The sequence below is a fragment of the Streptomyces diacarni genome (assembly GCF_003323715.1).
Taxonomy (GTDB): Bacteria; Actinomycetota; Actinomycetes; order Streptomycetales; family Streptomycetaceae; genus Streptomyces; species Streptomyces diacarni.
The window spans coordinates 171,510-228,929 of the sequence record NZ_QOIN01000045.1 but is presented as its reverse complement, the minus strand read 5'-3'; the positions used below and the strand labels follow the sequence as shown (position 1 = coordinate 228,929).

Below are 57,420 nucleotides of genomic sequence, written 5' to 3'. Positions count from 1 at the left end.
ACCGCAGAGACTCCCCGCGCCACGACGGGCATTCGCGCGGTCTTTCCGCGCCACGGCGGGCATTTCGGACACGGGTACATCGGAGGGCCATGGCGATGGCGGAACACACCAGCTCGAGCATCACCGTCGACGCGGCACCCGAGGCCGTCATGAACGTGATCTCCGACTTCCCCCGCTATCCGGAGTGGACCGGCGAGGTGAAGGAGGCCGAGGTCCTCGGCGAGGACGAGCGGGGCCGCGCCGAACAGGTCCGCCTGCTGCTGGACGCCGGGGCCATCAAGGACGAGCACACCCTCGCCTACGAGTGGATCGGCGAGCACGAGGTGCGCTGGTCCCTGGTGAAGTCCCAGATGCTCCGCTCCCTCGACGGCGTCTACCGCCTCGCCCCGCTGGCCGGCGGCGAGCGGACCGAGGTGACCTACCAGCTCACCGTCGACGTCAAGATCCCCATGCTCGGGATGATCAAGCGCAAGGCCGAGAAGGTCATCATCGACCGCGCCCTCGACGGCCTCAAGAAGCGCGTCGAGTCGGGCGGCGCCCAGGGGTCCGCCACGTCCGGCACGGACAAGGACGGCAACTGACCGGCGGGCGCCCGCAGACCCTCCTGGTCACCGGCGCGGGCGGAACGGGACGCACCACGGTCGCCGCCGCCACCGCCTGCGCGGCCGCGGCCCAAGGGCACCGCACCCTGCTGCTGAGCCCCGAGCCCGCCCGCCGCCTCGCCGCGCTGCTGACCCCCGGCGCCGGCGCCGACGACCCGGTCCAGGGCGGCACACCCGCCGCCCACGTGCCGGGCACCGACGCCTTCGAGGCCGTCGCCGGGGTGCCGGGACTGTGGCTGGGGCGGGTCGAGGCCGGCGAGGAGTTCCGCAGGCAGGCCGTCGACCTCCAGCAGCGCGGCAAGACCGTGCTCGACCTGCTCGGCGCCGTCCCCCTCGACGAGGACGAGCTGACCGAACTCCCCGGCGCCGGCGCCTTCGCGCTGCTGCGCGCCCTGCACGCGGCGCACCGCACCGACGCCCTTCCCGCCGCGGCCGCGGACGGCTGGGACATCGTCGTCGCCGACCTGCCGCCCACACCCGAAGGCCTCAACCTCCTCGCGCTGCCCGAGCAGCTCCGCCGCTACCTGCGCCGCCTCGTCCCCGCCGAACGCCAGACGGCCCGCGCGCTGCGGCCGATACTCGCGCAGCTGGCCGGCGCCCCCATGCCCGCGCAGTGGCTGTACGAGACCGCCACCCGCTGGTCGAAGCAGCTCGCCGCGGTCCAGGAGATCGTCGACGCGCCCACGACGGTCGTCCGGCTGGTCACCGAGCCGGGACCGCTGGCGGCCGAGTCCCTGCGCACCGCGGGCGCCGGGCTGCGGCTGCACGGGCTCGCGCTGGAATCCGTCGTCGCCAACCGGCTGCTGCCCACCGGATCTTCCGACAGGTGGCTGGCCGCACTGGCCGGACAGCAGCAGGCCGCGCTGCGGGAGCTGCGCGGCACGTGCGCGGCCGACTCCGTTCCGCTGTGCGAGCTGCCCCACCTGGGCCGCGACCCGCGCGGGGTCGAGGACCTGACGGCGCTGGCCGACGCGGCCCGCACCGCCGTCGCGCCCGAGGCGGGCGGCGGGGGCGAGGGCCTGCGACCGCCCGCCGGAGCGGACACCGCGCCGGACACCGACGTCGCCTACGGCTGGGTCGAGGACAGGATCGCCGAGGACGGCACGCTGGTGTGGCGGCTCCCGCTGCCGGGAGCGGACCGCGACGAGCTCGAACTGGTGCGGCGCGGCGACGAGTTGACCGTCGGAGTCGGCCCCTACCGCCGCGTCCTCGCCCTCCCCTCCGCACTGCGGCGCTGCCGGGTGAGCGGCGCGGGCCTCAAGGGCGGCGCACTCGGGGTCCGCTTCACACCGGACCCGCAGCTGTGGCCCCAGGGCCCCGACGCGGACCCCCGGCCCTGAACCCCTCCCCGCCCCCGCTCAGGACCTCGGATCGGCCCCCCGTTCAGGTACCGTCGAACCTGCACCAGCCCAGCGACCCCCTTCGCCCGTAGGAGCCCGCCATGAGCGATGACGCCGAGCGCCGCGACGCCCCGGATCCCGACGCCTGGGCGACCGCGTGCGAGGAGGACCTGAACGCCGAGAAGGCCCGCCGCCGCGCACGGTACGGCCCGCCGCCCACCAGCGCCGCCGAGGAGCTGCGGCGGCTCGCCGACGCGGTGACCGAGAAGGTCACCGAGATCGGCAAGCCCTTCGTCGGCGCCGCCGGGTCCGCCGCGGCACAGGGCGTGGCACGGCAGCTGTTCGCGCAGGCCAAATCGACCCTGGAGCCGGTCGTCGAGCGCAACCCGGAGTTCTTCGACCACCTCACCGCGGCGGGCGGCGAACTGCTGGCCGCCTACCGCTCGGTCGTCGAGGAGTCGGAGCGCCGCTGGTCCACGCCCAGGGACGCGAACGCGGCCGATCCGGCGGCGGGAGCCGAGCGCGTCGACCGGATCGACGTGGAGGAGGCGGCCGACCTCTCAAACGCCGCCGACCTGGACGCGCGCGTCGTCGACGAGCAGCGCGTCCCCCTCGACAAGGACGGCGCCCCCGGCGACGACGGCCGCGAGGGCGAGGGCGAAGTCACCGGGGACCGCCCCGAGGAGAGCCACGGCCGGGACGGGGAGCGGGGCCGGGACGAGGCCGACGGCACGCAGCCCGGGGGCTCGGGGCGGCCGGGCGACGACGGCTGAACCCGCCACAGCCCTGCGGGCGTGACGGTGCCCTGCGTGTCGGGGCCCTCCGGTACGGTTTACGGCGGCGGGGATCAGACCGGACGACCGAGGGACACATGGGACTCACAATCGGGGTCGACATCGGCGGCACGAAGATCGCGGCCGGCGTTGTCGACGAGGAAGGCACGATCCTCGAAACCAGCAAGGTGCCCACGCCCGACACCCCGGAAGCCGTGATCGACGCCATCGCGGACGCCGTACGCCAGGCCAGCGCCGAGTATCAGGTGGAGGCCGTCGGTATCGGCGCCCCGGGATACGTGGACGACAAGCGCGCCACCGTGCTGTTCACCCCCAACCTCAGCTGGCGGCACGAGCCGCTTAAGGACAAGGTCGAACAGCGCATCGACCTGCCCGTCGTGATCGAGAACGACGCCAACGCGGCCGCCTGGGGCGAGTACAAGTTCGGCGTCGGCACGGGCCACGAGGACGTCGTCTGCATCACCATCGGTACGGGCCTGGGCGGCGGCACCATCATCGGCGGCAGGCTGCACCGCGGCCGGTACGGCGTGGCCAGCGAGTTCGGCCACATCAGGATGGTCCCCGACGGACTGCTGTGCGGCTGCGGCAACCAGGGCTGCTGGGAGCAGTACGCCTCGGGGCGGGCGCTGTTGCGCTACGCCCAGCAGCGCGCCACGGCCACCCCCGAGCGCGCCGAGACCCTGCTGAGCCTCGGCGACGGCACCACGGAGGGCATCCAGGGCCGCCACATCAGCGAAGCGGCCCGGCAGGGCGACCCGGTGTCCGTCGACTCCTTCCGCGAGCTCGCCCGTTGGGCGGGCGCGGGCCTCGCCGACCTCGCCTCCCTCTTCGACCCCGGCGCCTTCATCGTCGGCGGCGGCGTCTCCGACGAGGGCGAGCTCGTCCTCGACCCGATCCGCAAGTCCTACCGCCGCTGGCTGGTCGGCAGCCGCTGGCGCCCGCACGCCGAGGTGCTGGCCGCCCAACTGGGCAACAAGGCGGGCCTCGTCGGCGTCGCGGACCTGGCCCGCCAGGGCTGAGCGGAGCGGGGAAGCGGATGGAGGAGGACAGACGCGGCGCGCCCGTACCGGTGGGCCCGGGCGGGCTGCCGGCGTCGCGGACCGAGCCGGACGGCACGACAGTCGTCCGGCTGCTCAGCTACAACGTCCGCTCCCTGCGGGACGACACCGAGGCGCTCGTGCGCATCGTGCGGGCCTGCGCGCCCGACATCGTCTGCGTGCAGGAAGCCCCGCGCTTCTTCCGCTGGCGCAAGCACGCCGCCCGGCTGGCACGTCGCACCGACCTGACGTACGTCACGGGCGGTGCGACGGCCGCTGGGCCCATGATCCTCGCCTCGCTGCGGGCCCACGTCGAACACACCGAGGACGTGCTGCTGCCCCGCACCCCGGGGCTGCACCAGCGGGGCCTGGCCCTCGCGCGGCTCCGCTTCGGGCCCGCGTCCGGCGGCCTTCCCCCGGTCAGGATCGGCGTCGTCAGCTTCCACCTCGGCCTCCAGGCCGCCGAGCGGCACCGGCAGGCCGTCGCACTGCGGGAGCGGGCCGCCGGACTCGCCGAGGGGACGAGCGGAGTCGTCGCCGCGGGCGACGTCAACGAGCGGGCGGGCGGCCGTACCTTCCGGCTGCTCGGCCAGGCACCCCCCGAGGGGCAGCCGGGCGCGGGGCTGCGGGACGCGTGGGCGTCGGCGCCGTGGGGCGCCGAGCACACCTCCACGCCCCGCGAGCCGGTCCAGCGCATCGACGCCGTGTTCGCCACCGAGGGCATCGAGGTCCTCGGCGCGGGTGTGCCCCGCGGGCTCCCCGGGGTGAGCGACGGTGATCTGGTGGCCGCCACCGACCACCTGCCGGTGCTGGCGGCACTGCGGGTACGCCCCGGGGACTGACCTGGCGGCGGGCCTCGCCCCGGCACGCCGGGCCCGCCAGGTCACACGACGGCGCCGCGGCCCGGGTCGTCCCAGTCGTCGTCATCGCGGCCGTCGCGCAGCCGGGTCAGCAAGGTGGCGAAACCGCCGAGGAAACCGCCGACGCCGAGCGTCACGATCCACCACGTGAGGTCGGCCTGGAGCAGGATCGCCCCGAGCAGCAGCAGCGGCCCGCCGATGGCGGCCAGCCACGCGAACTTCGTCGCCACGTCCGTCTCGGGCAGCGGCGGCGGCTCGGGCGGCTCGAAATGGCCCTCACCCTCCTCCTCGGCCGTCTCCCAGTCGCGGGGCCCGGCCGGCCCCGTCCCCGCGGCGTAGACGGTGAAGCTGCGCACCCGCGGTCCCGGCGGCGCCTCCGGTTCGCTCGGATCCGGCGGCTCCTTGTCCTGCGCGGGCCGCGACGCGGTGAGGGTGTCGCTCTCGTCGTCGCCCGAGCCGCCGGGCGGGTCCGACTCCAGGGCCGCTCGCGGACCGGGTTCCGGATCCTTGGGCTCCTCCCCGTACGCGGCGACGATGGCCGCCCACGCGGCCTCCTCCTCGGGAGGGAGAGGCGAGCCGTCCTCGCGGGGCTCGCCCTCCTCCGGGTCACGCCCCGTCACGTGCCCCCGCCCCCCGCGTCGCGGCGGCCGGTGCCCCCGCGGTGAGCCGGTCGATGAATCCGCGCGTGTCGGCGAAGATCTGTTCGGCGTCGTGGTCGAGTGTGGCGACGTGGAAGCTGTGCTCCAGCACCGTCTCGGTCACATCGACGGAGGAGACGCGGCCGAGGACGAGCGCCGAGTCCGAGGGCGGCACCACGTGGTCGGTGCGGCTGTGCGCGAGCAGCAGCGGCTGCGTCACCCTGGGCAGGTCCCGGCGCACGACGCGGTGGTAGGCGCGCAGGGCGTACGCGGCCCGCGTCGGCACCCGGTCGTAGCCCAGTTCGTGACGGCCGCCCTTGGCGATGTCGTCGGTGATGCCGCGCACGGACCTGAGAAGGAACCGCCCTGCGGGCACGGCGTAGCCCTGCACCCTGGGGAAGGTCACCGAAGGGTTGACGACGGCGACGCCGCGCACCGCGTCCCCGTGCAGCGCGGCCAGCCGCAGCGCGAGGGCGCCGCCCAGGGACAGGCCGCAGACGAACACCGCCTCGCAGCGCTCGCGCAGCAGCCGCAACTCGCGGTCGACGGTGGCGTACCAGTCCTCCCAACTGGTCATCGCCAGGTCCTCCCAGCGGGTGCCGTGCCCCGGCAGCAGTGGCAGCGAGACGGTCAGGCCGTGCCGCGCCAGGTCCTCGGCCCAGGGACGCAGGGACTGCGGCGACCCGGTGAAGCCGTGACAGAGCAGCACGCCGGTCGCTGATCCGTCGCGGCGGTACGGCTCGGCTCCGGGGAGGATGGGCGGCACGGTGGGCCTCCAGGGGCTCAGCGGGAAGGCGTGCTGCCACCCTAATTCGTCGCCGGGGACTGCGGCAGTGTCCGCGGCTCCCCGCGCCCCGGCCCGTGCCGGTGTACGGCCACGGACGCGCGCGGGCGGGGCGGGGAGACGAGAGGGGCGACGAGGTGAGCGCGCGTGCGCGAACGGCGGCGGGATAGGGTCGGCAGGGTCCCACGAAGGAGGTCGCGGTGTTCTACGGGGCGATGAAGCTGTCGGTGGGCAGCGCGTTGAAGCTCACGTTCCGGCCGTGGGTCGAGGGCCTGGAGAACGTGCCGGACGAGGGGCCCGCCATCCTGGCGAGCAACCACCTGTCCTTCTCCGACTCCTTCTTCCTGCCCGCCGTTCTCGACCGCAAGGTCACCTTCATCGCGAAGGCCGAGTACTTCACCTCGCCGGGGCTCAAGGGCAAGCTGACCGCCGCCTTCTTCAAGGGCGTCGGCCAGCTGCCGGTCGACCGCTCCGGGGTGCGCGGCGCGGGAGAGGCCGCCATCAGAAGCGGGCTCGAAGTGCTGGAACGCGGCGAGCTGTTCGGTATCTACCCCGAGGGCACCCGCTCGCCCGACGGCCGCCTCTACCGCGGCAAGCCCGGCGGCCTGGCGCGGGTCGCGCTGCGTTCGGGCGCGCCCGTGATCCCCGTCGCGATGATCGACACCGAGAAGATCCAGCCGCCCGGCCAGTCCGTGCCCAAACTCATGCGCCCCGGCATCCGGATCGGGGCCCCGCTGGACTTCGGCCGCTACCAGGGCATGGACAACGACCGGTTCATCCAGCGCGCCGTCACGGACGAGGTCATGTACGCCATCCTGAAGCTGTCGGGCCAGGAGTACGTGGACATCTACGCCACGGCGGCCAAGCGGCAGCTCGCCGAGGCCGCGAAGGCCGCGAAGGAAGCGGAGAAGACCGCGCAGAAGGAAGCCGCGGGACAGGGCGGCGACGCGGAGAGCGACGGTGGCGCAGGCGACCGCGCGCGGGGCGACGGGGGCGAGGGGGAAAGCAGGGGCGAGGGGACCCACGGGAGCAACGGCCGGGCCGCCTAGGCACGTTCCTCGTCCGGTCCGGGGCCCGCGAGTCCGGGCAGGAACACGAGAGACCCCGAGGGCGGACGCCCGGGGTCCGGAACGGTGAAGGGGGAGACGTGGCCGTGAAGATGATGTCCGTGGAACAGCCGCTGTGGCGCGCGCTGAGCGGATACCGCATCCTGGCCGTCCTCTACGCCGTCGGCGTCTTCGTCTCCAGCTACCGCGAATACAGCGCGCCCGTGCCGGGGATCGTGTTCCTGCTCGTCCTGACCTGCTGGACCTTCGCGACGCTGCGCAACGTCGCCTCGGCCGAACGGTGCACCCTGCCGTTCCTGGTCACGGACATCCTGCTGGGCGTCGCCGGCATCCTGCTGTCCCCGGTCGTCGACGGGCACGGCCACGTCGGCCCGACGCTCCCCTCCATCTGGGTCGCGGGGCCCGTCCTCGCCTTCGCGCTCAAGGGCGGCTGGCGCTGGGCCGCGGGCGTCTCGGTGCTCGTCGGGGCGGCCAACATCATCGAGCGCGGCACGATGACCCGCACCACCTTCCACAACGTCCTGCTCGTCTGCGTGGCGAGCGTGGCCATCGGCTACGTCATCGAGGTGGCCCGCGCGAGTGAGCGCACCCTGGCGCGGGCCCTGCAGATCGAGGCGGCCACGCGCGAACGCGAGCGGCTGGCCCGCGACATCCACGACAGCGTGCTCCAGGTACTGGCCATGGTCCAGCGCCGCGGCACGGCGCTGGGCGGCGAGGCGGCGGAGCTCGGCCGGATGGCGGGCGAACAGGAGGTCGCCCTGCGGGCGCTGGTCTCCAGCGGCGTGGCCCCGCGGGCCCCGCGCCCGGATCCGGACGCGGGCCCGGGGCCCGACGCCGCGGTCCCCGGCTCTGGCGAGAACGGCGCGCCCGTGGCGGCGGGTGGCGACGCCGCCGCCGTGACCGCGGCCGCCACGGCATCCCCCACCACCGCGGGTGGCTCCGCTCCCGGCGACACCGCGCCCGAAGACACCGCCCCCGGCGGAGTCGTCCCCGGCGCCGCCGTCTCCGGTGCGGGGACCGCCCGGGGGCGTCGCGCGTGGGGCGGTGGGCGCCGCGCCCGGGGTGCGGGGCGTCGGCGGGAGCGCGCGGGGAGCGCCGCCGTCCCGGACGGCGCCGAGGCGGCGAGTGCACCCTGCGATGTGCGGGCGCTGCTCGCCGCGTACGCGGCCTCGCGTGTCACCTTCGCCGAGCCGGGCGCTCCGGTGCTGCTACCGGCCCGGGCGGCGGCCGAACTCGCGGCGGCCGTCGGCGCGGCGTTGGACAATGTGCGCCGGCACGCGGGGGGCGGGCCGGGGCGCCCGGCGCAGGCGTGGATCCTGCTGGAGGACGAGCCGGACGCGGTCATCGTGACCGTGCGGGACGACGGCCCCGGCATCCCGGCCGGGCGGCTGGCGGACGCGGAGGCCGAGGGCCGGATGGGTGTCGCGCTCTCCATCCGCGGCAGGCTGCGCGAGCTGGGCGGCGTGGCCGAGCTGGTGTCGGTGCCGGGACAGGGCACGGAAGTGGAGATGAGGGTTCCCAAGCATGACGACTGAGGACCTGTCAGGGGGCGTGCCCGGCGGCGCGCGGGCGGCGGATCCGGTGAAGGTGATGGTCGTCGACGACCATCCGATGTGGCGGGACGCGGTGGCGCGGGACCTGGGTGAGGCGGGGTTCGAGATCGTCGCCACGGCCGGCGACGCCGAGCAGGCGATCCGGCGCGCCCGGGCCGCCTGCCCCGACGTCCTGGTGCTGGATCTCAACCTGCCGGACCAGCCGGGTGTCGAGGTGTGCAGGGAGCTGGTGGGGCCGGACTCGACGCTGAGGGTGCTGGTGCTCTCGGCGAGCGGCGAGCACGCGGACGTGCTGGAGGCCGTCAAGTCGGGCGCGACGGGCTATCTGGTCAAGTCCGCGGGGCCGCAGGAGCTGCTGGAGGCGGTGCGCCGTACGGCGCTGGGCGATCCGGTCTTCACGCCGGGTCTGGCCGGTCTGGTGCTGGGCGAGTACCGCAGGCTGGCGGCGGATCCGGCCCCCGCGGCCCAGGAGGGGCCCGATGTGCCGAAGCTGACCGAGCGGGAGACCGAGGTGCTGCGCCTGGTCGCCAAGGGGCTCAGCTACAAGCAGATCGCCGAACGGCTCGTCATCTCGCACCGCACGGTGCAAAACCACGTGCAGAACACCCTCGGCAAGCTGCAACTGCACAACCGGGTCGAGCTGGTGCGGTACGCCATCGAGCGCGGCCTGGACGACTGAGCGAGCCGCCCGCGCCGAGCGGCCGGGCGGGCGGGCGGGCACGGCTGTCCTTCGTACGGGTGGTTGCCGCTCGCGTCCTCCGCGAATCCAGGCGAAAACGGCGTTCCGCCGCATCCCATGTGACGTGGATCACCGCTAGCGTGGCGGGTGTTGCGCGCTGCGCTCACAGGTGTGCGCAGCGCGTGCCCAGGCGTCCATGCGGAGAAGGGAGATCCCATGCGGGTCGGAGTGCTCACGGGTGGCGGCGACTGCCCCGGACTCAACGCGGTCATGCGGGCCGTGGTCCGTAAGGGAGTCCAGGCTTACGGCTATGACTTCACCGGTTTCCGCGACGGCTGGCGCGGGCCTCTCGACGGCGAGACGGTGCGGCTCGACATCCCGGCGGTGCGCGGCATGCTGCCCCGCGGCGGCACGATCCTCGGCTCCTCGCGCACGAACCCCTTCAAGGAGGAGGACGGGGTCCGCCGCATCAAGGAGAACCTCGCCAAGTACGAGGTCGACGCGCTCATCGCCATCGGCGGCGAGGACACGCTCGGCGTCGCGGCCCGGCTCACCGACGCGTACGGCATCCGTTGCGTCGGCGTCCCCAAGACGATCGACAACGACCTGTCGGCGACGGACTACACCTTCGGTTTCAACACGGCCGTCACCGTCGCGACCGAGGCCATCGACCGGCTGCACACCACGGCCGAGTCCCACATGCGGGTGCTGGTGGTGGAGGTGATGGGCCGGCACGCGGGCTGGATCGCCCTGCACTCGGGGCTGGCGGGCGGCGCCAACTGCATCCTCATTCCCGAGCAGCGCTTCGACGTCGAAGAGGTATGCGGCTGGGTCACCTCCCGTTTCAGGGCGAGTTACGCGCCGATCGTCGTGGTCGCCGAAGGCGCGATGCCCAAGGACGGCCAGATGGTGCTCAAGGACGAGACGACCGACTCGTTCGGCCATGTGCGGCTCTCGGGTGTCGGCGAGTGGCTGGCCAAGGAGATCGAGTCGCGCACCGGCAAGGAGGCCCGCACCACGGTGCTCGGGCACGTCCAGCGCGGCGGTACGCCGACCGCCTTCGACCGCTGGCTCGCCACCCGCTTCGGCCTGCACGCCATCGACGCGGTGCGCGACGAGGCGTGGGGCAGCATGGTCGCGCTGCGCGGTACGGACGTCGTCCGCGTCCCGCTGGCCAAGGCCACGGAGAAGCTGAAGACGGTCGACCCGGCGCTGTACGAGGAGGCAGGCGTCTTCTTCGGGTGAGAGCCCGTGGAAAACTGTCCGCGACACAGCGGGGACGGGAACGGGAAGGGCGGGGCACGGCCTCATGCACGGACTGCCGGCCGAAGTCCTCTCCGTCCTGCTCCTGCTGGCCACCCTAGGCTGGGCCGTCGCCCGCCCGCCCCGGTGGCCCGAGGCCGTCGTCGCGGTCCCCGCCGCCGCGGTGGTGATCGCGACGGGTGCGGTCTCCCTCGGCCACGCGCGGGAGGAGGCCGTCCGCCTGGGCCCGGTCATCGCCTTTTTGGCGGCGGTCCTCGTCCTGTCGAAACTCTGCGCGGACGAGGGCCTCTTCCACGCCTGCGGGATGTGGATGGCGCGCAGGGCCTCCCGCGCTCCGGCCGCGGCGCGCCCCGGGCGGCTGCTGGTGGCGGTCTTCGCGGCGGCGTCCCTCACCACGGCGGTGCTGAGCCTGGACACGACGGTGGTGCTGCTCACCCCCGTCGTGTTCGCCACCGCCGCCCGGCTGGGCGTGCGCGCCAAGCCGCACGTCTACGCCTGCACCCATCTGTCGAACAGCGCGTCGCTCCTGCTGCCGGTCTCGAATCTGACCAATCTGCTGGCGCTGGCCGCGACGGGGCTGACGTTCACCCGGTTCGCGGGGCTGATGCTGCTGCCCTGGCTGGCGGCCGTCGCGGTCGAGTACGCGGTCTTCCGGCGGTTCTTCGCCGCGGACCTCGAAGGCCGCGAGGAGGACCGCGAGGCGCCGGGATCCCTGGGGGAGCCGGAGGTTCCGCTCTTCCCCCTCGTCACCGTGGTCTGCACCCTCGCGGGGTTCGTCGTGACCTCGGTCCTCGGCCTCGAACCCGCCTGGGCGGCGGCCGCGGGTGCCCTGGTCCTGGGGGCCAGGGCACTGCACCGCGGGCACACCTCGCCCCGCGGTCTGCTGGTGGCGGCAGGGCTGCCGTTCCTGGCGTTCGTGGTGGCGCTGGCCGTGGTGGTGCGCGCCGTGGTCGACAACGGGCTCGCCGACTGGCTCGGCCGCCTGGTGCCGGACGGTTCCGGGCTGCTCGAACTGCTGGCCGTGGCGGGGCTGGCGGCCGTGCTGGCGAACGTCATCAACAACCTTCCGGCCGTGCTGGTGCTGCTGCCGCTGACCGCGCCGGGCGGCGCGGGCCCCGTGCTGGCCGTGCTGCTCGGCGTCAACATCGGTCCGAACCTGACGTACGCGGGCTCGCTGGCCACGCTGCTGTGGCGGCAGACGCTGCACCAGCACGCGCAGCGGGTGGGGCTGCGCGAGTTCACCCGGCTCGGGCTGCTCACGGTGCCGCCCGCGCTGGCCCTGTCGGTCCTCGCTCTATGGGGATCCCTGCACGTCCTGGGCTGACGACTCCCGGCCCCTGGCGCGCCCGCCTCGCTGTCCGCCTCCCTCCCGCACCCGCCGCGCGCCCGGCCCCGCCGCCCCTCACCCGCCGGGGCGCACCTTCTTCCCCACCCCCTCGCTCACCGCTGCCAGCAGGTGGGCGACCACCGTGACGCCGTCCAGCGTGAGCACCGACTCGGGGTGGAACTGGACCCCGGCGAACCCGGGCCCGCGCAGGGCGTGGACCTCGCCGCTCGCCGGGTCGCGGCTCAGCTCGATGCCGTGCAGGGCGAGTTCCGTGGCGGTCTCGTCGTCGCAGCGGGCGGTGTAGGAGTTGTAGAAGCCGACGGTCTCGGGCCGTCCGAACAGGTCGACGGTCTCCTGGGCGCCCTGGTGGGGGCGTTGCTTGCGGACGAGGTCGAGGCCCAGTTCGGCGGCGAGCAGTTCGTGTCCGAGGCAGACGCCGAGGAGCGGCTGCCGCGCGCCGGCGACGAGGTCGGCGGCCAGTCCGCGCAGCAGCCGCATCTTCGGGTCCGCCGCGTTCCGCGGGTCGCCGGGCCCCGGGCCCAGCACCACGGGTCCCGCGTGTGCCAGCGCTGCCGCGCGCAGTCCCGGCTCGTCGAAGCGGCGCACCCGCACGGCGCGCCCGGTGGAGCGCAGCAGGTGGGCCAGCATCGAGGTGAAGGTGTCCTCGCCGTCGACGACGAGCACGTCGCGGGTGCGTCCCTGGAGGGGCGCCGCGGGCGCGTCGCCGGTCCCGGGCACGCCGCCGACGGCGGCCGCCGCGGCCGCGTTGCCGTGGCCCGGGCGGGCCGTCCGCATCCGCAGCCAGAACGGGGCAAGACCCGCGCGCCTGCCCTCCAGGGCCGCCTGCACGCGGGGGTCGTCGGCCAGCCGCGCGCGGGGGCGCCGCGCGGCGTGCGCCGGTGCTTCCCGTACGCCCAGCGCGGTCAGGACGGCGGCTGCCTTGGCGTGGGTCTCGGCGACCTCGCTCGCCGGCTGCGACGCACGCACGAGGGTGGCGCCGACGGGAACGCGCAGCGCCCCGGTGCGCGCGTCGATGTCGGCGGTGCGGATGAGGATGGGGGAGTCCAGCGTCTGGGCGCCGCCGGCGGGGTCGTGTCCGATCAGGGCGAGGGCGCCCGCGTAGTAGCCGCGCCCGGTGCTCTCGTGCCGTTCGATGACGCGGCAGGCGTTCTGGACGGGGGAGCCGGTCACCGTCGCCGCGAACATCGTCTCGCGCAGCACCTCGCGCACGTCCAGGGTGCTGCGGCCCCGCAGCTCGTACTCGGTGTGCGCCAGGTGTGCCATCTCCTTCAGCCGGGGGCCGACGACCACGCCGCCCTCGTCACCGACGGTGCACATCATCTTCAGTTCCTCGTCGACCACCATGGACAGCTCCTCGCTCTCCTTGCGGTCGGCGAGGAACTCCAGCAGCCCGGCCACGTCGGGCCCCTGCGCGGGGTAGCGGTAGGTGCCGCTGATGGGGTTCATCACGACCGTCCCGCCCCGCATCCGCACGTGCACCTCGGGGCTGGCGCCGACCAGGACGTGCCCCCGCCCTCGCACTCCGCTCCGCTCGGCTCGGGCGGGGGATGCCCCCATGCCCGTGTGCACGACGAACGTCCAGTAGGCGCCCTGTTCGCCGCGCAGCAGCCGGGCGAAGAGCGCGAGCGCGTCGGCGCGGGTGAAGCCGGGGACGCGGGCCTCGTAGTCGCGCCTGATGACGAAGTTGGCGCCTTCGCCCGAGCCGATCTCCTCGTCGACGACCCGGCGCACGATCCGCTCGTAGGCGTCGTCGTCCACGTCGAACGCGCCGGGCTCGACCGCCACGTGGTGGCTGGGCAGCGCGGCGAGCACGTCCTCGCAGGGCAGCGCGTACCGCTCGTCGGGCAGCAGGACGGACAGCGGTGTGCCGTCGTCGCGTACGTCGAAACCGCGTTCGCGGATCTGCCGGAACGGGACGAGCGCCAGCGCCCCCGCCTCGCCGCCCGGGCGTACGGGGATGTCGGCGAGCCGTTCGACCTCGCGCACGGTGCCGATCAGCACCTCGACGACGTCCGCCTCGCGGCCCGGAGTGCGGCGGCGCAGCAGGGCGAACGGCGGGGCGTCGGGTCGGGTCAGCCGCTCGACGAGGGCGGCGGGTGAGGGGGTGGGGGTGCGGTCCATGGCGGTTCCTTCTCGTGGAGACGGGAGGGAACGGCCGCCGCTACGGAAAAAGGCCGCCCCTCGGGCGGCCTGTCGCGGTACTGAGTCTCGACTCGCTCAGTGGATACGCGCGTCCTGGCGGGCCGCCGTGCGGGCGGGCCACCACCAGTTCATGGTCGAGTGCGCGTGCATGGGGGACACCCTAGCCCACCGCGGGCCCCGGCGCCGGGGCCGCCTGCCGTGATCGACCTGCCGTGATCCGCCTGCCACGAGCCCGGTCTCGCATCGCGGGCACCGGGACGGACAGCCGACCGGACCCCGTAATCTTGGGTCCGTGACTGTGAACGCCAACCCCGACGCCGGTGCCCGCACCTGGCGAGACCTGCCCGCAGCACAGCAGCCCGACTGGCCGGACCACCAGGCTCTGCGCGACGTCCTCGCCGAGCTCGAGTCCTATCCGCCGCTCGTCTTCGCCGGCGAGTGCGACCAGCTGCGGGAGCGGCTGGGTGCGGTCGCGCGCGGTGAGGCGTTCCTGCTCCAGGGCGGCGACTGCGCCGAGGCGTTCGACCAGGTCAGCGCCGAGGACATCCGCAACAAGCTCAAGACGCTCCTCCAGATGGGAGCCGTCCTCACCTACGCGGGCGCCGTGCCCGTGGTCAAGGTCGGACGGATCGCGGGCCAGTACAGCAAGCCCCGCTCCAAGCCGACCGAGACCCGCGACGGGGTCACGCTGCCCACCTACCGCGGCGACTCGGTCAACGGCTTCGAGTTCACCGAGGAGGCCCGCAGGCCCGACCCCGAGCGGCTCAAGCGGATGTACCACGCCTCCTCCGCGACGCTGAACCTGGTGCGGGCCTTCACCACCGGCGGCTACGCCGACCTGCGCCAGGTGCACGCCTGGAACCAGGACTTCGTCAAGACCTCCCCCTCGGGCCAGCGCTACGAGGCGCTGGCGCGGGAGATCGACCAGGCGCTGAAGTTCATGCGGGCCTGCGGCACCGACCCGGAGGAGCTGCGCACCGTCGAGTTCTTCTCCTCGCACGAGGCGCTGCTGCTCGACTACGAGTCGGCGCTCACCCGCGTCGACTCGCGCAGCGGCGACCTGTACGACGTGTCGGGGCACATGGTCTGGATCGGCGAGCGCACCCGGCAGCTGGACGGCGCGCACATCGAGTTCGCCTCCCGGGTGCGCAACCCGATCGGCGTGAAGCTGGGCCCGACGACCACCTCCGAGGAGGCGCTCGCCCTCATCGAGCGGCTCGACCCGGACCGCGAGCCGGGCCGGCTGACCTTCATCACGCGGATGGGGGCCGACAAGATCCGTGACCGGCTGCCCGAGCTGGTGGAGAAGGTCACCGCCTCGGGCGCCCGGGTCGCCTGGGTCTGCGACCCGATGCACGGGAACACCTTCGAGGCGGCCAGCGGCCACAAGACCCGCCGCTTCGACGACGTGCTGGACGAGGTCAAGGGCTTCTTCGAGGTCCACAAGGGTCTGGGCACCCACCCCGGCGGCATCCACATGGAGCTGACCGGCGACGACGTCACCGAGTGCGTGGGCGGCGGCGACGAGATCTTCGTCGACGATCTGCACCAGCGCTACGAGACGGCCTGCGACCCCAGGCTGAACCGCAGCCAGTCGCTCGACCTGGCGTTCCTGGTGGCGGAGATGTACCGCGACCAGTGAGCGGCCGCTGAGCGTGCGGCGCTTGCCCGGGGCCCGCGTCATCGAGTGTGACGCGGGCCCCAGGCACGTGTGTGGACACGGTTCGGCGGGTAAGGTTAGGTTTACCTCAGAAAGCCTGTCCTGATCGGAAGCGGAGGTGACCGCGTGTACGTCTGCTCGTGCTTCGGCATCACCGAGGAGCAGGTGCGCGAGCACGCGGCGGCCGGTGCCTGCACCCCGCGCCAGATCGCTTCCGAGAGCAAGGCCGGCACGGACTGCGGCTCCTGCGTCCGCCGGATCCAGGGCATCCTCGGCCGCGGTGCCTGCCCCCGCAGAGCCGCGCTGGAGCGCGGCGAGCCCGCCCTGACAGCCCAGACCTCCACGGCGCCGACGGCCGCGCCCCGCCGGACCGAGGCGGACCCCGCCGCGTTCCCCGCCGAGCCGGCCCCCGCACAGCCGCTGCGCACGGCGGCCTGAGACAGCGGCACGGCTGACCCGCCTCCGTCGTCTCGCCGCCGCCCGTCGGCTCGGGGCTCAGGTCTCGTCCGGGGCCTTCTGCTCGATCTGCTGGGCGATGTACAGGGGCTCGCCGAGCTTCTCGATGAGTTCGAGCTGCGTGTCGAGGTAGTCGACGTGGTGCTCCTCGTCCGCCAGGATGTCCTCGAAGATGTTGGCCGAGGTGATGTCGCCCTTGGCGCGCATCACCTCCACGCCGCGCCGCAGCCTGTCGATCGCCTCCGCCTCGATCTGCCGGTCCGCCTTGAACATCTCGGTGACCGTCTGGCCCACCCGCACGTGGAAGAGGCGCTGGTAGTTCGGCAGGCCCTCCAGGAAGAGGATGCGGTCGGTCAGCCGCTCCGCGTGCCGCATCTCGTCGAAGGACTCGGAGCGGGTGTACTCCGCGAGCTTCGTCCAGCCGTTGTGCTCCTGCATCTTGGCGTGCAGGAAGTACTGGTTGATCGCCGTCAGCTCGGCGGTCAGCTGCTCGTTCAGGAACTCGATGACCTCGGGGTCGCCCTGCATGGTGGCGGGCTCCTTCCTGGGACGCGTGAAGCGGGCCGGTCGCGCACGCGGCGCGCAATCGCGCATCCTGTCACCGCTCACCGGATCGATCCAGTAAGTGCAGGCTTACCGTATTTGCCCGGCTTCCGTGCCGCGAGGGCGGGCCGACGCAGGTCGTGTGCCGTCTCGGGGTGGTCGAGACCACGGCCCCGGGTCTGTCACCATGGAGCCATGGGTCAGCCGTCAAGCCGTGCGGGGGAGCAGCAGGAGCTTCCGCCCGGCCAGCGGCTCCAGCGCGGGTGGCCCGTCACCCACTACGGGCCCGTACCGAAGTTCAAGCCCGAACGCTGGGAGTTCCGGGTCTTCGGGGCCACCGCGGACAGCGACAAGCACTGCTGGGACCACGAGCAGTTCTCCTCGCTGCCGTACGAGACCGTCGTCGCCGACCTGCACTGTGTCGCGAAGTTCAGCATGCTCGGCGCCGAGTGGGGCGGGGTCCGCGCCCGGACGGTCCTCGAGCTGGCTCCTCCCGCGCCCGACGTCACCCATGTGATGGTGTGGGCCGAGTACGGCTTCAGTTCCAACCTGCGGCTGTCCGACTTCGCGTCCGACAAGGCGCTCTTCGCCACCCACAGGGCGGGCGAGCTGCTGACCGCGGAGCACGGCTTCCCCGTCCGGCTGGTCGTTCCGCACCTGTACGCGTGGAAGGGGCCCAAGTGGGTCCGCGGCATCGAGTACATGACGGCGGACCGCCGCGGCTTCTGGGAGGAACGCGGCTACCACAACATCGGCGACCCGTGGCGGGAGCAGCGCTACTCCTACCAGGAGGAGCCGGGGGAGGGCCCCGAGCTGTAGCCGGACCCGCCCACCCGCGGGCCCGGCGCCCGGCCCCGGCCCGCCCGCTCAGGCGTCGCGCAGCTTCTTCAGCAGTGCCACGTCCGCCGCGTGCTCGGTGCCCTTCTTGTCGCTGGGCGTCTCGACCACCAGCGGCACCCCGTCCGTGAGCGGGTGGGCCAGCAGCTGAGCGAACGGGTCCTGGCCGATGTGGCCCGAGCCGATGTTGGCGTGCCGGTCCTTGTGCGCGCCGGACACGTCCTTGGAGTCGTTGGCGTGGATCAGCCGCAGCCTTCCCGGGCCCGTCGCCGCGACCAGTTCCCGCAGGGTGCGCTCCACCCCGCCGGGCGCCGCCAGATCGTGCCCGGCCGCGAAGACGTGGCAGGTGTCGAGGCAGACCCCGAGCTTCGGATGGTGCTCCAGCACCTCGAAGTACGCGGCCAGCTCGTGCGCCTGCGAACAGAGCGAGGCGCCCTGCCCGGCGGTCGGCTCCAGCAGCAGCTGGGGGCCGTCCTCGTGGCGCACCTCCTCCAGCAGCGGCATCATCAACGAGCGCGCCTGGGCCAGCGCGACGGCGCGCTCCCGGCCGCCGGTCGCCGCTCCGGTATGGACGACGACACCGAGCGCGCCGATCGCGCGGCCGCGCCGCAGCGAATGCCGCAGCGACAGCACGGACTTGCGGGCGGTTTCCTCGGTGTGCGAGCCGAAATTGATCAGATAGGGAGCGTGGACGTATACGGGGAGTCCACGCTCGGCGCACGCGGCGCGGAAAGCGGTGTCCTGTTCCGGATTTCCGGTGGGGGTCGCCCAGCCTCGGGGATTCGCGACGAATACCTGAACGGCTTCGGCTCCGATCCTGTCGGCATAGGAAATGCCCGTGGCAGCCAGGCCCCCGGCGACGGGGACGTGGCTGCCGACGGGATTGCGCGCGGCTTGCGTTTCGTTCGTGGTCACACCACTCAGTATGCCGAGTTGACGTTGTCCATCGAACCGTAGCGGTCCGCCGCGTAGTTGCACGCGGTGACGATGTTGGCGACCGGGTCGTACTGGTCCCAGGAGGTGCCCTCGACGTGGTAGGTGTCGAAGGTCGGCTTGATCACCTGGAGCAGGCCCTTGGACGGCACGCCGTTCTGGGCGTTGATGTCCCAGTTGTTGATGGCGCGGGGGTCGCCGCCGGACTCGCGGATGACGTTGCGGTGGATGCCCTCGTAGGAGCCAGGGATGTTGTGCTTGTCCATGATGGCCAGGGCCTCACGGATCCACCCGTCCAGGTTGTTCGGGTAGGTCGGCTTCGCCGCGCGCTGCTCGGAACGGTTCGCGGTCTCCTCGGCGGCGCGCTCGGCCTCCGCCTTCTTCTGCGCCTCGGCCTTGGCGGCACGCTCCTTGGCGCCTGCCCGTATCGCCTCCGCGGCCTCGTCGGTGGTGGTGAAGCTCTTCGCGGTCGTGGTGGCGTCCTTGACGCTGCGGACCTGCTGCGCGCCCTCGGGGACGTCGATCAGGGAGTGCTGGGCGGCCGCGATGTCCTTGCCCTGCTCGGGCAGGACGGAGGAGTGGGAGGAGAAGGCCACGTTCTCGGCGTTGACCTTCCTGGCCGCCGTGGCCTGGCTGGCGTCGCCGTGGTCCGCGGTGCCGGGGAGCACGGTCAGGGCCAGGGCCGCGGCGCCGGCGGTGCCGATGCCGACGGTCGTCATCTTCCTGGCGCGCGGGCTGAGATTACCGGGACTGAGACTGGAGATGCTGGGCATGAGAAAGAGCGGAACCTTTCATCGCTAGGCGTCGTCGCAGAGGCGGGGAGCCGGAGAAACGCGCCGAGTTCTGTTTCACGGCGCCGTGCGACGCCGCAATTGTTAGAGGGCCCGTTTTGGGAAATCAACGATGTGACGTACTACCGGAATTCGTTGAACAGGTTCCCGCGATGAAGGGGTGAATACCCCGCATTCCAGGTCGGGGCGGTGATGCGCTTTCCACTACGGTCTTTCGTAGGTGATGTGCGTCCTATGGGTGGGCTCACATCGGGGCGGGCTTCGCAGTACGGTCGGTAGCGGCCCATGCGCACTCCGGCATTACTTTTCACGACTGACCTGACATAACGGTCATGCCGGAAACACGCACGAGAAAGCCCAGGTCACACGGCCGGAACCCACGCGAACGGCCCCCGACCGAAGCCGGGGGCCGCACGAACCGGCACACTCACTCAGCGCCGGTGCGCTCCGCTCAGTGCCGCTGGCGCCCGCTCAGCGCCGGTGTGCTCCGCTCAGCGCAGCCAGACGGTCACCTCGGAGCCCCGAGGGGCCTCCTCGCCCGGATCGGGGGACTGGTTGAAGACCGTGTCGCCGAAGAAGACGCGGCGCACCCGCACCTCGAAGCCCGCCTTCTCCAGCTTCGCCTTGGCCTCGCTCTCGCTGCTGTCCTCCACGTCCGGCACCTCGACCATGTCGGGCCCCTTGGAGACGGTCAGCGTCACCGTGTCGCCCTTGGCGAGCCGCGAGCCGTCCGTGGGAGACATGCGGGCGATGGTGCCCTCGTCCTCCTCCGAGTGGACACGCTCCTTCGCGATCTTGACCTTCAGGCCCTCTTCCTTCAGCTCCTCGACGGCGTCGCCCTCGTCGTCCCCCACCACGTCGGGCACGTCCACCGGGGCGCCCTTCGAGACCGTCAGGCCCACGGCGGCACCCGGCCTGCGCTCGCTGCCCGGCTTCGGATCCGTGGCGACGACCGAGCCCTGCGCGGTCTCCTCGTCGAACCGCCGCTTGACCAGCCCGGGCTCGAGACCGGCGTCCTCCAGCTTGCGCCGGGCGTCACCGAGCGGGGTGCCGCGCAGCTGAGGCACCTTCACCACCTCGGGGCCGCGCGAGACGGTCAGCGTGACCGCGCCCGTCTTGCGCACCCGCTCACCCGGCTCCGGATCGGTGCCGATGACGTGGCCGCGCTTCACCCGCTGGCTGTAGTCGCGCTCCACCTTCACGTCGAGACCCGCGTCCGCCAGCGCCTTGGTCGCCTCCGACTGCGTTTGGTCCAAGACCGCGGGAGTCTTGGTGAACTGACCCGAGTTGATGTACCAGACGCCCGTACCCACCAGCAGCACCAGCAGCACACCCAGCGCCACCAGCACCCAGCGCGGTTGCAGCATCCGCCGCCGGGCCGGGGCGGCGGGCACCGCCGCCCCGGCGGCGGGCACCGCCGAAAGGAGCGCCGTACGGTCCATCGGTTCGGCGTCCGGCACCGGATCGCTCGCCGCGGGCCGCGGAATCACCGACGTCTCGGCCTCCGACGGCGGCACGGCGGCCACCGGTGTCCCCGTACCGTCCTGCTCGGCGGGCGCCACCGCCTGCTCCCCGCCGTCCTTGGCCTGCGGGGGCACCGCGTCCAGCTCTCCCTCCGACAGCCCCGCGCGGGTCGAGCGGACCTCCGCGAGCAGCGCCACCGCGTCCTCGGGGCGCCCTTCGGGGTTCCGCGCCGTCGCCCGCGCCACCAGCCCGTCCAACGCGGCCGCCATCCCCGGCACCGCAGCCGAGGGGAGCGGCATGTCCTTGTTCAGGTGCTGGTAGAGGACCTGCGCCGGAGTGGAGCCCGCGTGCGGCTTGGAGCCCGTCAGCATCTCGTAGAACATCACGCCGCACGCGTACAGATCCGTACGCGGCGACGCCGTACCGTCCTCGATCTGCTCAGGTGCCAGATACGAGACCGTGCCCAGGATCGAGTCCGTCGTCGCGGACGTCTGGCTGTCCACAGCCCGCACGAGCCCGAAGTCGGCGACCTTCACCCGGCCGTCGTCCCCTATCAGGACGTTCTCCGGTTTCACGTCCCGGTGCACGAGCCCCGCCCGGTGAGCGGCGCCCAGCGCCGCCAGCACCGGTTCCAGCACGTCCAGCGCGGGGCGCGGCCGCAGCGCGCCCTTGTCGCGCAGGACGTCACGGAGCGTGCAGCCCTCCACGTACTCCATCGCCAGATACACGTACGTACCGTCCGTGCCCTGGTCGAACACGCCCACCACGTTCGGGTGCGCGAGCCGCGCGGCGGACTTCGCCTCCCGGATGAACCGCGTCACGAACGTCTCGTCCGAGGAGAGGGAGGTGTGCATCACCTTCAGGGCCAGCACCCGGTCCAGGCGGGTGTCCATGGCGCGGTACACCGTCGCCATGCCGCCGACGGCTACGCGGGCTTCGATGCGGTACCGGCCATCGAGAACCTGACCGACCAGGGGGTCCTTGAGGGTGGTGTCCATTGCGCAGAGTTTACGAGTTCGCCGCGCCTCCTTATGCCCCGCTCCCGCACTAGAGCCGAACAGTGACAGTTCCCCGCCCCCTAAGGAGTCCCTGGAGGAGAACCGGTCCCCCTCTTACGTAAGTCGGCCCAGCACTGGGGTTCTGTGGTGCTGTCTCGTGTGGGGGTCCAGGGGGCGGAGCCCCTTGGCGGGGGTTTCTAGGGGGGCGGAGCCCCCGTAGCGGGGGGCCTTTGGGGTGGGGGTCCCCCCGGACGGAGTCTGGGGGAGGAGCCGCCCCAAAGCCTCCCCGGCGAGGGGCCGGGGGTCTGGGGGGCGGAGCCCCTCAGGGAGAGAGCAGCCCTTCGGGGGTGGGCTGGCCCCACGGAAAAGGGGGAGGTCTGGGGGGCCCGCCCCAGGTGCTGGGGTATCAGCGAAAGGCGGGCCGCTCAGGGTCAAAGTCGGCCAAGCCCTCCGCAGGAGAGGACGCCGAGGCATACCACCGCCGAGGAATCCGCCCCGCGAGAAACGCCAGCCGCCCGCCGTCGACAGCGGCCCGCATGCCCGCCGCCATGAGCGCGGGCTCTTGAGCCCGCGTCACCGCGGAGGCCAGCATCACGGCGGAGCAGCCGAGTTCCATGGCCAGGGCGGCGTCGGAGGCGGTGCCTGCCCCGGCGTCGAGGATGACGGGGACCGTGGCCCGCTCGGTGATGAGGTGGAAGTTGTGGGGGTTGCGGATGCCGAGTCCTGATCCGATGGGGGAGCCGAGCGGCATGATCGCGGCGCATCCGGCGTCTTCGAGTTTGCGGGCGAGTACGGGGTCGTCGTTGGTGTAGGGCAGCACGGTGAAGCCGTCGTCGACGAGGGTTTCGGCGGCGTCGAGGAGTTCGACGGGGTCGGGCAGCAGGGTGCGTTCGTCGGCGATGACCTCGAGCTTGACCCAGTCGGTGCCCAGTGCTTCGCGCGCGAGCCGCGCGGTGAGTACCGCTTCGCCGGCCGTGTAGCAGCCCGCGGTGTTGGGCAGGACGCGGATGCCGTGCCGTTCGAGTACGGACAGTACGGAGCCGCTGACGGACGGGTCGAGGCGCCGCATGGCGACGGTGGTCAGTTCGGTGCCGGAGGCCAGCAGCGCCTTCTCCAGCACGTCCAGGCTGGGGGCGCCGCCGGTGCCCATGATCAGGCGGGAGTCGAAGGTGGTGTCGCCGATGGTCAGCGGGTCGTCGGCCATGGTGGTGCTCAGCCTCCCTGGACTGCGGTGAGTACTTCGACGCGGTCTCCGTCACCCAGCGCGGTGGTGGCCCAGCTGCCGCGGGGGACGACGTTCTCGTTGAGTGCGGCGGCCACCCCCGAGGGCGCGGCGGTGAGGGTGGCCACGAGCTGGTCGAGGGTGGTGCCCTCCGTCAGGTGGCGGGGTTCGCCGTTGACGGAGACGGTGACCCGCGCGGTGGTGGAGGTCATGCGGTCTGCTCCTGCGGCTCGGTGGCGGGGGGTGTGGCGAAGCGGTCCGGGGTGAAGGCCCGGGCCAGGGGCGGCAGCTCGCCGTCGGCCAGCAGGCCGGCCATCACGTCGCCGGTGACGGGGGTGAGCAGTACGCCGTTGCGGTGGTGTCCTGTGGCCAGGTGGAGTCCCGGCAGTCCTGTGGGGCCGAGCAGGGGCGCGTTGTCGGGGGATCCCGGGCGCAGGCCTGCGACGGTTTCGGCCAGCGGCAGTTCGGTGACGCCGGGGACGAGTTCGTGTGCGTCCCGCAGCAGTTCGTAGACGCCGCCGGCGGTCACGGTGGTGTCCCAGCCCAGTTCTTCGCTGGTGGCGCCGACGACGAGTTCGCCGTTCTCGCGCGGCACCAGGTAGAGCGCACCGCCGCGCACGACGGCGCGGACCGTGCGGCTGAGGAACGTTCCGCGGGCGCCGTCGGACGCCGGCATCCGCAGCCGCAGCACCTGGCCTTTGACGGGGCGTACCGGCACCGGCACGTGTGCGGGTACGCCGTCGAGCGTGCCGCTGCGTGAGCCGAGCGCGAGGACGGTCTGGCCCGCGGCCACCTCGCCGCCGTCGGCGGTGGCGGCGCCCACGGCCCGGCCGCCGGCGACCAGGAGCCGCCTGGCCGTGGTCCGCAGGAAGGTGACGCGGGCGTGTGCGCAGGCCCGCAGCAGGGCGGCGGCCAGGCGGCGCGGGTCGATCTGGTGGTCGCCGTCGACGCGGACGCCGCCGCGGACGGACGGTGCCAGCATCGGCTCCAGGCGGCGGCATTCGCGGCCGGTCAGCCACTCGGAGCTCAGTCCGCAGCGCTGGTGCAGCGCGTGCAGCTCCCGCAGGTGGGCGCGGTCGTCGGCGTCGAGCGCGACGGCGAGGGTGCCGCAGGCGCGGTGGCCGACGTCGAGCCCTGAGGCCTCTTCCAGTTCGGCGACGAAGGCGGGGTAGCGGGCCGCGGAGGCGAGGTTGAGGTCGAGGAGCGTCTCCTCGCCGTAGTGGAGTTCGGTGACGGCCGCGAGCATGCCGGCCGCGACCTGTGCGGCGCCGCCGCCGGGTTCGGGGTCGAGAACGGTGACGCGCAGGCCGCGCCGGGCCGCGCGCCAGGCGGTGACCAGGCCGATGAGGCCGCCGCCGAGGACGAGGACGTCGGGGGTGCCGGACGGCGCTCCGCCTGGTGTCGTACCGCTCGGTGTCGTCTCGCGCATGGGGATGCCGCTGCTCCCTTCGCCGGAATGACCCGGATCAGGTTCGGACGGTCGGAGGCCGCCGCAGCCTCCCTCTCAGCCCGGTGCGTCCGGGCTCCCGCGTGTGCTGGATGTACGCGGCCAGCCTACTGCGGTGCTCAGGGCCGCGACCAGGGCCTCGGTCGGTGGTCGTGTCCGGTCCCGGTCGGCCGTCCGAGTGCGGGCGCGGCGCGGCGGCATACAGTGAGCGGCGTGAGTGGGAGCCAGAGCGTGAGCGGGAGTCAGACGCAGCAGCGGGTCGTGATCGTGGGGGCCGGGATGGCGGGCGTGCAGACCGCTGTGCACCTGCGGGAGCAGGGCTGGCCGGGGCCCGTGCGGCTGATCGGAGCCGAGCCGCACGCCCCCTACGACCGGCCGCCGCTGTCGAAGGCCGTGCTCCTCGGCACGGGGGAGGAGTCCGAGGAGCCGCTTTTCGACATCGACTTCGCCGGGCTGGACATCGAGCTGGAGCTGGGCCGCACCGTCACGGGGCTGCGTGCGCACGAGCGGCTGCTGGTCACCGACGCGGGGCCCGTGCACTACGACCGTCTGGTCGTGGCGACCGGTGCGGAGCCGGTCGCGCTGCCCGGCAGTGAGGGCGTGCCGGGGGTGCATCTGCTGCGCACCCTGGACGACGCCAGGCGGCTGCGTCCCGTGCTGGCCGAGCGTGGCCGCGTCGTCGTGGTGGGGGCGGGCTGGATCGGTGCGGAGTTCGCGACGGCGGCGCGTGAGCGCGACTGCGAGGTGACGGTGGTCGAGGCCGCCGCCACGCCGCTGCCCGGCGCCTTGCCGGCGGGCGTCTCGGAGCCGATGCGGGCCTGGTACGCGCAGGCCGGGGTGGAGCTGCGCACGGGTGTGGCCGTCTCGGGTGTCGAGCGGGGTGCGGTGCTGCTGTCCGACGGGGGCAGGCTGGCGGCCGACGCGGTGCTCGTCGGCATCGGTGCCCGCCCGGCCACGGGCTGGCTGCGCGACTCCGGCATCGAACTCGGCCCGGATGGTGCGGTGCGCGCCGACTCCCGGCTGCGCGCCTCCGTGCCCGGTGTCTACGCGGTGGGGGACTGCGCCTCCTTCCCGTCGGCCCGCTACGGCGAGCGGCTGCTGGTCCACCACTGGGACAACGCGCTCCAGGGCCCCCGCACGGTGGCCGCGAACCTGCTGGTCGAGGGGCACGCCGACGGCGCGGCCGACAGCGTCGACCACGACCCGGTGCCGTATTTCTGGTCCGAGCAGTTCGGGCGCTTCGTGCAGTACGCGGGGCACCACGGCGGGGGTGACGAGCTGGTGTGGCGCGGCGATCCCGAGGGCGCCGCGTGGAGCGTGTGCTGGCTGCGCGGTGAGCGGCTGGCCGCGCTGCTGGCGGTCGGCCGTCCGCGCGATCTCGCGCAGGGCCGCAAGCTGATCCAGCAGGGCGCGGCGGTGGACCCGGCGCTGGTGGCCGACGCGGCCGTCGCCCTGAAGAAGGCGGCGCGGTAGTGGCGCTCAGCCCTGGATGGCAGTGTGGGAACCGTGACCGAGATTGACGCAAAGACCGATGCTCTCGTCCCCGCCTGGCTCACCCTGCCCGAGGTCGCCGAGAAGCTCGACGTCGAAGTGACCCGCGTGCGGCAGCTCGTGAAGGAGGGGCAGCTGCTCGCCGTCCGGCGCGAGGCCGAGTCGGGGAACAGGGTGTTGCAGGTTCCCGCCGCGTTCGTCGGCGAGGCCCGGATCGTGAAGGGCCTGGCCGGCACGATCACGCTGCTGCGGGACGACGGGTTCAGCGATGAGGAGATGCTGGAGTGGCTGTTCACGGAGGACGAGTCGCTGCCGGGGGCGCCGGTGACGGCGCTGCGGGAGAACAGGGGCACGGAGGTCAAGCGCCGCGCCCAGGCCCTGGCCGTCTGAGCGGCTGATCCGCGGCGGCACCCGCGGCCGCCGCACGCACCACCGCACATCCACGGGCGCACGGGCCCTTTCTGGCCCGTGCGCCCCCTCCTGGGGGGAAGTACACCGCCATGTCCCGCACCTCGCCCGCCGCCGTGCGGCGGCCCACCGCCCGCGAGCGGCTCGCCGGCGCCCGGCTGTACCTGTGCACCGACGCGCGCGAGGAGCAGGGCGATCTGCCCGCGTTCCTCGACGCGGTGCTGGCGGGCGGTGTGGACATCGTCCAGCTGCGGGACAAGGGCATGGAGGCGGCCGAGGAGCTGGAGCACCTCGCGGTCTTCGCCGACGCCTGCCGCCGGCACGGCGCGCTGCTCGCGGTCAACGACCGGGCCGATGTGGCGCACGCCGCCGGCTCCGATGTGCTCCACCTCGGCCAGGGCGACCTGCCGGTGCCGGCTGCCCGGGCGCTGCTCGGTGACGAGGTGCTGATCGGCCGCTCCACCCATGCGGCGGACGAGGCCGATGCGGCGCTGCGGGAGCCCGGTGTCGACTATTTCTGCACGGGTCCCTGCTGGCCGACGCCCACCAAGCCGGGCCGCAGGGCACCGGGGCTGGATCTCGTCCGTCACACCGCGGCCAGGGCGGCGGCGGAGCCGGTGGGGCGGCCGTGGTTCGCGATCGGTGGTATCGACGCGGGGAATCTCGATCAGGTGCTGGAGGCGGGGGCTCGCAGGGCGGTCGTCGTCCGTGCGCTGACGGGGGCGGACGATCCGGGGGCGGCCGCCGCCTCGCTCGCGGGGCGGTTGCGGGAGGCGGCCGAAGGCGACAAAACGGGCACGATCCAGTAGCACGGAGTGGCCGGGCTGTCCACCAGGTGGACATCGGCCATCCGGGAACCGGACAGAACCGCCTTTAACGTCTCCGCGCCGAGCCGCTGCGCAGGCCAGGCCGTTAGCCTGCATGCATGGCCATCGGTATCTCAGCTCCCAGGACAGACCGTCCGCCGACCGTGCGTGACAAGCTCGCGAGCGGCGAGCAGTCCTTCTCCTTCGAGTTCTTCGCGCCGAAGACCGAGAAGGGCGAGCGGACCCTGTGGAACGCGCTGCGCCGCATCGAGGCGGTCTCCCCGACCTTCGTCTCCGTCACCTACGGCGCCGGCGGCTCCTCCCGCGAGGGCACCGTCCGCAACACCGAGCGCATCGCCAACGAGACGACCCTCACCCCGGTCGCGCACCTCACCGCCGTGAACCACTCGCGGACCGAACTGCGCAACGTCATCGGGCAGTACGCCGACGCCGGTATCCGCGACGTGCTGGCGCTGCGCGGTGACCCGCCCGGCGATCCGCTGGGGGAGTGGGTCAAGCACCCGGAGGGCATCGGCTACGCCGCCGAACTCGTCGAGCTGATCAAGGAGTCCGGCGACTTCTGCGTCGGTGTCGCCGCCTTCCCCGAGATGCACCCCCGCTCCACCGACTGGGATTCGGACATCAGGCACTTCGTGAACAAGTGCAAGGCCGGTGCCGACTACGCCATCACCCAGATGTTCTTCCGGGCCGAGGACTACCTGCGGCTGCGCGACCGCGCCGCCGCCGCGGGCTGCCCGACGCCCATCATCCCGGAGATCATGCCCGTCACGAACGTGAAGCAGATCGAGCGGTTCGCGCAGCTGAGCAACGCCACCCTCCCCGACGGGATGGTGGAACGACTCCGGGCGGTGGAGGACGATCCGGCGGCGGTACGCTCTGTCGGTATCGAGTACGCCACAGACTTGTGTGCGAGGCTGATGGCCGAGGGCGTCCCGGGACTGCATTTCATTACGCTCAACCACTCCACGGCGACGCTGGAAATCCACCAGAATCTGGGTCTTCGGCAGAAGGCCCAGCTGCCTTAAGACCGCGAGGCAGCCGGGGAGCGGAAGAGGGGCGTAGATGGGCTGGACGGTCCTCTATATCGCGTTCGGCGTCGTGGCGCTGTGGCTGCTGGGCGAGGTGCTGCTCCAGTACAAGGCGCGGCTGCGCTGGCGGCTGCTGGCCTTCGGCGGCTTCCTCGCCGTCGTCGTCGGCACCACGGCGCTGCCGTCCGTCATCGTGATCGGCCTGGGCATCGCGGCCTTCGCTCTCGGACAGACCTTCGTGACGCTCTCCGTCCGCAGCGGCTTCACCGAGGGCTGGACCTACCGCGGCCCCGGTGCGAGCCGGCGCCGCCGCGCCGGGGGCACCCCCGGCGCGGCGGACCCCTCCCTGGAAGTCACCGATCTGCGCACCCACGGCCCCGGCGCCGAATCGGCCCCCTTCGCCGACGCCCCCGAGACCACGCCGGTCCAGGTCCCGCTCCCCGAGCCGGTCGACGACTACGGGCAGGCCGGCTACGGGCAGACGGGCTACGGGCCCTCCGGCTACGACCAGCCGGGCGGCGCCGAGTCCGCCGAGTCCGCCGGGTACGCAGACCCGGGCTACGCCGGGACGCCCGGCCACGACCCGATGCCCGGCTACGACCAGCAGCCGGCCTGGGAAGGACACCAGGGCTACGTCCCCTCCCCGGGGTACGGCGGTTACGAGGAGGAGCCCTCCGTCTTCGGCGGCGCGCCCGGCGAGACGCAGGCCTACGCCTACGACGCGGGACCCGGCGGGCCCTACCCGGCGCGGGGATACCCGGACTACCCGGACTACGCGCAGCCCGCGGGCCACACGGACCCCTTCCACCAGGGCACGGGAGCGGACGACTCCGCCTACCAGAGCGCTTTCGGCTACCCGGAGCACACCCCGTACCCCGACTACCAGGCGTACCAGGAGTCCCCGGACCCGTACGGGGGCTACGGCACCTTCGGCGCCGAGGAGCAGGGCCAGTACGCCGGTTACGGATACCCGGCCACGCCGCAGCAGCCGTACTACCCCGGCGTGCCCGAGACCCCGCCGGGCGGCGTCTGGGTGCCGCAACAGCGCGACGGCACCCCGCCACCGCCGCAGGACCAGTCTCAGGACCCCTACGGTTACGGGGCCGAGCCCGTCGAAGGGGCCCCCTACGGCGACGGATCCGCCGACGGCTGGGCGCAGCAACCGCAGGCCCACCCCTACCCGCAGGGCTACTACGGCGACGGCAGGCACTGAGGCCGCACGCCCGGCGCGACCGGACGGGCACGGGCGTCCTCCGCCCTCCCGTCCGTCAGGGGGCGCAGACAGCCCCCGGCCCGGGCCGCAGGCCGACCGGCGTGGGGCGCGGGACGGCGGCTCAGACCGAGCCGCGCCACTCCGGGTCCTGGACCAGCCCCGCCGCCATGGCACCCGACATCCCCGCCGCCGGAAGCCCGCCGCCCGGATGGGACCAGCCGCCGACCGCGTACAGACCGGACAGCGGCGACGCCTGGTTCGCCGGGCGCAGGAAGGCGCCGCCGGCACCCGGCAGCGAGGGCGGCGGGACCCGGCCGCCGGGGGCGCCCGTCTCGGCCTCGTTGTGCGCGGGGGTGCGCACCTCGTGCCACAGCAGCCGCTCGCCCAGTCCGAGACCTGCCTCGTCCGCCGCGGCCAGCAGCCGCCCGGCCAGCTCTTCGGCCTCGCCGCTCCCCGTTACCGCACCCGGTGGCACCGGCAGGCTGAGGACCGCCGTCTCGTGCGCGTCGTCGGGCCGCAGCGCCGGATCGTCGGGGCGCAGCACCGTCAGCGGCCCGCCGGGTCCGGGGGCGCCGTGCAGCAGCGTGCGGTGCGCGGTGCCCTGGGGCCGGGCGCCCCGCAGTGCCAGCAGCACGGTCAGCCGCGCCGCCCCGGCGCCCGTGTCGGCGGGTCCGCCCGGCGCAGCGGGGCCGCCGCCCGCGAGCACCGCGTCCGCGTCGAGGGCGCTGCCGTCGGCCAGCTCGAGACCGGCCGCCCGCCCGTCCTTCTCCCGTACGGCCGCCACCGAGCAGCCGAAGCGGAAGGCCACCCGCCGCCGGCGGCACCGCTCGTGCAGCGCGTCGGCGAGCGCCCGCATGCCGCCGCCCCGCACGTACCAGGTGCCGAACGAGTCCTCGACGTAGGCCAGCATCGCCGCGCTGGCCGGAGTACGCGCCGGGTCCAGACCGTGCGCCGCCACGCCACCGCACAGCATCGCCGCCAGCCGCGGATCGCGCAGTTCGCCGTCCGCAACCTCGGCCAGCGTCGGCCGCGGGACGCCCCGCCCGCCCAGCACCCGGGGGAGGCGCGGCAGCACCCTCCTGCGGAGCGCGGGGTAGGCGCCGTCTTGTGCCAGTGCCCCCCGCGAGGACGGCTCCTCGCGCAGCGGCTCCTCCAGCAGCGGGCGCCGGCACGCCTCCCACGCCTCGCGGGCCCGGGTCAGCAGCTGTGCCCAGCGCTCGCCCGCGCCGGCGCCGAGCCCGTCGTCCAGCGCGGCGACAACCCTGCCCCGTGACGCGTTCGGCAGCGTGACGTCCGTACCGTCCTCGAAGACGTGCCGCGCCGTGACCGGCACCTGGACCAGGTCCACCAGGTCCTCGAGCCGCTCACGGCCTGTCTTGACGAACAGGTCGCGGTAGACGGCAGGCAGGTGCAGCAGCCCAGGGCCCGTGTCGAAGGCGAACCCGTCACGGGCGTACCGCCGCACGGCGCCGCCGTAGGTGCCGCTCCGCTCGTACACCGTCACCTCGTGGCCCGCGACGGCGAGCCGCGCGGCCGCCGCCATTCCGCCAAGACCCGCACTGACCACCGCGATCCGTCCCATGACCAGCGACTCTAGCCTTTCCGGGGGCAGGCGCTGAGGGGGCGGCTAGGTAGCCGTACTCAGGTGGGCTCTTGAGTAGGAACGCCGATGGAGGCGGGGTGGCGCGGGCGGCAGAGTGAGGGCCACGGGAGGGCGGGGTACCGGACCGCTGACACGGGGCCGCGGAACGAGACCGTTCGCCCTCCCGGGAGCGGGCAGCCGAGAGGCGCCCGGAGCGGTTGCCGACCCGGCGCGTGTCTCAGCGGGGGTGGCCGGCGACGCGGCCCTGGAGCAGCAGGGACAGGGCCGCGTGGACGTCTTCGAGCGAGCGCTCGGGCTGGAAGGCCTTCCAGTCGAGCGCGGCGACCAGCACCATGCCCACGAGCGCGGCCGCCGTGAGCTGGACGTCGATCTCCTCGCTGAGCTCGCCCTCGGCGACCCCGGCCCGCAGCACGCTCTCCACCACGGCGACGGCCTCCTGGCGCACCATCAGCAGGGTGTCGTTCCAGGCGCGCCCCGTGCGCCACAGTTCGGCCACGTACAGCTGGGTGAAGGCCGGGTAGTGGTCGATGAACACCAGGCCCGCGCGGACCATGGCGTCGAGCGCGTCCACCCGGCCGCCGCCCCGCTCCGCGGTCCGCTCGGCGGCCTGCCGCAGGTCGGTGGTGAGCAGTTCCACCCCGTGCCGCAGCAGCTCCTCGAACAGCTCGGTCTTGCTGGCGAAGTTGTAGTAGACCGTGCCCTTGGCGACCCCGGCCCGTTCGGCGATCTCCTCCACCGTGGTGGAGGAGAACCCCTGCTCGGCGATGAGGGTCACCGCCGCCTGGAAGAGCTTGTCCCGGGTGGCGGTGCGGCTGCGTGGACTGGTGGTGCGGGCACTCGTCATGCGGTCATTCTCCTCCGCCGGGCGAGGCGCCCCGCCCGCGCGGCACCCGTTCCCGGGCGGCGCGGGGTCCGTTTCGGGACGTGCGGCATCGGTCCACGGGCCTCACAGCGAGATCTCCGGGCGGAGCCGCTCCAGCGTCCACACCTGCTTGCGGCGCGCGGTGAGCGCCGTCAGCGCGAGGGCACCGACCGCGAACGCGAGCAGCACCAGGCACGCCCGCCACACGGGCCACAGCTGACCGCCGGTGATCAGGTGGCGCAACCCGTCCACCACGTAACTCATGGGCAGGAAGGGGTGCAGCGCGTTGAAGAAGCCGGGGCTGGTCTGGATCGGGTACGTGCCGCCCGCCGAGGTCAGCTGGAGCATCAGCATCGCCAGGACGAGGATTCTGCCCGCGGGCCCGAACCGGGCGTTGAGGAACTGCACGAGCGCGGTGAAGCACGCCGTCACCAGCAGCAGGAAGCCCACCGTGGCCGCGCCGCGCGCCATCTGGAGCCCCAGCGCCCAGTGCAGCACGCTCATCAGCGCGGCCACCTGCGCCACCCCGATCGCGGCCACCGGCAGCCAGCCCGCCAGCGCGATCCGCCAGCCGGGCGCCCCGGCCGCCAGCGCCCGCTTGTTGAGCGGCTGGAGCAGCATGTAGGCGACCATGGCGCCGACCCACAGCGACAGCGGGATGAAGTACGGGGCGAAACCCGTGCCGTAGTTGGGCGCCGCGTGCGCCGTGTCCGAGGCCAGGCCGACCGGGTCGGCCATCACGCCGGTCCGCGCGTCGCGCTCCTTGTGGCCCAGATCGGGTATCTGCCGCACGCCGTCGTGCAGGCCGCCTGCCAGCTTCCCCGAGCCGTCCGCCAGCTTGAACAGCCCCCCGTCGAGGCTTGCGGCACCGTCGGACAGCTTGCCGAGCCCGGTGTCGAGGGTGGCCGCCCCGTCCTTGGCGGTGCCCAGCCCCGTCTGGAGCGTGTGCGCCCCCGTGGAGACCGCGTGGGCGCCCCTGTTGAGCTTGTTGATCTGCCGTACGGCCGCGTCCACGTCCTGCGTGAGGTGCGGGGCGCGGTCGGCCAGCGCGGTGGCCGCCGTACCGAGGTCGTCGAGGTGGCCGCCGAGTTCGTCGAGGTGCTTCTCGTTCTTGACGTACCCGTCGACCTTCGCGGCGATCGTGGCGGACCGCTCGGCCGCGTCGGCGGCCTTCTTCAGCTGCGGGCAGGACTCCGCGGCGAGGTCCTTCGGCGTGCCGCTCCCGGCCCCTCCGGAGGGCCCCGGCGACGCGCCGTCCGACGGCCCGGCGGACGGGGCGGTGGGCCCTGCGGACGGGTCGGCTGACGGCCCTGTCGACGGGCGCGTCGGTGCGCCGGTGCCGCCGGTGTCCTTGCCGCACCGGTTCTCGTACAGCGTCGAGAGGGCGTCGGCGGCCTCGCGCGAGTCCGTCTTGGCGCGCCGGGCCGCGTCGGGCAGCTCGCCGAGGTTCTTCTTGAGCGTCTCGCTCGTCCGGGCGACCCCGCGGGCGGCCTTGCCGATGTCGCCGCTGTGCTCGTCCAGGTAGGGGCGTACGGCGCCGGCCGCGCCGTTCACCTTGTCGGCCAGCTTCTGGGTGCCCTCGGCGACCTGCCCCGCGCCCGAGGCGAGCGTGCCGGCGCCCTCGTGCAGCGTCGCGGTGCCGTCCTTGAGGCTGTCGCTGCCCCCTTCGGCCTCGCCGAGCCCGCCCTTGAGCTTGCCCGCGCCCTCCTTGGCCCTGCCGATGCCGTCGCCGAGGTCGTCGGCGCCCTTGGCGGCGTCCGCCGTCTTGCCGTGCAGCGTGGAGAACGAGAGGTAGATGTTGTCGTAGAAGCCGCGCGAGACCTTGCTGGAGGCACTGGCCCGCACCTCGGAGAAGACGGTGCGGGAGAGCTGCCCGACGATGTAGTTGTTGGCGTCGTTCGTGCGCACCTTCAAAGCGCCCGTCACGGGGGAGTCCCCGGAACTGGAGGAGACCCGCTTGCTGAAGTCCTTCGGCACGGTCAGCGACAGGTAGTACCGCCCGTCCTCGACGCCCTTGCGCGCGTCCTTCGCGCTGGTCTGACGCCAGTCGAACGAGTCGCTGTCGTGCAGCCCGTGGACGATGTCGTCGCCCGCGGTGATCTTCTTGCCCTCGGCGGTGGCGCCCTGGTCCTCGTTCACCAGCGCCACCGGGATCTTGTCCAGACGGTCGTACGGGTCCCAGAACGACCACAGGTACAGCGCGCCGTACAGCAGCGGCAGCAGCAGCATCGCGGCCATCGCCGCGCGCGGCAGCCGACCCCTGCCGAACCGCTTCAGCTCAAGCGCGGCCAGCCTCGGCGATCGCATCGGCCGCCCCCTCCTTGTCCGTCTCCCGCGCGGCAGCCCGGTCGCCGTCGGCCCGGTCGCCGTCTGCCTTGCCCCCGGCTGTCTTGCCTCCGGACGGCCGGTCGCCGTCCGCCCGGTCGCCGTCCGCCCGGTCGCCGTCCGCCCGGTCGCCGACTTCCCCGTCGCCGGTACGGGTGCGGACCACCACGGCGCCCTCGCCGGGTGGCTCGCTGCACACCGCGAGCACGGTGACGCCCGTGTCCGCCACCGCGCGCAGCAGCGCCCAGGCGGCCCCGCGTTCGGCCTCGGAGAGCTTGAGATCGAGGTCGTCGACGGCCAGCAGCCCGGGCTCGCCCAGCAGGGCGAGCGCCACCGACAGCCTCAGCTCCTCCAGGCGCTCCAGATCCCGTACGGCCGTACGGCCGCCCTTGGGCAACGCGTCCAGGTCCAGGCCCGCGGTGGCCAGGGCCGCTTCGAGCTGCTTCCGGCTCGCGGCGGCCCGCTCCCGGCGGGTGCGCAGCAGCGAGCGCAGCGGACCGCCGAAGCGCCGCCGCAGCAGCACGCGTTCGCGCAACTGCTCGGTGACGGTCAGCGCGGGATCCAGGTCGTTGACGCCCGGAACCTGGCCCAGGGCGGTCAGGCGCCGGACGGCCGCCATCCGCCGCGGCAGCGGGTGCCCCGCGACCTTCGCGTGCCCGTGCCCGGCCTTCATCCGGCCTGTCAGCGCGAGCAGCAGGCACGTGCGGCCCGACCCCGAAGGGCCCGTGACGGCGATCAGCGATCCCGCCTCCGCCGCGAAGCCGACCCCCGCGAAGACGGGGCCGCGCGGCCCGTCGAGCCCGAAGTCCGCCGCCGAGACGGCGGCTCCCCGCAGCTGTGTCACGGCACCTCCCGCTGCCCGTCGCGTGTCCGCGGCGCGGCACGCGACCTCTCCTGGAAACTTTGAACTGACCGGTCAGTTCAAAGTATGCCGCAGTCGGTGCCCGGCGGGCCAATCGGACCGCCCCGCTCCCGGGTTGCGGCCTGTTTGCGCAGGTCAGCGTGGACTGTCAGTGCCATGCGCCACGATGTGCACATACGACCGGTTCGTCGAACCGGCTTCGACCGACGGGAGGTTGATTCACGTGACGCGACCTTCTCGGGGAGCGCGCCCCGCGCCCCCGCAGCCGACCACGCCCTCCACCCGCCACCACGGCACAGCCGGCGGGGCCGGTGCCGCCGAGGACATCCACCCGGTGCTCCGCCGCGCCACCGCTCCGCCCGCCGCACTGGACCTGCTCGCCCAGGCGCAGCACGGGCTCGACGAGGCCGCCGAGAGCGAGACGGCCAACGAGTGCTACGCCGCCGCCCACCTCGCCGCACTGCGCACGGCGGCCGCCGTGCTCGCCGTCCGCGGCCGTCCCGAGCCGGAGCCCGCCCGCCACCGCTCCGCCCGCCGCCCGCGGCGACCCGCGATCCGCAGCGCCTGGGAGGTCCTGCCGGAAGTCGCCCCCGAACTCGCCGAGTGGAGTGCCCTGTTCGCCTCGGGCGCCCCGCGCCGGGCCCGCGCCGAGGCGGGGATAGCCGGGGCCGCCAGCAGGCAGGAGGCCGACGAGCTCGTCCACCACGCCGGGATGTTCCTGCGCCTGGTCGAGCGCATGCTCGTCTCCCAGCCCGCGCTGCCCAGGCCCCGCACCGCCCCCGCCGACGAGTCGCACGCCGGCGAGGGGCACCCGCGCGACCGGCGCGCGGGATGAGGCACGCCCCCGCGCACCCGTGCACCCCCGCGGCCCTCGGACCTGCCGGTCCGAGGGCCCCGCCGGACGGGGCGCCGACGTCCGAGGCAATAGGGTGGGGGCTGCCCGTCACAGAGCCGAGGAGCAGCCGCATGTCCCGCCCGAGCGCAACCCTCCGTACAGCAGTGGTCTGGGACGTGCTGCGAGGCGCTCTCGACCAGCGCGCCAAACTCTCGGGCCGCACGGAGCTGGATGTGCTCGACACCGGCGGGGGCACCGGGAACTTCGCGGTGCCCGTCGCCCGCCTCGGACACCGGGTCACCGTGGTCGATCCGAGCCCCAACGCGCTTTTCGCGCTGGAGCGCCGCGCCGCCGAAGCGGGTGCCGCCGCGCGCGTACGGGGCGTGCAGGGCGATGTGCGCGGCCTCTTCGACGTCGCCGAGCGCGGCGGCTACGACGTGGTGCTCTGCCACGGCGTCCTGGAGTACGTGGACGACCCCGCCGAGGGGCTGCGCAACACCGTCGCGGCGCTGCGGCCCGAGGGCGGCACCCTGAGCGTGCTGGCGTCCGGGCTCGGTGGAGCCGTGCTGGCCCGCGCGCTGGCCGGGCACTTCACCGAGGCGCGGCACGCCCTCACCTCCCCGGGCGGCCGGTGGGGCGACAGCGACCCCATGCCCCGCCGCTTCACCCCCGAACAGCTCACCGCGCTGGTCACCGGCACCGGTCTGGAGGTCATCTCCGTCCACGGCGTACGCGTCTTCGCCGATCTGGTGCCCGGAGCCCTCGTGGACACCGAGCCGGACGCGCTGGAGGCCCTCGCCAGGCTGGAGGCGACCGCGGCGGAGCTGCCCGACTTCCAGTCGGTGGCCAGCCAGCTGCACGTACTGGCGGAGGTGCCGCCGGGGGCGACGCCGGGTGCGCCCGGCTGAGCGCTCCGCTCGGCGCCTGTCCGCCGTCGCGCCGGGCCCTTGTGGCCGTCGCTTCGGCATCCGAGCCGCCGGTCCTCCCGGACCGGGCGCGTCGCCCGGTCTCACGCTCCGGCCGCGCCGTTCCGCCTCGTTCTCGGCCGCCCGATCAGCGGCTACCCGCCGTATGATCGGGGTACACCGTCCGGCATGGCGGAAAGGTGGCGCGGGAATGTACGGAACACACCCCGGGCACCCCCCGTCCGGCATGTCGGGTGTGGTGGGAGGAACTGGCGTAGAGGGGCGGGTTTCACGGGGGCGATTCCCTGCCTATCCTTGAAGAGTCGCACCCGGTCGCCCCCGCGACCGACGAGTAGGAGGACTCCGTGCCGCTCTCTGAGCACGAGCAGCGGATGCTCGAGCAGATGGAGCGAGCGCTGTACGCCGAAGATCCCAAGTTCGCGACAGCGCTCGAGGGAAGTGAGCTGCGCCGGTACACCCGCAAGAGGGTCTACCAAGCGGTGGCGGGCTTTCTGGTGGGTATCGCGCTCCTCATGGCCGGAATGGTCGCTCAGCAGATCTGGATCAGCGTCGTCGGCTTCCTCGTGATGCTGGGCTGCGCCGTCCTCGCTGTGACCAGCTGGCGGAAAGCCCCCAAGCAGGGCGAGGGCCAGAGCCAGGGCCAGGATCAGGGGCAGACCTCACAGGGCTCCCCGCGTCGAGCGCAGCCACGGGCTCGCAGGTCGATGATGACCCGGATCGAGGAGCGCTGGCAGCGTCGCCGCGACGAAGGGCAGCACTGACCACGCGTTCCGTCCCCTCCTCGTCACCACCGCATACCTCTGCCACCGGCCGCAAGCCTCCGCCTGCCTCCGGACGGAAGCCGGGCGGTGGCCCCCGGCACAGTCCCGTGGCGTGACCCTCGCCCCCTCGGACGGCGGGGCCCCGCCCATGCGCCTCCTCCGTACCCGGCAGCCCCGGGCCGCCCGGCTCTCCAGCCGCCGCGTGCCCGGATGAGGCCAGGGCCGTGCCGCTGAGGTGACCGGCCCCGAAGCCGGGTTCCCGGCATCGCCTGCCCCTGCCCCTGCCGCGTGGCCGCCTTGCCGTCCGGGCCCTGATGCGCGGACACGAACGGCCGCTGATGCGCGGACACGAACGGCCGCGACGTACCGACCGGCTGGTACGGCGGGCGTGGCACCCCCCGACCCCATCGCCCCGCGGGCCCGGCGGGGCCGCGGGCCCGGTCGCACCGTGGGCCCGGGGCAAGGTGCGAGCCGCGAGGCGGCTACCCGCTCACTTGGCCGGCCGGAGGCGGAGCGCCCGGGTCCAGCGGGTGCCCAGGGCGCGGACGCGCTGCACCGCCGCCGCCCGCAGCCGCGCCGTGGACGCGGGGAGCAGCAGGGCGCGGACCCGCAGGACACGGGGGGCGGCGGCCCGCAGGCCCTCGCGTACCCGGCGTACGTCGTCGGGCAGGCCCGGGGTCGCCCGGGGCACCGGCGCGTAGAGGACCTGTTCCACGGCGAGCGCCACCCGGTGCGCCGCGTCCGCCCCGGCGGGGGGCAGCTGACCGATCCGGGCCAGTCGCGCGGCGGCGTTCCGCGGGGTCGCGGAGTCCTGCGGGACGATGCCCAGGTCCCACCCGGTGTCGATCAGTTCCTGCCAGGCGTCGAGGACGCGGGCCGTCACGGTCGCGGGGTCGTCGCCGGTCCTGGGCCGCAGCCTGCGGGCGCGTCTGCGCAGCCGCAGCAGCATCGGCAGCGACAGCAGCGCCACCACCGCGAGCGCCGCGGCGAAGATCCCCGCGAGGGCGCCCACGGGGATGCCGCCGTCGCGGTTGCCCGCGTCGGGCGGCGGCGCCGCCAGACCGCACTCGGGGTCGGCCCGCTTCTCCTGCGGGGTGCACGCATCCGGCTGCGAGGGGTTGGTGGAGGGCTGGTCGTTCTGGCCGCGGTCGGGCAGCCGCTCGCCCGGGTTCTCGTCGACGTCGGGCGCGTCGGGCTGCGCGTAGGAGGGGGTGGTGCCGCGGGTCGGTGTCGGCTCGAACCGGGTCCAGCCGACCCCCTCGAAGTACAGCTCGGGCCAGGCGTGGGCGTCCTGGAGGCCGACCTCCATCTTGCCGTCGCCGCGCGCCGTGCCGGGCGTGAAGCCGACGGCGACCCGTGCGGGGATGCCGAGGGCGCGCGCCATGGACGCCATCGCGAAGGAGAAGTGGATGCAGAAGCCCTCCTTCTGCTCCAGGAAGTTGGCGATGGCGGCGGTGCCGCTGCCGGCCCGCACCTCGGTGTCGTAGGTGAATCCGCCGTCCTCGGCGAACCAGTCCTGGAGCCGTACCGCGCGGTCGTAGTCGTCCTCCGCGCCGCGGGTGACCTTGGCGGCGGTCTTGCGCACGACGTCGGGCAGCGAGTCGGGGACGGCGGTGTACTCGCGTTCGAGGTCGGCGGGTGGTTCGGGCGCGTTGCGCAGCTGTTCGGCGGTCGGCCGCACCTGGAGGCTCTCGACCTGGTAGCGCAGATCCCGGGTGGTCTGGCCGTCGTAGCCGACCAGGGTGCGTCCCTCGGGTTCGAAGCGCCACTTGCCCTCGGCCTTCACCCGGTTGGCGGGGAAGGGCATGGGCAGCCAGTCCTGCGCGTACCACTTGGCCGCCTTGATGGTGCTGCGCACCTTCGTGGCCCGTACGCCGGGGGAGAGGCCCTGCGGGGTGGGCATGGGGTCGGGGATCTCGCCGATGCGCCGTTCGGACGGTTTCCACGCGGAGCCGTCGAACTTGTCCAGCGCGACGATGCGCATGTAGAGGTCCTGCGTCTCCTCGCTGTCCGTCGCGTAGACGAGCGCGGTGCGGTTCTCGGGCTGGTTGAGGCTGTCCTGGAGGGCGACCAGCGGATTGACGGCGGAGACGGTGCCGCCGCCCTTCCGGCCGCCGCCGTCGCCGCCGCCCGCGGCGTCCAGCAGTCCGCCGCTCAGCGAGGGCAGCGCGAGCGGCACCACGAGTGACAGCCCCAGTGCCAGTACGCCGATCCTGCGCCCGGTGCGGACGGGCGCCACGGCCCCGCCGGGCCGGTCGGGGGCCGAGCCGGGGCGCGATCTGTCGGAGAACAGGCGGCCCCACTGGGAGAGCCGCTCCCGGCCCTCGGCGAGCAGGAGCAGCAGATAGCCGGAGGCGGCGCACAGGAACCACAGCCAGCGGGCGCCGCCCTGGGAGAGCCCGGCGGCGACCGAGTAGAGGGCCAGCAGGGGCAGCCCGGCGGGGGCGGCGCTGCGGTAGGTGACGGCCAGTACGTCCACCAGCAGGCCGACGGCGAGTACGCCGCCGACGAGCATCAGCCGGATCCCGTCCGTGACCGGTGCGGGGATCGCGTACCGGCTCACGTCGCCGGCGCCCTGGGTCAGCAGGTCGGCGAACTGGACGAAGACCCAGGGGGAGGGCAGGAAACCGGCCGGTGCGTACTCGCGGGCGAAGAGCACGGTGAGCAGCAGCACCGAGACGACGCACTGCAGCAGCACCGTCACGGGGCGGGCCAGCGGTACGCGGCGGGCGGCCGCGCCCACTCCGGTCTGCACGGCGACCAGCAGCGCGGCCTGGAGCAGCCAGGTCGCGGGGTCCACCAGCGGCAGCAGCGCGCAGGCCGCGGCCAGCGTGGCCAGCGCGGCACAGACGGCCAGCCGTCCCCGTCCGCTCATCACGTCCGCCCCCTCTTCACATCCGCCCTCTCATGCCACTCGCGCCCTTCGCGCTCCGGCGCCGCCGCGCACCCTGGCACCGCTTCCCGCTCTCGCGTCCTTCGTCCTCTGGCGCCCGTCGCCCCGGCCCCGTCCGCGCCCTGGCGCACGTCACTCGCGCACGTCACTCGCGCACTCTCGCGCTCCGTGCGTCGGCCTCCTGCCACAGTGCGGGCAACGCCACGCCCGGGCCGCCGGGCAGCGCCGTCCAGCCCGCTTCGCGCAGCACGCGCAGCGGCCCCTCCGCAGACGGGCCGGATGGGCCGGCCGGGCCGGTCGGGGTGGGTGGCGCGTCGGCCAGGAACGCGACCGCCCGTCCGCTGCGCTGCCGCATGCGGGCCAGGGTGGCCGCCTGCTCCTCGTCCAGCGCCCCGAGGAAGGCCACCAGCAGGCCCTCGTGCCCCGCGCCGCCACCGCGCCGCTGCGCGTCGTAGGCGCCGGCCAGCCCCGCTTCCTCGGAGTGGGCGACCACCGCGAGCGTGTCGAGCAGCAGGCCGGCCAGGTCCGAGGGATCGGCGAGGGCGCCGCCGCCCTCCGCGGTGGGCGCGGTGGCGCCCGCTTCGGTCAGCAGCCGCACCGACCAGCCGTGCTCCAGCAGGTGCAGGCAGACCGAGGCGGCGCCTGCCACCGCCCACTCGAAGGGGGAGTCGGGTCCCGCGCCGGTGAACGCGGCCCGGCGGGTGTCCAGCAGCACGGTGCAGCGGGCCTGCTGGGGCTGTTCCTCGCGGCGCACCATCAGCTCGCCGTAGCGCGCCGTCGAACGCCAGTGCACACGTCGCAGGTCGTCGCCGTGCCGGTAGCCGCGCGGAATCACGTCGTCGTCGCCCGCCAGCGCCACGGCGCGCTGCCGCCCCTCGCCGTGGCCGCCGGTCGCCGAAGCGGCCCGTACGGGCGGCAGCGCCTCGACGGGCGGCACCACGGTGAGCGTGTCGAGGGTGCTGAAGGAGCGCGTCAGCTCGCACATGCCGAACGGGTCCGTCAGCCGCAGCTGGAGCGGCCCGAGCGGGTAGCGGCCGCGCATGTCCGAGCGCACCCGGTAGGAGACCTCGCGCCGCCCGCCCGGCTCGACCCGGTCCAGCACGAACCGGGGGCGCGGGCCGAGGACGTAGGGCACCCGGTCCTGGAGCATCAGCAGCCCGGTGGGCAGCCGTGAGACGTTGTCGACGCGCAGGTGCACGCGCGTCTCCGTGCGCGCCGCCACCCGCGAGGGGGTCAGCCTGCGGTACCCGGTGACGCGGTGGCGGGTGCGGTGCAGGACGAGGACGCACACCAGCGGCAGCACCGCCAGCAGCACGCCGACCCGCAGCAGTTCCTCCTGTCCCAGCGCGTAGGCGCAGACGGCGGCCGCCACGCCCGCCGCCAGGAACGACCGGCCGCGCGTGGTCAGCCCGGCGAACGCCTTGCGCAGCGAGCCCCGGCGCTCCTCGGAACGGCCCGCTCCGCCACCGTCCCCGCTCCGCGGGTCTTCGCCGCCCCCGCTCCCGCTCGCCGCCGGGCCCGCGCCCGCGCCCTGGGAAGGCCCGGCCCCCGAGTCGCCGTACGGCCCGGCAGCGCCGTACGGCCCGGCACCGCTGTTCGGCCAAGCACCGTGGTGCGGGCCCGCACCGCCGTACGGCCCGGCTCCGGAGGCGGGGCCGCCGGGCGGCGCCGCGGGGGGCGGTCCGTGGGTCATCAATAGCCTCGGGGCTGCCCGGTCGGCGGACGGCCGCCCGCGCCGGTCGGCGGCCGGCCCGGCTGCTGCGGCTGCCCGAAGGAGCCGGACGGGGCGCCGACCCCCGGGCCCGCACCGTGCCCGGACCCGGAGCCGAGGGCGGGCACCGGCACCCGCTGCAGGATCTCGCCCACCACCTGATCCGCCGTACGCCGGTTCAACTGGGCCTGCGCGGTCGGCAGCAGGCGGTGGGCCAGTACGGGCACGGCCAGCGCCTGCACGTCGTCGGGCAGTGCGAACTCGCGCCCGGCCAGCGCGGCCGCCGCTCTGGAGGCGCGCAGCAGGTGCAGGGTGGCGCGCGGCGAGGCCCCCAGCCGCAGCTCCGGGTGCGCGCGGGTGGCGGACACCAGCTCGACCGCGTAGCGCCGCACCGTGTCCGCGACGTGCACGCGGCGCACCACCTCGATCAGCTTGACGATGTCGTGCGCGTGCGCCACCGGTTGCAGGTCCTCCAGCGGCGAGGCGCTGCCGTGCACGTCGAGCATCTCCAGCTCGGCGGACGGGCTGGGGTAGCCGAGGGAGATCCGCGCCATGAACCGGTCGCGCTGGGCCTCGGGCAGCGGATAGGTGCCCTCCATCTCCACCGGGTTCTGCGTGGCCACGACCATGAACGGGTCGGGCAGCTCGTAGGACTTCCCGTCGATGGTGACCTGCCGCTCCTCCATCGACTCCAGCAGCGCGGACTGCGTCTTGGGCGAGGCGCGGTTGATCTCGTCGCCGATGACGACCTGCGCGAAGACCGCGCCGGGCTTGAACTCGAAGTCCTTGCGCTGCTGGTCGTAGACGCTGACTCCGGTGATGTCGGAGGGCAGCAGGTCGGGGGTGAACTGAATACGGCGCACCGAACAGTCGACCGAGGCGGCCAGCGCCTTGGCGAGCATCGTCTTGCCGACGCCGGGCACGTCCTCGATCAGCAGGTGCCCCTCCGCGAGCAGCACCGTCAACGAGAGCCGCACGGCCTCGGGTTTGCCCTCGATCACCGACTCGACACAGCGGCGCACCTCGCCCGCCGTGGCGCTCAGTTCGCTCAGGTTCGCCCGTTCGTCATAGGTCGTCACCGGCCCTCCTCGGCCCCATCCCCGCTCGTACCACCCGGGCGTACGCCCCTCGCGTCCGCTCGACCTGGCCCTGCATTGTGCGCTGTTGCTCATTCTTCACGGCCACAGGGCCTTCCGTCACTCTTCCGGGGGCATCCCCGGCACCGGACCCGGCCGGTCCGGACACCTGGGGCGGACCTTCCGGCCGAACCCGGCCGGTCCGCCCCGCGCGGGACCGGCGGCTGCCGGAGGTGGCGTCGCCCCCGGCAGCCGAGGCGGACGGCCGGGCATCAGGCGGGCGCGACCTCGCGCAGCTGCCCCGCCGTCACGTCGAAGACGAAGCCGCGCACGTCGTCACGGTGCGGCAGGAACGGGGAGGTCCGCACCCGCTCGATCGACTGGCGCACGTCCTGGTCGAGGTCCTTGAAGGACTCGACGGCCCAGGAAGGGCGCTGCCCCACTTCCTGTTCCAGCTCGTGCCTGAAGTCCTCGGTCAGACCCAGCAGGCCGCATCCGGTGTGGTGGATGAGCACCACCGAGCGGGTGCCCAGCGCCCGCTGGCTGATGGTGAGGGAACGGATGGTGTCGTCGGTGACGACGCCGCCGGCGTTGCGGATGGTGTGGCAGTCGCCGAGCTCCAGGCCGAGCGCGGCGTGCAGGTCCAGCCGGGCGTCCATGCAGGCGACGACCGCGACCCGGCGCACGGGGCGCGCGTCCATGCCGGGGTCGGTGAAGCCGCTCGCGTACTTGCGGTTCGCCTCGACGAGCTGGTCCGTCGTCGAGGGGGCGGGCTCGGGTGACTGAGGGGCGGATATCGACATGTGTACGACGTTAGCCCGCCGCGGCGCGGGTGGCCTGCCCGGAGCCGGGTGAAAGAGGGAACGGTGCACCCGGTTGTGAGGTAATACACAGGCGGGAGCCCCGTCTCACCCGTCCGGCGGGCAACACGTCCACGGATCGGGTGTCAGCCCCTGTCGGGACGCGCCTGGTCCCGTAGTTGACCGAGGGGACGAGTGGACTAAAGTGACGCGAAGTGGGAGGCAAGAACGCTCCCCAAGGACCCCGATTCCCCTCGCGCCCGCGGGCGCGCACGTGCGGCTCGGCCTCCTCCCGCTCCCGGCCGCCGGCGTTTCACGGCGCTGCGGCCACTCCCCTTCGAGCGGGCGGGGACCAAGGAGCACGTGCACGGTGCCCGCCAGATCTGAGAGGGCACAGTGACCACCAACGAGCGTCCCGTGGGCGAACTGCACAATCCCGTGATGCTCCGGCGCACGCTGGACCTGCTCGCTCCCGCGCTGGCCGAGCCCGGCGCGACCGTCCTGGACTGCACCCTCGGTCTCGGTGGCCACAGCCAGGCCCTGCTGTCGACCTTCCCCGCTGCGCGTCTGATCGGCCTGGACCGGGACACCGCCGCGCTGGAACTGGCGGGCGAGCGCCTGGCCCCGTACGCCGACCGGGCGACGCTGGTGCACGCCGTCTACGACGAGCTGCCCGAGGTGCTGGAGCGCCTCGGCGTCCCCCGGATCCAGGGCGTCCTGTTCGATCTGGGGGTCTCCTCCCTCCAGCTGGACGAGGCGGAGCGGGGTTTCGCCTACGCGCAGGACGCGCCGCTGGACATGCGCATGGACCAGACGACGGGCCCTGGCGCCGCCGAGGTGCTCAACACCTACGCCCCCGGCGACCTGGTGCGCATCCTGCGTACCTACGGGGAGGAGAAGCAGGCCCGCCGCATCGTCGAGGCCATCGTGCGGGAGCGGGAGAAGGAGCCGTTCACGCGCAGCGCCCGGCTGGTCGAACTGATCCGCGACGCGCTGCCGCAGGCCGCCAAGCGCACCGGCGGCAACCCGGCCAAGCGCACCTTCCAGGCGCTGCGCATCGAGGTCAACGGAGAGCTGGCGGTGCTGGAGCGGGCGCTGCCGGCCGCGCTGGAAGCACTCGCGGTGGGCGGCCGTATGGTCGTGATGTCCTACCACTCGTTGGAGGACCGGCTGGTCAAACAGCTGTTCGTCGCGGGGGCCGCCAACACCGCCCCGCCGGGACTGCCCGTGGTGCCCGAGCAGTACCAGCCCCGGCTGCGCCTGCTGACCCGCGGCGCCGAGCAGGCCACCGACGAGGAGATCGCCGAGAACCGCCGGGCCGCCCCGGCCAGGCTCCGGGCCGTCCAGCGCATCAGGGAGGCCACGTGACCACCCGCACGAGCGACCCCCGGGGGGTGAGGTGACCGCACAGCAGCGCCTCGCGCGCCTGGCCAGACTGGTGCCCGCGGGCAGCGCACAGGCGGCCCGCACCCCCTTCGTCCTGCTGATCGTCCTGCTGCTGGGCAGCGGGCTGCTGGCCCTGCTGCTGCTGAACGCCTCCCTCAACAAGGGCTCTTTCAAGCTGTCGAAGCTGGAGAAGGAGACCGAGGAGCTGACGGACCGGCAACAGGCCCTCCAGCAGGAGGTGGACGGCTACTCCGCCCCCGACCATCTGGAGGACCGGGCCCGCGAACTCGGCCTGGTGCCCGGCGGCAACCCCGTCTTCCTGCGCCCCGACGGCACCGTGCTCGGCACCCCGGGCGGCGGCGAGGCCGGCGAAGCCGGCGCGGGGCAGGTGGGTCCGTGAGCGAGCGCCCCCGCGAACAGGGCCGCGGCACCGGGCAGGGCCCGCGCCGGGTTCCCCGCCCGAGCAGCAGGGAACCGGGCCGCACCCCCTCGTCCAGGACCTCCCCGGACCGCGACGCCGGATCGGGCCGGAGCGGATCGGCCCGTGGCGCTTCCGGCTCCGCTGGCTCCGCCGGCTCCGGCGCGGGTGCGGCCAGGGGCGCCCGCCCGGCCGCCGCGCGGCGCCCACCGCGTACCGGGGGCCGGCCCCCGCGGGGCGGCGGGACCGGTCCGTCCAAGACACTGCGGCTGGTGAACCCGCGCCCCCGGCTGCGGCTGGTCGCCGTCGCGCTGACCCTCGTCATGCTCGTCTTCACGGCCAGGCTGCTCCAGGTGCAGGCCGTGGACGCGGGCGCGTACGCGCAGAAGGCCGCCGTCAACCGGTACATCACCGTGCCGCTGGCGGCCGAGCGCGGCACCATCAGCGCGCGGGACGGCTCCGCGCTGGCGACCACCGTGGACGCCTACGACATCACCGCCGACCCGTTCCTGTTCACCCCGAAGCAGGCCAAGGCCGCCGACGCCCCCGAGCGTGCCGCCAAGATCCTGGCCCCGCTGCTGGACAAGAGCCCTGCCGAGCTGGTGAAGAAGCTCTCCAAGCCGGACACCCGCTACGTGCTGCTGGCCCGCCAGCAGACCCCGCAGACCTGGCGGAAGATCAAGAAGCTCAAACAGGAGCTCGCGGAGAAGGCGGCGGGCAAGGCCGGGGACGGGGGGCCCGGCGTGCTGGCGGGCGTCTACCAGGAGAAGCACGCCAAGCGCGTGTACCCGAACAAGAAGCTCGCCGCCTCCGTCCTCGGTTTCGTCAACCGGGAGGGCAAGGGCGGCGCCGGGGTCGAGGCGATGCTCAACCGGAAGCTCGCCGGCGACAACGGCAAGATCACCTACGCCCAGTCGGGCGGCCGCCAGGTCCCCACGGCCGGCGTCCGCGAGCAGGCGCCACGGCCGGGCGCCGACGTGGAGCTGACACTCGACCGCGACATCCAGTGGGCCGCCCAGGAGGCGATCCGCGACCAGGTGGCGAAGTCGCACGCGGACAGCGGGTACGTCATCGTCCAGGACACCCGCACGGGAGAGCTGCTGTCGATGGCAAGCGCACCGGTGTTCGACCCGAACGACATCGGCAGCGCCACGGTGGACTCCTTCGGCAACCCGGCAGTGCAGGACGCCTACGAGCCCGGCTCCACCAGCAAGGTCATGTCGATGGCGGCCGTGCTGGAGGAGGGGAAGGCCACTCCGCGTACCGCGGTCACCGTCCCCAACCGGCTCAAGCGCGCCGACCGCTCCTTCGCCGACGACATCGACCACCCCACCTGGCACCTGACGCTCAACGGCGTTCTGGCCAAGTCCAGCAACATCGGCACCATCCTGGCGACCGAGCAGCTGGGCGACACCCAGAAGCAGGCCAACAAGGTCCTCCACGGCTACCTGAGCAAGTTCGGCATCGGGCGCCCCACGGGGCTCGACTTCCCCGGCGGCACCAACGGCCTGCTGGAAAAGCCGGAGAACTGGAGCGCCTCCCAGCAGTACACGATCCCCTTCGGGCAGGGCCTGTCCCTCAACGCGGTGCAGGCCGCCTCCATCTACTCGACCATCGCCAACGGCGGCCAGCGGATCGAACCCAGCCTGATCCGCGGCACCACGGGCCCCGACGGGCGCTACCGGCCCGCCGAACCGCCCGCCAAGCGCCGTGTCGTCAGCGAGAAGACCGCCACGACCCTCTCCAGAATGCTGGAGTCCGTCGTCTCCGACATGGAGGGCACCGGCACCACGGCGAAGATCCCCGGCTACCGCGTCGCGGGCAAGACGGGTACGGCCAACCGGGTGGACCCCAAGACCGGCCGCTACCACGGCTACACCTCCTCCTTCGCCGGGTTCGCACCCGCCGACAAGCCCCGCATCACCGTCTACTGCGCCGTCCAGAACCCCAAGAAGGGCAGCTACTTCGGCAGCGACGTGTGCGGTCCCGTCTACAAGAAGGTCATGAAGTTCTCCCTCAAGACCCTCCAGATCCCCCCGACGGGGGCCAAGTCCGCGCGGCTTCCCGTGTCCGCGGAGAAGGACAAGAACGACTGAGCCATGCACCACGTGAGAACGATCACTGACAGCGAGTGCAACCCCCAGGTGGCCGAGGCGGCGCCGCGCCCCTCGCTTCGCGGCACCACCGCCCCGCCCGGTACGCTCACCGCCGTGCCACAAGCTGATCAGACCTCCCCCGAGTCCTACCCCGGGCCGCCCCGCCCCGCGCGGGTGGAGCCCGTGCCGCTCGCGGAGCTGGCCCGACTGCTGGACGCCGAAGCGCCGGACGCGGTCGTGACCGGGAGGGCGGACACCGACGTGTCCGCCACCGGCATCACCCACGACTCGCGCGCCGTGCGCCCCGGCGACGTCTACGCCGCACTGCCGGGCGCCCGGCTGCACGGCGCCGACTTCGTGGAGCAGGCGCGCAGCCTCGGCGCCGTCGCCGTGCTCACCGACCCGGGCGGCACGGCCCGCGCCGAGGCCACGGGGCTCGCGGTGCTGACGGTGCCCGACCCGCGCGGCCGTATGGGCGAACTGGCGGCCACCCTCTACGGCAAGCCAGGCGAGGACCTGCTGCAGATCGGCATCACCGGCACCTCGGGCAAGACGACGACCGCCTACCTGGTGGACGGCGGGCTGCGGAAGGCCGCGGAGAAGGGGCTGCCGGGCGCGGCGCGTCCCGCCCAGGGCGGCGGCGAGCTGACCGGTCTGATCGGCACCGTCGAGTCCCGCATCGGTGACGAGCGGATCAAGTCGGAGCGCACCACCCCCGAGGCGACCGATCTCCAGGCGCTGTTCGCGGTGATGCGGGAGCGCGGCGTGGGCGCGGTGGCCATGGAGGTCTCCAGCCATGCGCTCGTCCTCGGCCGGGTGGACGGCTGCGTCTTCGACATCGGGGTGTTCAACAACCTCAGCCCCGAGCATCTGGACTTCCATCCCGACATGGAGGACTACTTCCAGGCCAAGCGGCAGCTGTTCACGCCGCGCCGCTCGCGGGCCGCGGTGGTCAACTTCGACGACGAGTACGGCTTCCGGCTGCTGACCGAGCTGAAGGACGAGGGCTTCCCCGTCACCACCTTCTCCGCCGAGGGGCACCCCGACGCGGACTGGCGGGCCCAGGATGTGGCGCTCGGCCCGTTCGGCTCGACGTTCACGGCCGTCGGCCCCGAGGGGCAGCAGGTGTCCGCGGGCGTCCCGCTGGCAGGTCCCTTCAACGTGGCCAACGCGCTCGCGGCGCTGACCGCGCTGGTGGCCGCCGGCATCGACCCGCACACGGCCGCCGAGGGCATCAGGGAGGTGCCCGGCGTTCCGGGACGCCTCCAGCGGGTGGACGCGGGCCAGGACTACCTCGCGATCGTCGACTACGCGCACAAGCCCGACGCCGTCGAGTCGGTGCTCTACGCCGTCCGCAAGGTCACCGACGGCGCGGTGCACGCCGTCCTCGGCTGCGGTGGCGACCGCGACCCGCACAAGCGCCCCGCCATGGGCGCGGCCCTCGCCCGGCTGTCCGACACGGCCGTGCTCACCTCGGACAACCCCCGTACGGAGGACCCGCTGGCGATCCTGGCCACCATGCTCGGCGGCGCCGCCGAGGTCCCCGCGCACGAGCGCGGCACCGTGCTGCTGGAGGAGGACCGGGCCGCCGCCATCCGCGCGGCCGTGGCCCGCGCCGGCAGCGGCGATACCGTGCTCGTCCTGGGCAAGGGACACGAGCAGGGCCAGGACATCGCGGGCGTGGTGCGGCCCTTCGACGACACGCAGGTGCTCAGTGCGGCCATCGACGAGCGGGCCGCCGAGTGTGCCGCGGCCCCGCGGGCCCCCTCCGTTCCACGCAGCGATCCGTCCCCATCCGCCGAGACCCACCGGACAGACGACCAGAACCGATGATCCCCCTCTCCCTCGCTCAGATCGCCGCCCTCACCGGCGGACGGCAGCACGACATAACGGACCAGGACGCGTGGATCACCGGGCCCGTGGTGATCGACTCCCGCCAGGTGGGCCCCGGCGCCCTCTTCGCGGCGTTCCCCGGTGAGCGTGCCGACGGCCACGACTTCGCGGCGGCGGCCGTCGAAGCGGGCGCGCTCGCCGTGCTCGCCACCCGTCCCGTCGGTGTGCCCGCGATCGTCGTCGACGACGTCACTCGAGCCCTCGGTGCCCTCGCGCGGCACACCGTCCACACCCTCGGCGCCCAGGTGGTGGCGCTGACCGGGTCCAGCGGCAAGACCAGCACCAAGGACCTCATCGCCCAGCTGCTGTCGCGGCTGGGTCCCACGGTGTGGCCGGAGGGCTCCCAGAACAACGAGATCGGGCTGCCGCTCACGGCGCTGCGCGCCGAGGCGGACACCCGGCACCTGGTGCTGGAGATGGGCGCGCGCGGTATCGGGCACATCCGGTACCTCACCGAGCTGACACCGCCGCGGATCGGCGTCGTCCTCAACGTCGGCACCGCGCACATCGGTGAGTTCGGCGGCCGCGAGGCGATCGCCCAGGCCAAGGGCGAGCTGGTGGAGACGCTGCCCGGCGCGGACGACGGGGGAGTGGCGGTACTCAACGCCGACGACCCGTACGTGCGCGCGATGGCCGCGCGCACCGAGGCCCGCGTCCTGTACTTCGGCGAGGATCGCGAAGCGGACGTACGGGCGGAAAACGTGCGGTTGTCCCAGCGCGGTACCCCCGCTTTCACGCTTCACACACCCACCGGGTGCGGGGACGTGACGCTCCGCCTGTACGGTGAGCACCACGTGTCGAACGCGCTTGCCGCGGCCGCCGTCGCCCACCAACTGGGCATGCCCGCTGGAGACATCGCTGACGCGCTCTCCGCGGCGGGCACGCTCTCCCGGTGGCGGATGGAGGTCACAGAACGCGCCGACGGCGTCACGGTCGTCAACGACGCCTACAACGCCAACCCCGACTCCATGCGGGCCGCGCTGCGCGCGCTGACCGCCATGGGCCAGGCAACGAAGGCCCGGGGGGGCCGGACCTGGGCGGTGCTGGGCGAGATGGCCGAGCTCGGCGACGACTCGCTCGCCGAGCACGACGCGATCGGACGGCTCGCCGTCCGGCTCAACGTCAGCAAGCTCGTGGCAGTCGGAGGCCGGGAGGCCGCCTGGCTCGACATGGGTGCCAAGAACGAGGGTTCGTGGGGTGAGGAGTCGGTGCACGTGTCCGGCACTGAGGCGGCCGTCGACCTGTTGCGTGATCAACTGCGCGCGGGGGATGTCGTACTGGTGAAGGCCTCCAGGTCGGTGGGTCTGGAGAAGGTGGCGGCAGCCCTCCTGGAGGGAACGGCCGGTTCGGCGCACGAGGCCGGAGGCGCCGCCCGATGAGGCAGATCCTTATCTCCGGGGTCATCGGACTCTTCCTGTCCCTGGTCGGGACCCCGCTGCTGATCAAGCTGCTCGCCTCGCGAGGCTACGGCCAGTTCATCCGCGACGACGGCCCGCAGAACCACCACAGCAAGCGCGGCACCCCCACGATGGGCGGCATCGCCTTCATCCTGGCGACGCTGCTCGCCTACGTGCTCACCAAGCTGGTCACCGGCGCACCGCCGTCCTTCTCCGGCGTGCTGGTGCTCTTCCTGTTCGCGGGGATGGGCCTGGTCGGCTTCCTGGACGACTACATCAAGATCGTCAAGCAGCGGAGCCTGGGCCTGCGCGCCAAGGCGAAGATGGCCGGGCAGCTCATCGTCGGTATCGCCTTCGCCGCCCTCGCCCTCAGCTTCGAGAACGCGCGCGAGCTCACCCCCGCCTCCACCAAGCTCTCCTTCACCCAGGACTTCGGCTGGGCACTGCCGCCCGTGCTGTTCGTCGTCTGGGCGCTGTTCATGATCCTGGCGATGTCCAACGGCGTGAACCTCACCGACGGTCTCGACGGCCTGGCCACCGGCGCCTCGGTGATGGTCTTCGGCGCTTATGTGTTCATCTGCGTGTGGGAGTACCAGGAGTCCTGCGCGCACATCGCCACCGCGGGCCCCGGCTGTTACGAGGTACGGGATCCGCTCGACCTCGCCGTCGTCGCCGCCGCGCTGATGGGCGCCTGCTTCGGCTTCCTGTGGTGGAACACCTCCCCGGCGAAGATCTTCATGGGTGACACCGGCTCCCTGGCGCTGGGCGGCGCGCTCGCCGGCCTGGCCATCTGCTCGCGCACCGAACTGCTGCTGGCCATCCTCGGCGGGCTGTTCGTGCTCATCACCATGTCCGTCGTCATCCAGGTCGGCTCCTTCAGGCTGACCGGCAAGCGCGTCTTCAAGATGGCGCCGCTCCAGCACCACTTCGAACTCAAGGGGTGGTCCGAGGTCCTTGTGGTGGTGCGGTTCTGGATCATCCAGGGCATGTGCGCCATCGTCGGCGTCGGCATCTTCTACGCGGGCTGGGCGGCCAGCAAGTGACCTCACGGAGTGGCGAGCGCGTGACCTCCACCAGCACGGCGGATACGACCGCACTGTCGCAGGAGCTGTCCGGCAAGCACGCGGTCGTGGCCGGGCTCGGCGTCAGCGGCATGCCCGCGGCCAAGGCGCTGCACCGCCTCGGCGCCCGCGTCACGGCGGTCAACGGCGGCGACGGCGAGGGGCCGCGCCGGCAGGCCGCCGAGCTGGAGGCCCTCGGCATCGCCGTGCGGCTCGGCGACGACCGCACCCTGCCGAAGGGCACGGACCTGGTCGTCACCACGCCGGGGTTCAAGCCCACCAGCCCCCTCTTCGCGGCGGCGGCCGAGGCGGGCGTCCCGGTGTGGGGCGACGTGGAGCTGGCCTGGCGGCTGCGCGGGCCCGGCAGCGCGCCGTGGCTCGCGGTCACCGGCACCAACGGCAAGACCACCACCGTGCAGATGCTGGCCGCCGTCCTGCGCGCCGCCGGGCTGCGCACGGCCGCGGTCGGCAACATCGGCGTCTCCCTCATCGACGCGGTGCTGGGCGTGGAGCCCTACGAAGGGCTCGACGTGCTCGCCGTCGAGCTGTCCAGCTACCAGCTCCACTGGGCCCCCAGCCTGCGCCCGCACTCCGCCGCCGTGCTCAACCTCGCCCCCGACCACCTCGACTGGCACGGCTCGATGGAGGCGTACGCCGCCGCCAAGGGCCGCATCTACGAGGGCAACCAGGTCGCCTGCGTCTACAACGCCGACGACGCCGACGCCAAGCCGCGCACCGAGGACCTGGTGCGCGAGGCCGACGTGGCCGAGGGCGCCCGCGCCATCGGCTTCACGCTCGGTACGCCCGCGCCCTCGCAACTGGGTGTGGTCGAGGGGGTGCTCGTCGACCGGGCCTTCGTCGACAACCGGCAGCACCAGGCGCAGGAGCTGGCCGAGGTCGGCGACGTCAATCCTCCGGCCCCGCACAACATCGCCAACGCGCTCGCGGCCGCCGCGCTCGCCCGCGCCTTCGGCGTGCCGCCCTCGGCCGTCCGCGACGGGCTGCGCGCCTTCAGCCCCGACGCGCACCGCATCACGCACGTCGCCGACGTGGACGGGGTGGCCTACGTCGACGACTCCAAGGCGACCAACACCCACGCCACGGAGGCCTCGCTGGCCGCCTACGACCCGATCGTGTGGATCGCGGGCGGGCTGGCCAAGGGCGCGACCTTCGACGAGCTGGTGGCCAGGTCGGCTCCGCGGCTGCGCGGTGTGGTCCTCATCGGCGCCGACCGGCAGCTGATCAGGCAAGCCCTGGCGCGACACGCCCCCGATGTGCCGGTCACCGACGTGGACCGCACCGACACTGGGGCGATGGCTTCGGCCGTCCGCGAGGCGAGAGCGCTGGCACGCCAGGGGGATACCGTACTGCTGGCTCCCGCGTGCGCGTCGATGGACATGTTCGTCAACTACAACGCCCGCGGCGACGCGTTCGCCGAGGCGGTCCGCGCACTGGCCGCCGAAGGCCGCAGCGAGCAGTAACCCCGCGCCCCGTCGGCCGTGGACGCGGGGGAGACGGAGGGGATACGGATGACGGCGCGATCCGCCAAACCGCCCACACCCCGGCGCACGAGCACCCGTCCCGCGCCCCCGCGTGAGTCGGGGCGCCCCCGGGCGACTGCGGGCACCACCGCGCCCCAGCGCCTGTTCCTGCGCGCCAAGCGCGCCTGGGACCGGCCCCTGACCGCGTACTACCTGATCCTGGGCGGCAGCCTGATCCTCACCGTCCTCGGACTGGTGATGGTCTTCTCCGCCTCCCAGATCCAGGCCCTCCAGTCCGGGCTCGCCTCCACCTACTACTTCCGCAAACAACTCGTGGCCGCCGCACTCGGCGCGGTGCTGCTGCTGGCCGCCGCCCGGATGCCGCTGCGGCTGCACCGGGCGCTGGCCTACCCGCTGCTCGCCGGCTCCGTCTTCCTGATGTGCCTCGTCCAGGTGCCCGGCATCGGACAGACCGTCAACGGGAACCGGAACTGGATCTACCTGGGCGGCCCCTTCCAGGCCCAGCCCAGCGAGTTCGCCAAGCTGGCGCTCGTCCTGTGGGGCGCCGACCTGCTGGCACGCAAGGGCGAGAAGAAGATGCTCGCCCAGTGGAAACACCTGCTCGTCCCCCTGGTGCCCGTCGGCCTGCTGCTCCTCGCGCTCATCATGCTCGGCGGCGACATGGGCACCGCCATCATCCTGGCCGCCGTACTGTTCGGACTGCTGTGGCTGGCCGGGGCGCCCACCCGGCTGTTCACCGGGGTGCTCGCCGCGGCCGTCACCGCCGGCGCGTTCCTCATCGTCTCCAGCCCCAACCGGATGTCCCGCCTCGGCTGCATCGCCGCCACCGAACCGGGCCGCGACGACCAGTGCTGGCAGGCCGTGCACGGTATCTACGCGCTGGCCTCGGGCGGCTGGTTCGGTTCCGGACTCGGTGCGAGTATGGAAAAATGGGGCCAACTCCCCGAACCGCACACCGACTTCATCTTCGCCGTGACCGGGGAGGAACTCGGACTGGCGGGGACGCTGTCGGTACTCGCTCTGTTCGCGGCTCTAGGCTATGCGGGTATCCGCGTGGCCGGACGCTCGGAGGAACCCTTCGTGAGGTACGCCGCGGGAGGCGTGACAACGTGGATCACCGCCCAGGCGGTGATCAACATCGGTGCGGTGCTCGGCCTGCTGCCGATCGCCGGCGTCCCCCTCCCGCTGTTCTCCTACGGTGGGTCCGCCCTGCTGCCGACGATGTTCGCCGTCGGGCTGCTGATCGCCTTCGCGCGCAGCGACCCGGCGGCACGTGTGGCGCTGGCCGTGCGACAGCCCGCTCTGCGGCTGCGCACGGGAGGAGGGCCAGGGGTGCTACGTCCGGGGGCCACCTACGGGCGGAGGAGTAAGAAGACGATGAGACGGCGCGCCACCCGGCCGCCGTCCGGAGAGCGGTGAAACAGCGTGCACGTCGTACTCGCCGGTGGGGGGACCGCCGGCCACATCGAGCCCGCGCTCGCCCTCGCGGACGCCCTGCGCAGGCAGGACCCGACCGTGGGGATTACAGCCCTCGGTACGGAGCGCGGACTGGAGACGCGGCTCGTGCCCGAGCGCGGCTACGCGCTCGAGTTGATCCCGGCGGTTCCGCTGCCGCGCAAACCCACACCCGAGCTGATCACCGTGCCAGGACGGCTGCGCGGGACCATCAAGGCGGCCGAGCAGATCCTGGAGCGCAACAAGGCCGACTGCGTCGTCGGCTTCGGCGGCTACGTCGCCCTTCCCGGATATCTGGCGGCCAAGCGCGCCGGCGTGCCCATCGTCGTCCACGAGGCCAACGCGCGCCCCGGGCTCGCCAACAAGATCGGCTCCCGGTACGCGCACGGCGTCGCCGTCTCCACCCCCGACAGCAAGCTGCGCGGCGCGCGGTACGTCGGCATCCCGCTGCGCCGCTCCATCGCGACGCTCAACCGGGCGGCGCTGCGCGCCGAGGCGCGCGCCGCGTTCGGGCTCTCCCCCAACCTGCCCACGCTGCTGGTGTCCGGCGGCTCGCAGGGCGCGCGGCGGCTCAACGAGGTCGTCCAGCAGGTCGTTCCGCATCTCCAGCGAGCCGGTGTGCAGATCCTGCACGCCGTCGGCCCGAAGAACGAGCTCCCCCACGTGGAGCAGATGCCCGGAATGCCGCCCTATCTGCCGGTACCGTATGTGGACCGGATGGACCTCGCGTACGCCGCGGCCGACATGATGCTCTGCCGCGCGGGCGCGATGACCGTGGCGGAACTCTCGGCCGTCGGGCTCCCCGCCGCCTACGTCCCGCTGCCCATCGGCAACGGCGAACAGCGGCTCAACGCCCAGCCGGTCGTCAAGGCCGGCGGCGGACTCCTCGTCGACGACGCGGAACTGACACCGGAGTGGATCCAGGGCAACGTGCTCCCGGTCCTCACCGACCCGCAGCAGCTCACCGCCATGTCGCGCGCCGCAGCCGAGTTCGGCCGTCCGGACGCCGACGAACTCCTCGTCGGCATGGTGTACGAGGCGATCGCCTCGCGCCGCGAGGGCTGATCCCCGCGCGGCGCGGCGGCGGCGACTCGCCGACAACGCAGAAAGCAGGGTGGTCCGGCGTGGTCAGAGCTGCGAGAACCGCCAAGGCTGCCCAGGCGGAGCAGGCGAGCGGCAGGGCCGAAGCGGCGGCGGCGCGGCCACGGGCGCGGACCGCCGAGGCCGAGGGCGGGCGCGCCGGCGCCCGCCTCGCGCCCGGCGCCCGAGTGCGCGGCGCCCGCGCCTCCGGTTCGGGTTCCGGTTCCGGGCCGGAATCCGGGCACGGTGAGCAGCCGCAGGGACCGCTGCGCCGGACCGGGTTGGGGGCACGCGTACCGCGTCGCCGCACCCTCGTCCTCGCCCTCGCGCTCGCGCTGCCGCTCGGCGGGTTCGGCACCTGGGTGCTCTACGGCTCCCCGTGGCTGCGCGCCGAGAGCGTCTCCGTCGACGGCACCCGGGCCCTGACCCGCTCCGAGGTCACCCACGCGGCGGCGGTCCCACTCGGGGAGCCGCTCATCTCCGTCGACAAGGGCGCGGTGCGGCAACGCGTCCGCGCCGCGCTGCCGCGCGTGCGCGAGGTGGTCGCCGAGCGGGACTGGCCGCACGGCATCACCGTCACCGTCACCGAAAGACGGCCCGAACTCGTCATGGAGAACGCGGGAAAGTACGTCGAGGTGGACGCCGAAGGCGTGCGATTCGCCACAGACGACAAGCCACCGAAAGGCGTTCCGCTTCTCGCGGTGGAACCGAAGAAGGAAGCCGCCGAGAGGTACTTCTCCGCCCGGCGGCTGCGGAAGGAGGCGGCGCGGGTCGCCACTTCCCTGCCCGACGCCGTCCAGGACGCCACCCGGCTGGTAAGAGTCCGCTCATACGACGACATCACCGTCGAACTGACCGAGGACCGCACCGTGCGGTGGGGCAGCGCCGAACGCGGCAAGGCGAAGGCCGCCGCGCTGACCGCCCTGCTGAAGGCGGCGAAGGACGCCACCCACTTCGACGTCACGGTGCCCAGTGCCCCCGCCGCCTCGGGCGGTTGAACCGCGCCGATCCACCCGCCGTGGTACGGGCGGCACAACCCCCGTGTACCCCCGG

The 57,420-nt window shown here is 73.6% G+C and carries 49 protein-coding genes and 1 riboswitch; of the genes, 31 read left to right on the top strand and 18 right to left on the bottom strand.

Annotated elements, in window-relative coordinates:
* Positions 1-95: 95 nt before the first annotated feature.
* The 5 genes from DTL70_RS16900 (at position 96) to DTL70_RS16880 (ending at position 4,615) form a co-directional block, all read left to right on the top strand.
* On the top strand, positions 96-581 hold the full coding sequence (locus tag DTL70_RS16900; protein ID WP_114022807.1) for an SRPBCC family protein: 486 nt from the start codon (positions 96-98) through the stop codon (positions 579-581).
* A 23-nt stretch (positions 582-604) separates the two neighbouring features.
* The gene (locus DTL70_RS16895) at positions 605-1,942 is read left to right on the top strand and encodes an ArsA family ATPase (protein ID WP_245979419.1); all 1,338 of its coding nucleotides are present in this window, start codon (positions 605-607) and stop codon (positions 1,940-1,942) included.
* A 101-nt stretch (positions 1,943-2,043) separates the two neighbouring features.
* Positions 2,044-2,715 carry a DUF5304 domain-containing protein gene (locus DTL70_RS16890; protein ID WP_114022761.1) on the top strand — a complete coding sequence of 224 codons (672 nt, stop codon included), beginning with the start codon at positions 2,044-2,046 and terminating at the stop codon, positions 2,713-2,715.
* Between the two features lie 98 nt (positions 2,716-2,813).
* Positions 2,814-3,755 carry an ROK family glucokinase gene (locus DTL70_RS16885; RefSeq protein WP_114022760.1) on the top strand — a complete coding sequence of 314 codons (942 nt, stop codon included), beginning with the start codon at positions 2,814-2,816 and terminating at the stop codon, positions 3,753-3,755.
* A gap of 17 nt (positions 3,756-3,772) precedes the next feature.
* Positions 3,773-4,615 (top strand): endonuclease/exonuclease/phosphatase family protein, encoded by an 843-nt coding sequence (locus DTL70_RS16880; protein ID WP_114022759.1) that lies wholly within the window; start codon positions 3,773-3,775, stop codon positions 4,613-4,615.
* Positions 4,616-4,656: 41 nt separating this feature from the next.
* On the opposite strand, the gene DTL70_RS16875 is transcribed toward DTL70_RS16880, so the two are convergent.
* On the bottom strand, positions 4,657-5,253 hold the full coding sequence (locus DTL70_RS16875) for a hypothetical protein (protein ID WP_114022758.1): 597 nt from the start codon (positions 5,251-5,253) through the stop codon (positions 4,657-4,659).
* Positions 5,240-6,037, bottom strand: coding sequence for an alpha/beta hydrolase (locus tag DTL70_RS16870; protein ID WP_114022757.1), 798 nt, complete (start codon positions 6,035-6,037; stop codon positions 5,240-5,242). Before DTL70_RS16870 ends, DTL70_RS16875 begins: the two co-directional genes overlap by 14 nt.
* A 233-nt stretch (positions 6,038-6,270) precedes the next feature.
* Between DTL70_RS16870 and DTL70_RS16865 the strand changes: the two genes are divergently transcribed.
* The 5 genes from DTL70_RS16865 to DTL70_RS16840 all read left to right on the top strand — a co-directional run bounded on the left by DTL70_RS16865 (position 6,271) and on the right by DTL70_RS16840 (position 11,941).
* On the top strand, positions 6,271-7,104 hold the full coding sequence (locus DTL70_RS16865; protein ID WP_114022805.1) for a lysophospholipid acyltransferase family protein: 834 nt from the start codon (positions 6,271-6,273) through the stop codon (positions 7,102-7,104).
* Positions 7,105-7,214: 110 nt separating this feature from the next.
* The gene (locus DTL70_RS34330) at positions 7,215-8,657 is read left to right on the top strand and encodes a DUF5931 domain-containing protein (protein WP_425470376.1); all 1,443 of its coding nucleotides are present in this window, start codon (positions 7,215-7,217) and stop codon (positions 8,655-8,657) included.
* On the top strand, positions 8,647-9,354 hold the full coding sequence (locus tag DTL70_RS16850; protein WP_114022756.1) for a response regulator: 708 nt from the start codon (positions 8,647-8,649) through the stop codon (positions 9,352-9,354). The genes DTL70_RS34330 and DTL70_RS16850 overlap by 11 nt, the downstream gene beginning before the upstream one ends.
* Before the next feature lie 216 nt (positions 9,355-9,570).
* The gene (locus tag DTL70_RS16845) at positions 9,571-10,599 is read left to right on the top strand and encodes a 6-phosphofructokinase (protein WP_114022755.1); all 1,029 of its coding nucleotides are present in this window, start codon (positions 9,571-9,573) and stop codon (positions 10,597-10,599) included.
* 64 nt (positions 10,600-10,663) lie between these two features.
* Positions 10,664-11,941, top strand: coding sequence for an SLC13 family permease (locus DTL70_RS16840; protein ID WP_114022754.1), 1,278 nt, complete (start codon positions 10,664-10,666; stop codon positions 11,939-11,941).
* 78 nt (positions 11,942-12,019) lie between these two features.
* Here the strand turns inward: DTL70_RS16840 and DTL70_RS16835 are convergent, their stop codons facing one another.
* On the bottom strand, positions 12,020-14,086 hold the full coding sequence (locus DTL70_RS16835) for an anthranilate synthase family protein (protein ID WP_114022753.1): 2,067 nt from the start codon (positions 14,084-14,086) through the stop codon (positions 12,020-12,022).
* Between the two features lie 313 nt (positions 14,087-14,399).
* Between DTL70_RS16835 and DTL70_RS16830 the strand changes: the two genes are divergently transcribed.
* Positions 14,400-15,749 (top strand): class II 3-deoxy-7-phosphoheptulonate synthase, encoded by a 1,350-nt coding sequence (locus DTL70_RS16830; RefSeq protein ID WP_114022752.1) that lies wholly within the window; start codon positions 14,400-14,402, stop codon positions 15,747-15,749.
* A gap of 144 nt (positions 15,750-15,893) precedes the next feature.
* Entirely contained in the window at positions 15,894-16,205 is a 312-nt protein-coding gene (locus DTL70_RS16825) for a (2Fe-2S)-binding protein (RefSeq protein WP_114022751.1), read from the top strand.
* Positions 16,206-16,262: 57 nt separating this feature from the next.
* On the opposite strand, the gene bfr is transcribed toward DTL70_RS16825, so the two are convergent.
* Complete coding sequence (gene bfr, locus DTL70_RS16820; protein ID WP_114022750.1) at positions 16,263-16,751, bottom strand: bacterioferritin; 489 nt, start codon at positions 16,749-16,751, stop codon at positions 16,263-16,265.
* 210 nt (positions 16,752-16,961) lie between these two features.
* Between bfr and DTL70_RS16815 the strand changes: the two genes are divergently transcribed.
* The gene (locus DTL70_RS16815) at positions 16,962-17,585 is read left to right on the top strand and encodes a sulfite oxidase-like oxidoreductase (protein ID WP_114022749.1); all 624 of its coding nucleotides are present in this window, start codon (positions 16,962-16,964) and stop codon (positions 17,583-17,585) included.
* Between the two features lie 48 nt (positions 17,586-17,633).
* Here DTL70_RS16815 and DTL70_RS16810 read toward each other — a convergent pair whose 3' ends face one another.
* The 6 genes from DTL70_RS16810 to thiO form a co-directional block, all read right to left on the bottom strand.
* Positions 17,634-18,518, bottom strand: coding sequence for a deoxyribonuclease IV (locus tag DTL70_RS16810; protein WP_114022748.1), 885 nt, complete (start codon positions 18,516-18,518; stop codon positions 17,634-17,636).
* 5 nt (positions 18,519-18,523) lie between these two features.
* The gene (locus DTL70_RS16805) at positions 18,524-19,309 is read right to left on the bottom strand and encodes a transglycosylase SLT domain-containing protein (RefSeq protein WP_114022747.1); all 786 of its coding nucleotides are present in this window, start codon (positions 19,307-19,309) and stop codon (positions 18,524-18,526) included.
* A 509-nt stretch (positions 19,310-19,818) separates the two neighbouring features.
* On the bottom strand, positions 19,819-21,789 hold the full coding sequence (pknB, locus tag DTL70_RS16800) for a Stk1 family PASTA domain-containing Ser/Thr kinase (RefSeq protein ID WP_114022746.1): 1,971 nt from the start codon (positions 21,787-21,789) through the stop codon (positions 19,819-19,821).
* 406 nt (positions 21,790-22,195) lie between these two features.
* Entirely contained in the window at positions 22,196-22,993 is a 798-nt protein-coding gene (locus tag DTL70_RS16795; protein ID WP_114022745.1) for a thiazole synthase, read from the bottom strand.
* A gap of 8 nt (positions 22,994-23,001) precedes the next feature.
* Positions 23,002-23,223, bottom strand: a complete 222-nt coding sequence (gene thiS, locus DTL70_RS16790; protein WP_114022744.1) for a sulfur carrier protein ThiS — start codon at positions 23,221-23,223, stop codon at positions 23,002-23,004.
* Positions 23,220-24,440 (bottom strand): glycine oxidase ThiO, encoded by a 1,221-nt coding sequence (gene thiO / locus DTL70_RS16785; protein ID WP_114022743.1) that lies wholly within the window; start codon positions 24,438-24,440, stop codon positions 23,220-23,222. Before thiO ends, thiS begins: the two co-directional genes overlap by 4 nt.
* A riboswitch (TPP riboswitch) is annotated at positions 24,437-24,551 on the bottom strand. (Overlaps the previous gene by 4 nt.)
* Positions 24,552-24,671: 120 nt before the next feature.
* Between thiO and DTL70_RS16780 the strand changes: the two genes are divergently transcribed.
* From DTL70_RS16780 to DTL70_RS33575, 5 genes are all read left to right on the top strand, one after another.
* The gene (locus DTL70_RS16780) at positions 24,672-25,931 is read left to right on the top strand and encodes an NAD(P)/FAD-dependent oxidoreductase (RefSeq protein ID WP_281278710.1); all 1,260 of its coding nucleotides are present in this window, start codon (positions 24,672-24,674) and stop codon (positions 25,929-25,931) included.
* Between the two features lie 33 nt (positions 25,932-25,964).
* On the top strand, positions 25,965-26,339 hold the full coding sequence (locus DTL70_RS16775) for an Rv2175c family DNA-binding protein (RefSeq protein WP_114022804.1): 375 nt from the start codon (positions 25,965-25,967) through the stop codon (positions 26,337-26,339).
* A gap of 110 nt (positions 26,340-26,449) precedes the next feature.
* On the top strand, positions 26,450-27,166 hold the full coding sequence (thiE, locus tag DTL70_RS16770) for a thiamine phosphate synthase (protein WP_114022741.1): 717 nt from the start codon (positions 26,450-26,452) through the stop codon (positions 27,164-27,166).
* 116 nt (positions 27,167-27,282) lie between these two features.
* Entirely contained in the window at positions 27,283-28,209 is a 927-nt protein-coding gene (gene metF, locus DTL70_RS16765; protein ID WP_114022740.1) for a methylenetetrahydrofolate reductase [NAD(P)H], read from the top strand.
* 37 nt (positions 28,210-28,246) lie between these two features.
* A complete protein-coding gene (locus DTL70_RS33575; RefSeq protein WP_181860952.1) occupies positions 28,247-29,425 on the top strand; it encodes a hypothetical protein in 1,179 nt (392 codons plus the stop codon).
* Positions 29,426-29,546: 121 nt separating this feature from the next.
* Here DTL70_RS33575 and DTL70_RS16755 read toward each other — a convergent pair whose 3' ends face one another.
* The 4 genes from DTL70_RS16755 to DTL70_RS16740 all read right to left on the bottom strand — a co-directional run bounded on the left by DTL70_RS16755 (position 29,547) and on the right by DTL70_RS16740 (position 35,059).
* The gene (locus DTL70_RS16755) at positions 29,547-31,007 is read right to left on the bottom strand and encodes a phytoene desaturase family protein (protein ID WP_114022739.1); all 1,461 of its coding nucleotides are present in this window, start codon (positions 31,005-31,007) and stop codon (positions 29,547-29,549) included.
* A 238-nt stretch (positions 31,008-31,245) separates the two neighbouring features.
* A complete protein-coding gene (locus DTL70_RS16750) occupies positions 31,246-31,872 on the bottom strand; it encodes a TetR/AcrR family transcriptional regulator (RefSeq protein ID WP_114022738.1) in 627 nt (208 codons plus the stop codon).
* A gap of 102 nt (positions 31,873-31,974) precedes the next feature.
* Positions 31,975-34,197 (bottom strand): YhgE/Pip domain-containing protein, encoded by a 2,223-nt coding sequence (locus DTL70_RS16745; RefSeq protein WP_114022737.1) that lies wholly within the window; start codon positions 34,195-34,197, stop codon positions 31,975-31,977.
* A complete protein-coding gene (locus DTL70_RS16740) occupies positions 34,169-35,059 on the bottom strand; it encodes an ATP-binding cassette domain-containing protein (RefSeq protein WP_114022736.1) in 891 nt (296 codons plus the stop codon). The genes DTL70_RS16745 and DTL70_RS16740 overlap by 29 nt, the downstream gene beginning before the upstream one ends.
* A gap of 241 nt (positions 35,060-35,300) precedes the next feature.
* On the opposite strand from DTL70_RS16740, the gene DTL70_RS16735 reads away from it, so the two are divergent.
* The 3 genes from DTL70_RS16735 to DTL70_RS16725 all read left to right on the top strand — a co-directional run bounded on the left by DTL70_RS16735 (position 35,301) and on the right by DTL70_RS16725 (position 37,599).
* Positions 35,301-35,912: an SAV_6107 family HEPN domain-containing protein gene (locus DTL70_RS16735; RefSeq protein ID WP_425470372.1), complete on the top strand. Its 612-nt coding sequence runs from the start codon at positions 35,301-35,303 to the stop codon at positions 35,910-35,912.
* A gap of 131 nt (positions 35,913-36,043) precedes the next feature.
* On the top strand, positions 36,044-36,820 hold the full coding sequence (locus DTL70_RS16730; protein WP_114022735.1) for a methyltransferase: 777 nt from the start codon (positions 36,044-36,046) through the stop codon (positions 36,818-36,820).
* A gap of 362 nt (positions 36,821-37,182) precedes the next feature.
* Entirely contained in the window at positions 37,183-37,599 is a 417-nt protein-coding gene (locus tag DTL70_RS16725; protein ID WP_114022734.1) for a DUF3040 domain-containing protein, read from the top strand.
* A gap of 490 nt (positions 37,600-38,089) precedes the next feature.
* Here DTL70_RS16725 and DTL70_RS16720 read toward each other — a convergent pair whose 3' ends face one another.
* The 4 genes from DTL70_RS16720 to DTL70_RS16705 form a co-directional block, all read right to left on the bottom strand.
* The gene (locus DTL70_RS16720; protein ID WP_114022733.1) at positions 38,090-40,474 is read right to left on the bottom strand and encodes a transglutaminase TgpA family protein; all 2,385 of its coding nucleotides are present in this window, start codon (positions 40,472-40,474) and stop codon (positions 38,090-38,092) included.
* A gap of 163 nt (positions 40,475-40,637) precedes the next feature.
* Positions 40,638-42,185 (bottom strand): DUF58 domain-containing protein, encoded by a 1,548-nt coding sequence (locus DTL70_RS16715; protein ID WP_245979414.1) that lies wholly within the window; start codon positions 42,183-42,185, stop codon positions 40,638-40,640.
* A complete protein-coding gene (locus DTL70_RS16710) occupies positions 42,185-43,282 on the bottom strand; it encodes an AAA family ATPase (RefSeq protein ID WP_114022732.1) in 1,098 nt (365 codons plus the stop codon). The genes DTL70_RS16715 and DTL70_RS16710 overlap by 1 nt, the downstream gene beginning before the upstream one ends.
* A 269-nt stretch (positions 43,283-43,551) precedes the next feature.
* Positions 43,552-44,082 carry a beta-class carbonic anhydrase gene (locus DTL70_RS16705; protein WP_114022731.1) on the bottom strand — a complete coding sequence of 177 codons (531 nt, stop codon included), beginning with the start codon at positions 44,080-44,082 and terminating at the stop codon, positions 43,552-43,554.
* A gap of 438 nt (positions 44,083-44,520) precedes the next feature.
* Between DTL70_RS16705 and rsmH the strand changes: the two genes are divergently transcribed.
* The 10 genes from rsmH (at position 44,521) to DTL70_RS16655 (ending at position 57,365) form a co-directional block, all read left to right on the top strand.
* Entirely contained in the window at positions 44,521-45,447 is a 927-nt protein-coding gene (gene rsmH, locus DTL70_RS16700; RefSeq protein WP_114022801.1) for a 16S rRNA (cytosine(1402)-N(4))-methyltransferase RsmH, read from the top strand.
* 31 nt (positions 45,448-45,478) lie between these two features.
* Positions 45,479-45,865 (top strand): cell division protein FtsL, encoded by a 387-nt coding sequence (gene ftsL / locus DTL70_RS16695; RefSeq protein ID WP_114022730.1) that lies wholly within the window; start codon positions 45,479-45,481, stop codon positions 45,863-45,865.
* Positions 45,862-47,979: a peptidoglycan D,D-transpeptidase FtsI family protein gene (locus DTL70_RS16690; RefSeq protein ID WP_245979413.1), complete on the top strand. Its 2,118-nt coding sequence runs from the start codon at positions 45,862-45,864 to the stop codon at positions 47,977-47,979. Before ftsL ends, DTL70_RS16690 begins: the two co-directional genes overlap by 4 nt.
* 12 nt (positions 47,980-47,991) lie before the next feature.
* Positions 47,992-49,812, top strand: a complete 1,821-nt coding sequence (locus DTL70_RS16685; RefSeq protein WP_425470371.1) for a UDP-N-acetylmuramoyl-L-alanyl-D-glutamate--2,6-diaminopimelate ligase — start codon at positions 47,992-47,994, stop codon at positions 49,810-49,812.
* Positions 49,809-51,251 carry a UDP-N-acetylmuramoyl-tripeptide--D-alanyl-D-alanine ligase gene (locus tag DTL70_RS16680; protein ID WP_114022728.1) on the top strand — a complete coding sequence of 481 codons (1,443 nt, stop codon included), beginning with the start codon at positions 49,809-49,811 and terminating at the stop codon, positions 51,249-51,251. Before DTL70_RS16685 ends, DTL70_RS16680 begins: the two co-directional genes overlap by 4 nt.
* On the top strand, positions 51,248-52,312 hold the full coding sequence (mraY, locus tag DTL70_RS16675; RefSeq protein WP_114022727.1) for a phospho-N-acetylmuramoyl-pentapeptide-transferase: 1,065 nt from the start codon (positions 51,248-51,250) through the stop codon (positions 52,310-52,312). Before DTL70_RS16680 ends, mraY begins: the two co-directional genes overlap by 4 nt.
* Before the next feature lie 110 nt (positions 52,313-52,422).
* Positions 52,423-53,811 (top strand): UDP-N-acetylmuramoyl-L-alanine--D-glutamate ligase, encoded by a 1,389-nt coding sequence (murD, locus tag DTL70_RS16670; protein WP_425470375.1) that lies wholly within the window; start codon positions 52,423-52,425, stop codon positions 53,809-53,811.
* 48 nt (positions 53,812-53,859) lie between these two features.
* Positions 53,860-55,251, top strand: coding sequence for a putative lipid II flippase FtsW (gene ftsW / locus DTL70_RS16665; RefSeq protein WP_114022725.1), 1,392 nt, complete (start codon positions 53,860-53,862; stop codon positions 55,249-55,251).
* 6 nt (positions 55,252-55,257) lie between these two features.
* Complete coding sequence (murG, locus tag DTL70_RS16660) at positions 55,258-56,352, top strand: undecaprenyldiphospho-muramoylpentapeptide beta-N-acetylglucosaminyltransferase (RefSeq protein WP_114017175.1); 1,095 nt, start codon at positions 55,258-55,260, stop codon at positions 56,350-56,352.
* A gap of 281 nt (positions 56,353-56,633) precedes the next feature.
* Positions 56,634-57,365, top strand: a complete 732-nt coding sequence (locus tag DTL70_RS16655; protein ID WP_425470374.1) for a cell division protein FtsQ/DivIB — start codon at positions 56,634-56,636, stop codon at positions 57,363-57,365.
* The last annotated feature ends 55 nt before the right edge of the window (positions 57,366-57,420 follow it).

Coding starts and splice junctions, on each gene's coding strand:
- DTL70_RS16900 (WP_114022807.1), top strand. CDS start 96: ATGGCGGAACACACCAGCTCGAGCATCACCGTCGACGCGGCACCCGAG.
- DTL70_RS16890 (WP_114022761.1), top strand. CDS start 2,044: ATGAGCGATGACGCCGAGCGCCGCGACGCCCCGGATCCCGACGCCTGG.
- DTL70_RS16885 (WP_114022760.1), top strand. CDS start 2,814: ATGGGACTCACAATCGGGGTCGACATCGGCGGCACGAAGATCGCGGCC.
- DTL70_RS16880 (WP_114022759.1), top strand. CDS start 3,773: ATGGAGGAGGACAGACGCGGCGCGCCCGTACCGGTGGGCCCGGGCGGG.
- DTL70_RS16865 (WP_114022805.1), top strand. CDS start 6,271: ATGAAGCTGTCGGTGGGCAGCGCGTTGAAGCTCACGTTCCGGCCGTGG.
- DTL70_RS34330 (WP_425470376.1), top strand. CDS start 7,215: ATGATGTCCGTGGAACAGCCGCTGTGGCGCGCGCTGAGCGGATACCGC.
- DTL70_RS16850 (WP_114022756.1), top strand. CDS start 8,647: ATGACGACTGAGGACCTGTCAGGGGGCGTGCCCGGCGGCGCGCGGGCG.
- DTL70_RS16845 (WP_114022755.1), top strand. CDS start 9,571: ATGCGGGTCGGAGTGCTCACGGGTGGCGGCGACTGCCCCGGACTCAAC.
- DTL70_RS16840 (WP_114022754.1), top strand. CDS start 10,664: ATGCACGGACTGCCGGCCGAAGTCCTCTCCGTCCTGCTCCTGCTGGCC.
- DTL70_RS16835 (WP_114022753.1), bottom strand. CDS start 14,086: ATGGACCGCACCCCCACCCCCTCACCCGCCGCCCTCGTCGAGCGGCTG.
- bfr (WP_114022750.1), bottom strand. CDS start 16,751: ATGCAGGGCGACCCCGAGGTCATCGAGTTCCTGAACGAGCAGCTGACC.
- DTL70_RS16815 (WP_114022749.1), top strand. CDS start 16,962: ATGGGTCAGCCGTCAAGCCGTGCGGGGGAGCAGCAGGAGCTTCCGCCC.
- DTL70_RS16805 (WP_114022747.1), bottom strand. CDS start 19,309: ATGCCCAGCATCTCCAGTCTCAGTCCCGGTAATCTCAGCCCGCGCGCC.
- pknB (WP_114022746.1), bottom strand. CDS start 21,789: ATGGACACCACCCTCAAGGACCCCCTGGTCGGTCAGGTTCTCGATGGC.
- DTL70_RS16795 (WP_114022745.1), bottom strand. CDS start 22,993: ATGGCCGACGACCCGCTGACCATCGGCGACACCACCTTCGACTCCCGC.
- thiS (WP_114022744.1), bottom strand. CDS start 23,223: ATGACCTCCACCACCGCGCGGGTCACCGTCTCCGTCAACGGCGAACCC.
- thiO (WP_114022743.1), bottom strand. CDS start 24,440: ATGCGCGAGACGACACCGAGCGGTACGACACCAGGCGGAGCGCCGTCC.
- thiE (WP_114022741.1), top strand. CDS start 26,450: ATGTCCCGCACCTCGCCCGCCGCCGTGCGGCGGCCCACCGCCCGCGAG.
- metF (WP_114022740.1), top strand. CDS start 27,283: ATGGCCATCGGTATCTCAGCTCCCAGGACAGACCGTCCGCCGACCGTG.
- DTL70_RS33575 (WP_181860952.1), top strand. CDS start 28,247: ATGGGCTGGACGGTCCTCTATATCGCGTTCGGCGTCGTGGCGCTGTGG.
- DTL70_RS16755 (WP_114022739.1), bottom strand. CDS start 31,007: ATGGGACGGATCGCGGTGGTCAGTGCGGGTCTTGGCGGAATGGCGGCG.
- DTL70_RS16750 (WP_114022738.1), bottom strand. CDS start 31,872: ATGACGAGTGCCCGCACCACCAGTCCACGCAGCCGCACCGCCACCCGG.
- DTL70_RS16745 (WP_114022737.1), bottom strand. CDS start 34,197: ATGCGATCGCCGAGGCTGGCCGCGCTTGAGCTGAAGCGGTTCGGCAGG.
- DTL70_RS16730 (WP_114022735.1), top strand. CDS start 36,044: ATGTCCCGCCCGAGCGCAACCCTCCGTACAGCAGTGGTCTGGGACGTG.
- DTL70_RS16720 (WP_114022733.1), bottom strand. CDS start 40,474: ATGAGCGGACGGGGACGGCTGGCCGTCTGTGCCGCGCTGGCCACGCTG.
- DTL70_RS16715 (WP_245979414.1), bottom strand. CDS start 42,185: ATGACCCACGGACCGCCCCCCGCGGCGCCGCCCGGCGGCCCCGCCTCC.
- DTL70_RS16705 (WP_114022731.1), bottom strand. CDS start 44,082: ATGTCGATATCCGCCCCTCAGTCACCCGAGCCCGCCCCCTCGACGACG.
- rsmH (WP_114022801.1), top strand. CDS start 44,521: ATGCTCCGGCGCACGCTGGACCTGCTCGCTCCCGCGCTGGCCGAGCCC.
- DTL70_RS16680 (WP_114022728.1), top strand. CDS start 49,809: ATGATCCCCCTCTCCCTCGCTCAGATCGCCGCCCTCACCGGCGGACGG.
- mraY (WP_114022727.1), top strand. CDS start 51,248: ATGAGGCAGATCCTTATCTCCGGGGTCATCGGACTCTTCCTGTCCCTG.
- murD (WP_425470375.1), top strand. CDS start 52,423: ATGCCCGCGGCCAAGGCGCTGCACCGCCTCGGCGCCCGCGTCACGGCG.
- ftsW (WP_114022725.1), top strand. CDS start 53,860: ATGACGGCGCGATCCGCCAAACCGCCCACACCCCGGCGCACGAGCACC.